Annotated in this window: 49 protein-coding genes (1 of these 49 running past the window's edge); 10 read left to right on the top strand and 39 right to left on the bottom strand. The window is 66.2% G+C overall.

Features of this window, described 5'->3' with window-relative positions; all coding sequences use genetic code 11:
- Nucleotides 1-178 precede the first annotated feature (178 nt).
- A complete protein-coding gene (locus tag NX782_RS09255) occupies nucleotides 179-1564 on the top strand; it encodes a pyridoxal-phosphate dependent enzyme (RefSeq protein ID WP_258845155.1) in 1386 nt (461 codons plus the stop codon).
- A gap of 10 nt (nucleotides 1565-1574) precedes the next feature.
- Nucleotides 1575-2759: a trans-sulfuration enzyme family protein gene (locus tag NX782_RS09250; protein WP_258845154.1), complete on the top strand. Its 1185-nt coding sequence runs from the start codon at nucleotides 1575-1577 to the stop codon at nucleotides 2757-2759.
- 3 nt (nucleotides 2760-2762) lie between these two features.
- Here the strand turns inward: NX782_RS09250 and NX782_RS09245 are convergent, their stop codons facing one another.
- From NX782_RS09245 to clpS, 4 genes are all read right to left on the bottom strand, one after another.
- Nucleotides 2763-6143: a S41 family peptidase gene (locus tag NX782_RS09245; protein ID WP_258845153.1), complete on the bottom strand. Its 3381-nt coding sequence runs from the start codon at nucleotides 6141-6143 to the stop codon at nucleotides 2763-2765.
- A gap of 74 nt (nucleotides 6144-6217) precedes the next feature.
- Nucleotides 6218-7771, bottom strand: a complete 1554-nt coding sequence (locus NX782_RS09240) for a methyl-accepting chemotaxis protein (protein WP_258845152.1) — start codon at nucleotides 7769-7771, stop codon at nucleotides 6218-6220.
- A 160-nt stretch (nucleotides 7772-7931) separates the two neighbouring features.
- Nucleotides 7932-10232: an ATP-dependent Clp protease ATP-binding subunit ClpA gene (gene clpA / locus NX782_RS09235; RefSeq protein ID WP_258845151.1), complete on the bottom strand. Its 2301-nt coding sequence runs from the start codon at nucleotides 10230-10232 to the stop codon at nucleotides 7932-7934.
- Nucleotides 10229-10531: an ATP-dependent Clp protease adapter ClpS gene (gene clpS / locus NX782_RS09230; RefSeq protein WP_027864722.1), complete on the bottom strand. Its 303-nt coding sequence runs from the start codon at nucleotides 10529-10531 to the stop codon at nucleotides 10229-10231. The genes clpA and clpS overlap by 4 nt, the downstream gene beginning before the upstream one ends.
- A gap of 344 nt (nucleotides 10532-10875) precedes the next feature.
- Here clpS and cspE point away from each other — a divergent pair, with 344 nt between their 5' ends.
- Nucleotides 10876-11079 carry a transcription antiterminator/RNA stability regulator CspE gene (gene cspE, locus NX782_RS09225; RefSeq protein WP_036165387.1) on the top strand — a complete coding sequence of 68 codons (204 nt, stop codon included), beginning with the start codon at nucleotides 10876-10878 and terminating at the stop codon, nucleotides 11077-11079.
- Between the two features lie 63 nt (nucleotides 11080-11142).
- Here the strand turns inward: cspE and NX782_RS09220 are convergent, their stop codons facing one another.
- The gene (locus tag NX782_RS09220) at nucleotides 11143-11430 is read right to left on the bottom strand and encodes a hypothetical protein (RefSeq protein ID WP_258845150.1); all 288 of its coding nucleotides are present in this window, start codon (nucleotides 11428-11430) and stop codon (nucleotides 11143-11145) included.
- 7 nt (nucleotides 11431-11437) lie between these two features.
- Nucleotides 11438-12694, bottom strand: a complete 1257-nt coding sequence (gene icd / locus NX782_RS09215) for an NADP-dependent isocitrate dehydrogenase (protein ID WP_258845149.1) — start codon at nucleotides 12692-12694, stop codon at nucleotides 11438-11440.
- 58 nt (nucleotides 12695-12752) lie between these two features.
- On the opposite strand from icd, the gene NX782_RS09210 reads away from it, so the two are divergent.
- Nucleotides 12753-13328, top strand: coding sequence for a pseudouridine synthase (locus NX782_RS09210; protein WP_258845148.1), 576 nt, complete (start codon nucleotides 12753-12755; stop codon nucleotides 13326-13328).
- A gap of 150 nt (nucleotides 13329-13478) precedes the next feature.
- Here NX782_RS09210 and rpsT read toward each other — a convergent pair whose 3' ends face one another.
- A complete protein-coding gene (gene rpsT / locus NX782_RS09205; protein WP_258845147.1) occupies nucleotides 13479-13745 on the bottom strand; it encodes a 30S ribosomal protein S20 in 267 nt (88 codons plus the stop codon).
- Nucleotides 13746-13944: 199 nt separating this feature from the next.
- Here rpsT and murJ point away from each other — a divergent pair, with 199 nt between their 5' ends.
- A complete protein-coding gene (murJ, locus tag NX782_RS09200; protein WP_258845146.1) occupies nucleotides 13945-15495 on the top strand; it encodes a murein biosynthesis integral membrane protein MurJ in 1551 nt (516 codons plus the stop codon).
- 13 nt (nucleotides 15496-15508) lie between these two features.
- On the opposite strand, the gene NX782_RS09195 is transcribed toward murJ, so the two are convergent.
- From NX782_RS09195 to gspG, 11 genes are read right to left on the bottom strand one after another with little or no spacing between them, the layout of a single operon-like run.
- Nucleotides 15509-16312 carry a type II secretion system protein gene (locus NX782_RS09195; protein ID WP_258845145.1) on the bottom strand — a complete coding sequence of 268 codons (804 nt, stop codon included), beginning with the start codon at nucleotides 16310-16312 and terminating at the stop codon, nucleotides 15509-15511.
- Nucleotides 16313-16326: 14 nt separating this feature from the next.
- A complete protein-coding gene (locus tag NX782_RS09190) occupies nucleotides 16327-16701 on the bottom strand; it encodes a type II secretion system protein (RefSeq protein WP_258845144.1) in 375 nt (124 codons plus the stop codon).
- 4 nt (nucleotides 16702-16705) lie between these two features.
- Nucleotides 16706-17179, bottom strand: a complete 474-nt coding sequence (locus NX782_RS09185) for a type II secretion system protein (protein WP_258845143.1) — start codon at nucleotides 17177-17179, stop codon at nucleotides 16706-16708.
- Between the two features lie 2 nt (nucleotides 17180-17181).
- Nucleotides 17182-19263 carry a secretin GspD/PilQ domain-containing protein gene (locus NX782_RS09180; RefSeq protein WP_258845142.1) on the bottom strand — a complete coding sequence of 694 codons (2082 nt, stop codon included), beginning with the start codon at nucleotides 19261-19263 and terminating at the stop codon, nucleotides 17182-17184.
- The gene (locus NX782_RS09175) at nucleotides 19260-19880 is read right to left on the bottom strand and encodes a hypothetical protein (RefSeq protein ID WP_258845141.1); all 621 of its coding nucleotides are present in this window, start codon (nucleotides 19878-19880) and stop codon (nucleotides 19260-19262) included. Before NX782_RS09175 ends, NX782_RS09180 begins: the two co-directional genes overlap by 4 nt.
- Nucleotides 19877-20482, bottom strand: a complete 606-nt coding sequence (locus tag NX782_RS09170; RefSeq protein ID WP_258845140.1) for a hypothetical protein — start codon at nucleotides 20480-20482, stop codon at nucleotides 19877-19879. Before NX782_RS09170 ends, NX782_RS09175 begins: the two co-directional genes overlap by 4 nt.
- The gene (locus tag NX782_RS09165; protein WP_258845139.1) at nucleotides 20479-21039 is read right to left on the bottom strand and encodes a PilN domain-containing protein; all 561 of its coding nucleotides are present in this window, start codon (nucleotides 21037-21039) and stop codon (nucleotides 20479-20481) included. Before NX782_RS09165 ends, NX782_RS09170 begins: the two co-directional genes overlap by 4 nt.
- Nucleotides 21036-21845 carry a hypothetical protein gene (locus NX782_RS09160; RefSeq protein ID WP_258845138.1) on the bottom strand — a complete coding sequence of 270 codons (810 nt, stop codon included), beginning with the start codon at nucleotides 21843-21845 and terminating at the stop codon, nucleotides 21036-21038. The genes NX782_RS09165 and NX782_RS09160 overlap by 4 nt, the downstream gene beginning before the upstream one ends.
- Nucleotides 21838-23568: a GspE/PulE family protein gene (locus NX782_RS09155; protein WP_258845137.1), complete on the bottom strand. Its 1731-nt coding sequence runs from the start codon at nucleotides 23566-23568 to the stop codon at nucleotides 21838-21840. The genes NX782_RS09160 and NX782_RS09155 overlap by 8 nt, the downstream gene beginning before the upstream one ends.
- On the bottom strand, nucleotides 23565-24758 hold the full coding sequence (locus tag NX782_RS09150; protein WP_258845136.1) for a type II secretion system F family protein: 1194 nt from the start codon (nucleotides 24756-24758) through the stop codon (nucleotides 23565-23567). The genes NX782_RS09155 and NX782_RS09150 overlap by 4 nt, the downstream gene beginning before the upstream one ends.
- Before the next feature lie 36 nt (nucleotides 24759-24794).
- On the bottom strand, nucleotides 24795-25244 hold the full coding sequence (gspG, locus tag NX782_RS09145) for a type II secretion system major pseudopilin GspG (protein ID WP_258845135.1): 450 nt from the start codon (nucleotides 25242-25244) through the stop codon (nucleotides 24795-24797).
- A 372-nt stretch (nucleotides 25245-25616) separates the two neighbouring features.
- On the opposite strand from gspG, the gene NX782_RS09140 reads away from it, so the two are divergent.
- Together NX782_RS09140 and NX782_RS09135 are read left to right on the top strand one after the other, a co-directional pair.
- Nucleotides 25617-26369: an NF038120 family PEP-CTERM protein gene (locus NX782_RS09140; protein WP_258845134.1), complete on the top strand. Its 753-nt coding sequence runs from the start codon at nucleotides 25617-25619 to the stop codon at nucleotides 26367-26369.
- Nucleotides 26370-26412: 43 nt separating this feature from the next.
- Nucleotides 26413-29583, top strand: coding sequence for a S8 family serine peptidase (locus tag NX782_RS09135; RefSeq protein ID WP_258845133.1), 3171 nt, complete (start codon nucleotides 26413-26415; stop codon nucleotides 29581-29583).
- Nucleotides 29584-29674: 91 nt separating this feature from the next.
- Here NX782_RS09135 and NX782_RS09130 read toward each other — a convergent pair whose 3' ends face one another.
- Nucleotides 29675-29995 (bottom strand): hypothetical protein, encoded by a 321-nt coding sequence (locus NX782_RS09130; protein WP_258845132.1) that lies wholly within the window; start codon nucleotides 29993-29995, stop codon nucleotides 29675-29677.
- Nucleotides 29996-30371: 376 nt separating this feature from the next.
- On the opposite strand from NX782_RS09130, the gene NX782_RS09125 reads away from it, so the two are divergent.
- The gene (locus NX782_RS09125; RefSeq protein WP_258845131.1) at nucleotides 30372-31103 is read left to right on the top strand and encodes an NF038120 family PEP-CTERM protein; all 732 of its coding nucleotides are present in this window, start codon (nucleotides 30372-30374) and stop codon (nucleotides 31101-31103) included.
- Between the two features lie 366 nt (nucleotides 31104-31469).
- Nucleotides 31470-31757 carry a hypothetical protein gene (locus tag NX782_RS09120; protein WP_258845130.1) on the top strand — a complete coding sequence of 96 codons (288 nt, stop codon included), beginning with the start codon at nucleotides 31470-31472 and terminating at the stop codon, nucleotides 31755-31757.
- Here NX782_RS09120 and NX782_RS09115 read toward each other — a convergent pair whose 3' ends face one another.
- The 15 genes from NX782_RS09115 to NX782_RS09045 all read right to left on the bottom strand — a co-directional run bounded on the left by NX782_RS09115 (nucleotide 31758) and on the right by NX782_RS09045 (nucleotide 50639).
- Nucleotides 31758-32528: a LuxR C-terminal-related transcriptional regulator gene (locus NX782_RS09115; protein WP_258845129.1), complete on the bottom strand. Its 771-nt coding sequence runs from the start codon at nucleotides 32526-32528 to the stop codon at nucleotides 31758-31760.
- A 20-nt stretch (nucleotides 32529-32548) separates the two neighbouring features.
- Entirely contained in the window at nucleotides 32549-33262 is a 714-nt protein-coding gene (locus tag NX782_RS09110) for a winged helix-turn-helix domain-containing protein (RefSeq protein ID WP_258845128.1), read from the bottom strand.
- A 280-nt stretch (nucleotides 33263-33542) separates the two neighbouring features.
- Nucleotides 33543-34133 carry an NF038129 family PEP-CTERM protein gene (locus NX782_RS09105; RefSeq protein ID WP_258845127.1) on the bottom strand — a complete coding sequence of 197 codons (591 nt, stop codon included), beginning with the start codon at nucleotides 34131-34133 and terminating at the stop codon, nucleotides 33543-33545.
- A gap of 17 nt (nucleotides 34134-34150) precedes the next feature.
- The gene (locus tag NX782_RS09100) at nucleotides 34151-37159 is read right to left on the bottom strand and encodes an ExeM/NucH family extracellular endonuclease (protein WP_258845126.1); all 3009 of its coding nucleotides are present in this window, start codon (nucleotides 37157-37159) and stop codon (nucleotides 34151-34153) included.
- Nucleotides 37160-37303: 144 nt separating this feature from the next.
- Nucleotides 37304-38332, bottom strand: coding sequence for a TIGR03790 family protein (locus NX782_RS09095; RefSeq protein WP_308632879.1), 1029 nt, complete (start codon nucleotides 38330-38332; stop codon nucleotides 37304-37306).
- Nucleotides 38333-38367: 35 nt separating this feature from the next.
- Entirely contained in the window at nucleotides 38368-39123 is a 756-nt protein-coding gene (locus tag NX782_RS09090; protein WP_258845125.1) for a PEP_CTERM-anchored TLD domain-containing protein, read from the bottom strand.
- A gap of 168 nt (nucleotides 39124-39291) precedes the next feature.
- Complete coding sequence (locus NX782_RS09085) at nucleotides 39292-40710, bottom strand: mannose-1-phosphate guanylyltransferase/mannose-6-phosphate isomerase (RefSeq protein ID WP_258845124.1); 1419 nt, start codon at nucleotides 40708-40710, stop codon at nucleotides 39292-39294.
- On the bottom strand, nucleotides 40707-41873 hold the full coding sequence (locus NX782_RS09080) for a nucleotidyltransferase family protein (RefSeq protein WP_258845123.1): 1167 nt from the start codon (nucleotides 41871-41873) through the stop codon (nucleotides 40707-40709). The genes NX782_RS09085 and NX782_RS09080 overlap by 4 nt, the downstream gene beginning before the upstream one ends.
- A 16-nt stretch (nucleotides 41874-41889) precedes the next feature.
- Nucleotides 41890-42888: a UDP-glucose 4-epimerase GalE gene (gene galE / locus NX782_RS09075; protein ID WP_258845122.1), complete on the bottom strand. Its 999-nt coding sequence runs from the start codon at nucleotides 42886-42888 to the stop codon at nucleotides 41890-41892.
- A 97-nt stretch (nucleotides 42889-42985) separates the two neighbouring features.
- A complete protein-coding gene (locus tag NX782_RS09070; RefSeq protein ID WP_258845121.1) occupies nucleotides 42986-43729 on the bottom strand; it encodes a WecB/TagA/CpsF family glycosyltransferase in 744 nt (247 codons plus the stop codon).
- A gap of 18 nt (nucleotides 43730-43747) precedes the next feature.
- Complete coding sequence (gene wecB / locus NX782_RS09065; RefSeq protein ID WP_258845120.1) at nucleotides 43748-44872, bottom strand: non-hydrolyzing UDP-N-acetylglucosamine 2-epimerase; 1125 nt, start codon at nucleotides 44870-44872, stop codon at nucleotides 43748-43750.
- Between the two features lie 53 nt (nucleotides 44873-44925).
- Nucleotides 44926-46896, bottom strand: a complete 1971-nt coding sequence (locus tag NX782_RS09060) for a heparinase II/III family protein (protein ID WP_258845119.1) — start codon at nucleotides 46894-46896, stop codon at nucleotides 44926-44928.
- Nucleotides 46893-47972: a glycosyltransferase family 4 protein gene (locus NX782_RS09055; protein WP_258845118.1), complete on the bottom strand. Its 1080-nt coding sequence runs from the start codon at nucleotides 47970-47972 to the stop codon at nucleotides 46893-46895. The genes NX782_RS09060 and NX782_RS09055 overlap by 4 nt, the downstream gene beginning before the upstream one ends.
- 81 nt (nucleotides 47973-48053) lie before the next feature.
- Complete coding sequence (locus NX782_RS09050; RefSeq protein ID WP_258845117.1) at nucleotides 48054-49379, bottom strand: phenylacetate--CoA ligase family protein; 1326 nt, start codon at nucleotides 49377-49379, stop codon at nucleotides 48054-48056.
- Nucleotides 49380-49385: 6 nt separating this feature from the next.
- Nucleotides 49386-50639 carry a glycosyltransferase gene (locus NX782_RS09045; RefSeq protein ID WP_258845116.1) on the bottom strand — a complete coding sequence of 418 codons (1254 nt, stop codon included), beginning with the start codon at nucleotides 50637-50639 and terminating at the stop codon, nucleotides 49386-49388.
- Nucleotides 50640-50732: 93 nt separating this feature from the next.
- Here NX782_RS09045 and NX782_RS09040 point away from each other — a divergent pair, with 93 nt between their 5' ends.
- Complete coding sequence (locus NX782_RS09040; protein ID WP_258845115.1) at nucleotides 50733-51314, top strand: hypothetical protein; 582 nt, start codon at nucleotides 50733-50735, stop codon at nucleotides 51312-51314.
- Nucleotides 51315-51332: 18 nt separating this feature from the next.
- Here NX782_RS09040 and NX782_RS09035 read toward each other — a convergent pair whose 3' ends face one another.
- From NX782_RS09035 to NX782_RS09015, 5 genes are all read right to left on the bottom strand, one after another.
- Entirely contained in the window at nucleotides 51333-52205 is an 873-nt protein-coding gene (locus tag NX782_RS09035; protein WP_258845114.1) for a beta-1,6-N-acetylglucosaminyltransferase, read from the bottom strand.
- A gap of 136 nt (nucleotides 52206-52341) precedes the next feature.
- Nucleotides 52342-54573, bottom strand: a complete 2232-nt coding sequence (locus tag NX782_RS09030; RefSeq protein ID WP_258845113.1) for a heparinase II/III domain-containing protein — start codon at nucleotides 54571-54573, stop codon at nucleotides 52342-52344.
- A gap of 335 nt (nucleotides 54574-54908) precedes the next feature.
- Nucleotides 54909-55667: a glycosyltransferase family 2 protein gene (locus tag NX782_RS09025; protein WP_258845112.1), complete on the bottom strand. Its 759-nt coding sequence runs from the start codon at nucleotides 55665-55667 to the stop codon at nucleotides 54909-54911.
- A gap of 2 nt (nucleotides 55668-55669) precedes the next feature.
- Nucleotides 55670-56884 carry a glycosyltransferase family 4 protein gene (locus NX782_RS09020; protein ID WP_258845111.1) on the bottom strand — a complete coding sequence of 405 codons (1215 nt, stop codon included), beginning with the start codon at nucleotides 56882-56884 and terminating at the stop codon, nucleotides 55670-55672.
- Nucleotides 56881-57277, bottom strand: the 3' end of a protein-coding gene (locus NX782_RS09015; RefSeq protein ID WP_258845110.1) for an oligosaccharide flippase family protein. It continues 1121 nt past the right edge of the window; 397 of the gene's 1518 nt are visible here — the last part of the coding sequence; the start codon falls outside the window, past its right edge — the gene reads right to left on this strand; the stop codon is at nucleotides 56881-56883. Before NX782_RS09015 ends, NX782_RS09020 begins: the two co-directional genes overlap by 4 nt.

Here is a 57277-nt window from a genome sequence, read left to right as displayed (position 1 = left end):
GGATCTCCCGATGAATGGTGCATAAATTCTGCCGGGAATCCACTGATCATGAACACTGTAAACTCTTACAGTTTTACGCTGCGATCCTTGAAAAGGCTTAACATTCCCCAAGTCGGGACGCCACAAAGCGTCCTATGCTCGTCTTTTTTTCGACGGCCCGGCGCCCCTTGGAGGGAATATGCACACCGCGCAACCCGCGTCATCCGCTGCAATCTTTTCGCTGATCGGTAATACCCCACTGGTCGAGGTCACCCGGCTGGACACCGGCCCCTGCCAGCTGTTTCTCAAACTCGAATCCCAGAACCCCGGCGGCTCCATCAAGGACCGCATCGGCCGCGCCATGATCGAGGCGGCCGAGCAGGATGGCCGCCTGAAGCCCGGCGGCACGGTGGTCGAGGCCACCGCCGGCAATACCGGCCTGGGCCTGGCGCTGGTCGCCCGCATCAAGGGCTACCGCGTGGTGCTGGTGGTGCCCGACAAGATGGCCGCCGAGAAAGTGCTGCACCTGAAAGCCCTGGGCGCCGAGATCCACCTGACCCGCTCGGACGTCGGCAAGGGCCACCCCGAGTACTACCAGGATTATGCGGCGCGCCTGGCGCGCGAGATTCCCGGCGCCTGGTTCGCCGACCAGTTCAACAACCCGGCCAATCCGCTGGCCCACGAAACCACGACCGGACCGGAAATCTGGGAACAGATGAAGCACGAGCTCGACGCGGTGGTGGTCGGCGTCGGCTCGTCCGGCACCCTCACCGGCCTGTCGCGCTACTTCGCCAAGGTCCAGCCGGATCTCGAATTCGTGCTGGCCGATCCGCAGGGCTCGATTTTGTCGGAATACGTGCGCACCGGCCGCGTGTCCGAGGTGTCGGGCTCCTGGGCCGTGGAAGGCATCGGCGAGGACTTCATTCCTTCGATTGCCGACCTGTCGCGGGTGCGCCGCGCCTACACCATCGGCGACGAAGAGAGCTTCAATACCGCGCGCACCCTGCTGCGCCAGGAAGGCCTGCTGGCCGGCTCCTCGAGCGGCACCCTGCTGGCCGCCGCCCTGCGCTACTGCCGCGAGCAAAGCACGCCCAAGCGCGTGGTCACTTTTGTGTGCGACACCGGCACCCGCTATCTGACCAAGGTCTACAGCGACGGCTGGATGGTCGACCAGGGCCTGCTGCAGCGCCCGCAGACCGGCGACCTGCGCGACCTGATCGGGCGCCGCTTCGACGACGGCGACGTCGTCACCGTGGCCCCGACCGACACCCTGCTGACCGCCTTCAACCGCATGCGCAGCGCCGACCTGGCCCAGCTGCCGGTGATCGAGCGCGGCCGGCTGGTCGGGCTGGTCGACGAGTCGGACATTCTCAAGCACGTGAGCGCCGAGAAAGGAGACTTCCAGGCGCAGGTTTCGAGCAGCATGACCTCGGCGCTGCAGACCCTGCCGCCGTCGGGCAGCATGCAGCAGGTGCGCGAGATCCTCGACCGCGGCCTGACCGTGGTGATCGCGGAAGGCGAGCGTTTTTATGGCCTGATCACGCGCTTCGACCTCCTCAACCACCTGCGCAGAACATTGAAATGAGATGAGTGAAATGAGCCACGACGACAGCGATAAAAAACGCCACATCGCCACCCGCGTCATCCACGGCGGCCAGGCGCCCGACCCCGGCACCGGCGCGGTGATGCCGCCGATCTACGCGACCTCCACCTTCGCCCAGGAGAGTCCGGGCGTGCACAAGGGCCTGGACTACGGCCGCTCGCACAACCCGACCCGCTGGGCGCTGGAGCGCTGCGTGGCCGACATCGAAAGCGGCGGCGCGGCCTTCGCCTTCGCCTCCGGCCTGGCGGCGATTTCCTCGGTGCTGGAGCTGCTGCCGGCCGGCTCCCACATCGTCGCCGGCGACGACATGTACGGCGGCACCTACCGCCTGTTCGAGCGGGTGCGCCGCCACAGCGCCGGTCACGAGTTCACCTACGTCGACCTGACCGATCCGCTTGCGGTGGCCGGCGCCCTGCGGCCGGACACGAAGATGGTGTGGGTCGAGACGCCGACCAACCCGATGCTGAAGCTGGCCGACCTGCGCGCGCTGGCCGCCCTGTGCCGCGAGCGCGGCGTGCTGTCCGTGTGCGACAACACCTTCGCCAGCCCCATCGTTCAGCGCCCGCTGGAACACGGCATCGACATCGTCGTGCACTCGACCACCAAATACATGAATGGTCATTCGGATGTGATCGGCGGCGTGGCGGTGGTCGGCACGGAAGATCGCCACCAGCAGTTGCGCGAGCGCCTCGGCTTCATCCAGAATGCCGTCGGCGCGATCCAGGGCCCCTTCGACAGCTTCCTGGTGCTGCGCGGGATAAAGACCCTGGCCTTGCGGGTCGAGCGCAGCTCGGCCAATGCCCTGGCGCTGGCCCACTGGCTGGAAGAGCAGAAAAAGGTCAGCCGCGTGTTCTATCCAGGCCTGGCGTCGCATCCCCAGCACGAGCTGGCGCGGCGCCAGATGCACGGCTACGGCGGCATCATCTCGGTCGACCTCGACACCGACCTGGAAGGCAGCAGGCGCTTCCTCGAGCATTGCGAAGTGTTCACGCTGGCCGAAAGCCTGGGCGGGGTCGAGAGCCTGATCGAGCACCCGGCCATCATGACCCATGCCACCATCCCGCCCGAGCAGCGGGCCAGGCTCGGCATCGGCGACGGTTTGATCCGCCTGTCGGTCGGCATCGAACACGTCGACGACCAGCGCGCCGACCTGGCGCGGGCGCTGGCCGCGATCTGAAGTTTATCGTTTCAGCGCAGGAATCGCAGCCGGCTTCCAGGGCTTCACCGGCTGCTCCTTCATCTTCTTCTCCAGCAGCTCGAGCGCCACTTCGAGCTGGCGGTCGCGCCCGTTGAAGGTCTCGTGAGGCAGATTGTCGACCTCGACGTCCGGGGTTACGCCCACGCCTTCGATCAGCCACTCGCCATCGCTCGAAAACTGGCCGTTCTCGGCCACGCGCGCCATGCCGTTGTCCGCCAGGCCGTTGCCGTCGCTGAGCCAGACGCCGGCGCCGGCGCTGCGCTTGCCGACCAGCGGCCCCAGCTTCAAGGCCTTGACGCCGGCGGCAAAGGTCTCGCCATCGGAATAGGTCAGCTCGTCCATCAGCACCACCAGGTGGCCGCGGAAGGTGTTCTGCATGTTCGAGTAGGGCTGCTTGCCGTTCGAGGACCAGAAGGCCCAGGAGCGGCGCAGCAGCTTTTCGATGATCCAGCTGTCGATGTTGCCGCCGTTATTGCGGCGCACGTCGATGATCAGGCCTTCCTTGTTGATGTTGGCGTAGAAGTCGCGCGCGAAGGCGCTGATGTCGCGTGCCACCATCGCGCGCAGGTGCAGGTAGCCGATCTTGCCTTTCGAAGCCGCCTCGACCTGCTGTGCCCTGCCCTGCTCCCAGTCGGCGTAGCGCAGGCTGGCGTGGGTCGCCATCGAGACCGGGGTGACGATCACTGCACGCGGCTTCGCATTTTTCGCGCCCGGGCTCTTCACGTGCAGGAGCACCTGCTTGCCGGCGGTGTCCAGCAGCAGGTCGGCGATGTCGCGCGCCTCCGGCAGCGACTTGCCGTTGACGGCCGTGATGATGTCGCCTTCCCTGACCTGGACGTCCGGCGCGGCCAGCGGCCCCGCTTCGGACGGCAGCTCCGGCTCGCTGCGGTAGACGTGGTCGACGCGGTAGCCGTCCGCGACCCGCGTCAGGACCGCGCCCAGGCTGGCCGGCGTGCCCTCGCTGGCGGCGCGGCGCACGTCACCGGGACGGATCTGCGAGTGCAGCGCGCCGACCTCGCCGACCATCATGCCCAGCACGTCGTCCAGTTCCGCGCGGTCGGTCACGCGCTCGACCAGCGGCGCGTAGCGCGCGCGCATGGCGTTCCAGTCGATGCCGCGCATGTTGGCGTCGTACAGGAAGTCGCGGTGCATGCGCCAGGCGTCGTTGAACATCTGCTTCCATTCCAGGCGCGGATTCGAGCTCACCGCCCAGTCGTCGATTTTCACTTTGGCCTTGGCCAGGTCGGCCGGGGCCTTGGCGGCGGCATCGACGATCAGCATGTCGCCCGGCGTGCCCCTGGCAAAGGTGCGGTAAAACACATGCTTGTGGTCGCTGGACAGGCCGAACTCGCGCACGTTGGCGGCAAAGGTCTCCGGCTGTGGCGTGCTGCGCGTGATCGCCACGGTCTTGAGGGTGCCGCCCTTGGTGGGGTCCTGGTCGGCGTCCAGCAGGTAGAGGCGCTTGTCGTCGACCGCCAGCGCGCGGTAATTGCCCGGCATGACCGGTACTTCGTAGAGGCGTTCGCGCAAGCCGGCGTAGACGATCGCCGGCGTCGGCGCGGCCGGCTTGTCGAGGCCGGCAGCCTTGATCTTCGCTTCCGCTGCGGCCGAGGCGGCGGCAACGGCCGCCCCCTTGGCGCTGTCCGCTTCGTCCGCGCCCGGCAATTTCACGGCCGCCTTGGCCGCCGCCTCGGGCGACTTCTCTTCCGGCTTGGTCAGCTCGTCTTCCGGCTTGAAGGGGAAGCGCACGTCCGGCTGCAGCGCCAGCGCATACACGCCGACGCGCTTGTCGAACACCGGCCCCATGTTGCGGTCGCCCCAGGGCGAGGCATTGCCCAGGTTGAAGTGGCGCGCCGACAGGAAGTACAGCCATTTGCCGTCCGGCGAGAAGGCCGGCGAGCTGGCCTCGTAGCGGTCGGTGGTGACAAAAGCGAGGGTCCGGTTGGCCAGATTGAACATGCCGATCTGGTCGCGTCGTTCGCTGCTGCCGGCGCGCACGAAGGCCAGGTTGCGGCTGTCGGGCGACCACACCACCTGGTCGGAACGGTCCAGGCCTGCCTGGCCGGCATCGTCGATGATGACGTTGGTGCGGGCCGCCAGGTCGAGCAGCCAGGTGCGGCCCTTCTTGTCGGTGTGGGCCAGCCATTTGCCGTCCGGCGAGGGGTACAGCGCCGAGCGATGACTGGCGCCGTCGGTGGTCAGACGTTCGCCATGGCCGGAGCCGTCGGCCGCGTAGCGCCAGATCTCGTTTTCGCCGCTGGTGTCGGCGATCGCGTAGACCCATTTGTCGTCGTGGCTGAACACGGCGCCACGGGCGCGCGCGCCTTCCGGCACCGCGATCTCGACCCGGCGATGGCTGCCGGTGCCAGCGATCGTCACCCGGCCGCGCGCGGTCAGGACGATGCGCTCGGCCTTGCTGGCGACCTCGATGCCGGTCAGCGCGTCGAGCGGCGACTTCACGCGCCGCAGGCGCTGCTGGTCGAAGTCGGACACCAGGCTGGCATGCACCAGCGCATCCTGGCCGCTGGCGATGTCGAACACGTGCAGGTCGGCGCCCAGCTGGTAGGCGATGCGGCCGTCGCCGAGCGAAGCGGTGCGCACGTCCCACGCCTTGTGGTGCGTGAGTTCGCGGCGGTCGCTGCCGTCCGGCAGCGAGGTCCAGAGATTGTCGGCGCCGCCGGCATCGCTGATGAAGTACAGGCGGCCCTGCCACCACATGGCGCGGCGGTTGTTGGCGGCATCGTCCTTGAACAGCTGTTGCGCCTCGGTTTTCGCACCCAGGTCGAAGCGCCACAGCTGGGCATGGGCGCCGCCGCGGTAGGCTTTCACGTTATCGTTGGTCATCGACAGGCCCATGCGCGTGAAGTACACGGTGCGGCCCGCGTCATCCAGCACGGCGTCGTTGGCGTCGGCCAGCGGCAGCACGCGGCGCGTCAGCTTGACCGGATCGAGCGCGGCGACCACGCGGTGCTTCGAGGGCCCGGTCGAGTTCTCGGTACTGACCAGCACCTCGCCCTGCGCCGTCCAGCCGAGCACGTTCACGCCGCCGTTCTCGAAGGTGATGCGCTTCGGCAGCCCGCCTTCGAGCGGCATCACATAGGCTTCCTGGGCGCCTTCATACGAGGCGGCGAAGGCGACGAACTTGCCGTCGTGCGAAATCGCCGGCTGGGTTTCGCTCGACGGGTGGGTGGTCAGGCGCGTGGCCTTGCCGCCCCCGACCGCCGTGCGCCAGAGGTCGCCCTCGGCGGTGAACACGACCGTCTCGCCGCGCACGGCGGGAAAGCGGAAATAGGGATCGGCGGCGCCGGCCTGCTGGCCGATGAGCGCCAGCGACAGCGCGAGGATGGTGGGGGAGACGTTCATGTTCACTGAAACAAGGTTGCTGGAGAACATGAGTTTGCCATAGTGAAACGGCTAGTTGGCGTGCATACATGCAATTAATTCATGAGCGCCGGACGCATTTCCCTGACCTTGAAGGTGGCGACGACCCCGGTCAGCTGCTCGGCCTGGGCGCGCATGGTTTCGGCCGCTGCCGCCGCCTGCTCGACCATGGCGGCGTTCTGGCGGGTCGCCTCGTCCATGTCCGCGATCGTGTGGCGCACCTGGGCGATGCCCGCGGCCTGTTCGGCACTGGCGGCGTCGATGGCGCCGAGCAGGTCGGCCACCTGCTGCACGCGCTCGAGGATCTGGCGCATGGTGGCGCCGGCCGCCCCGGCAATCCCGGCACCGGATTCGATGGCGCCGAGCGATGCCGCGATCAGGGTCTTGATCTCTTTCGCCGCCGCAGCCGAATGTTGGGCCAGGCTGCGCACTTCGTTGGCGACCACGGCAAAGCCGCGCCCTTCGGCGCCGGCGCGCGCCGCCTCCACCGCCGCGTTCAGGGCCAGGATATTCGTCTGGAAGGCGATGCCGTCGATCATGGCGGTGATGTCGCCGATCTTTGCCGCCGACTGGCGGATCGTCGCCATGCGCTCGACCATTTGCCCAACGGCGCCCGCCCCTTCCCGCGCCACGCCGGAGGCTGCCAGCGCCAGTTCGCTGGCGTCGTGCGCATTCGCGTGGTTCTGCTGGACCGTTTCGAGCAGGCCGGCCATCGCGCGCACGGTGGCATGCAGACTGCTGGCCTGGTGCTCGGTGCGCTGCGACAGGTCGCGGTTGCCGGCGGCGATGTCGGCCGAGGCATCGTCGATCAGGCGCGCGCTGGCCAGCACCCTGGTCACGGTGGCGGACACGCCGCCAGTCATGTGGTTCAGGGCGTCGAACAGGCGCCCGATCTCATCGCAGCGCGCATGCCGGATGCTGGCGCTGAGGTCGCCGCGGGCGACGCGCTCGGCCAGCTGCACGGCATCCTGCAGCGGCGCGACGATGCTGCGCGTGAGCAGCCAGCCGGCGAGCACACCGAGCAGCAGCGCGGCGCCACCCACGGCCAGCAGCAGCGTACGGCTGAACAGCGAGGCGCCGGCCGATGCAGCGGCCATCTCGCGCGCCTGGCGGGTCTGGTAGGCCAGCAGCGCGTCGAGCGCCCTGGTGTAGGCATCGAAGCTGGCCGTCATGTCCGTCGACGCGAGTTGCTCCACTTCCTGGGTCTTGCCGAGGTCCTTGGCCTGGAACACCTGCTTGCGCACGGCTAGATAAGCGGCCTTGCGCTGCGCGGCCTGCTCGGCCAGCCTGCGCTCGTCGCCGTTCGCGAGCTGGGCCTTCAAGCGCGCTGCCAGTGCCGCTTCTTCCTTGTCGCCCTGGGTCAGCTGGGCCTGGAAATAGTCGCCCGCTTCGAGGCTGTCGCTGCGCGCGATGGCGCCGGCGCGTACGCCGTTCAGGCGCGCCATGCCGAGCAGTTCGGCGCTGAGCTGCTGGCCGGCCAGCTTGTTGTGGACCAGATCGTTCGTGAGCGCATCGGCGGCCTGCATCCGCCACAGGGCGACGATGCAGATGATGACGATGGCAGCGGAGACGGCGGCGAAGGCGCCGATGATCTTGGTACCGGTTTGCATCCTGGATAAGCGCATGGGCTGGCGGGCGGGATCGAGAAATGCCGCCAGTATAGGATTGCCATATGACAACTCCATGACGCCGCTGGACGAAAAAAAAGCCCGCGAGTGCGGGCTGCACTGAGCGGGCTTTTGGTGGCGGGGCGAACCCCGCAGTCTTGCTTTACTCGATCTCGACCGTTTCGACCGGCTCCGGCGGCGGCGGGACGTCGCCTTCCGGGAACTCGAGGAACACGTCGTCCTTCTCGTTCAGGTCCACCGTCACGCGTCCGCCGTTGACCAGGCGGCCGAACAGCAGCTCGTCGGCCAGCGCCTTGCGGATCATGTCCTGGATCAGGCGCGACATCGGACGCGCACCCATCAGCGGATCGAAACCCTTCTTCGAGAGGAACTTGCGCAGTTTCTCGGTGAAGACGGCTTCCACCTTCTTCTCGTGCAGCTGCTCTTCCAGCTGCATCAGGAACTTGTCCACGACGCGCAGGATGATTTCCTCGTCCAGCGCGCGGAAGCTGATGATGGCATCCAGGCGGTTGCGGAACTCCGGCGTGAACATGCGCTTGATGTCGGCCATCTCGTCGCCCTGCGCCTTCGAATCCACGAAGCCCACCGAACGCTTGGTCAGGCTCTCGGCGCCCGCGTTCGTGGTCATGATGATGATCACGTTGCGGAAGTCCGCCTTGCGGCCGTTGTTGTCGGTCAGCGTGCCGTGGTCCATCACCTGCAGCAGGATGTTGAAAATGTCCGGGTGGGCTTTTTCAATCTCGTCCAGCAGCAGCACCGTGTGCGGCTTCTTGGTGATGGCCTCGGTCAGCAGGCCGCCCTGGTCGAAGCCGACGTAGCCCGGCGGCGCACCGATCAGGCGCGACACCGCATGGCGTTCCATGTACTCCGACATGTCGAAGCGCACCAGCTCGATGCCGAGGATGAAGGCCAACTGCTTGGCGACCTCGGTCTTGCCGACGCCGGTCGGACCGGAGAACAGGAAGGAGCCGATCGGCTTGTCCTGCTTGCCCAGGCCGGCACGGGCCATCTTGATGGCCGAGGCCAGCGCGTCGATGGCCGGGTCTTGCCCGAACACGACGTTGCGCAGGTCGCGGTCGATGGTCTGCAGCTTGCTGCGGTCGTCCTGGTTGACGGTTTGCGGGGGGATCCGCGCGATCTTCGCGATGATGTCCTCGATCTCCGTCTTGCCGATGGTCTTCTTCTGCTTCGACTTCGGCAGGATGCGCTGGGCCGCACCGGCTTCGTCGATCACGTCGATCGCCTTGTCGGGCAGATGACGGTCATTGATGAAGCGTGCCGCGAGTTCCGCCGCGGTCGACAGCGCCGACGACGAATACTTCACGCCGTGGTGCTCTTCGAAGCGCGACTTCAGGCCGCGCAGGATCTGCACGGTCTGCTCGACCGACGGCTCGTTGACGTCGACCTTCTGGAAGCGGCGGCTCAGTGCGTGGTCTTTCTCGAACACGCCGCGGAATTCCGTGAACGTGGTCGCGCCGATGCACTTGAGCTGGCCGTTCGCCAGGGCCGGCTTCAGCAGGTTCGAGGCGTCGAGCGTACCGCCCGAAGCCGAACCGGCGCCGATGATCGTGTGGATCTCGTCGATGAACAGGATGCCGTTCGGCGTGTCCTTGAGCTGCTTGAGCACCGCTTTCAGGCGCTGCTCGAAGTCGCCGCGGTACTTGGTGCCGGCCAGCAGCGCGCCCATGTCCAGCGAATACACGACGGCATTCTGCAGGATCTCCGGCACGTCTTCCTGGACGATGCGCCATGCCAGGCCTTCCGCGATCGCGGTCTTGCCGACCCCGGCCTCGCCCACCAGCAGCGGGTTGTTCTTGCGGCGGCGGCACAGGATCTGGATCACGCGGTCGACTTCTTCCTCGCGGCCGATCAGCGGATCGATCTTGCCGTCGGCAGCCGACTTGTTCAGGTTCTGGGTGAACTGGTCCAGCGGGCTTTCTTTCGTCGCGCCTTCGACCTGGGCCTCTTCCACGCCTTCCGACGCCTTCTGGCTGTCGATCTGCTGGTCCTTGCGCACGCCGTGCGAAATGAAATTGACCACGTCGAGACGGGTCACGCCCTGCTGGTGCAGGTAGTAGACGGCATGCGAGTCCTTCTCGCCGAAGATCGCCACCAGCACGTTCGCGCCGGTCACTTCCTTCTTGCCGTTCGAGGCGGATTGCACGTGCATGATCGCACGCTGAATCACACGCTGGAAACCGAGGGTCGGCTGGGTATCGACCTCGCCCGTGCCGGGCACGGTCGGGGTGTTGTCGCCGATGAAATTCGTCAAGGTCTTGCGCAGATCTTCGATGTTGACCGCGCACGCACGCAGGACTTCAGCGGCCGACGGGTTGTCGAGCAGCGCCAGAAGCAGGTGTTCGACCGTGATGAACTCGTGCCGAGCCTGCCGCGCTTCGACAAAGGCCATATGTAAAGAGACTTCCAATTCCTGCGCAATCATACTTCCTCCATCACGCACTGCAGGGGGTGACCTGCCTTACGCGCATGCGTTAATACAAACTCCACTTTGGTACACGCTATATCTTTGGAAAACACGCCGCACACCCCTTTACCATGGCGATGTACGGAAAGCATGATCTGCGTCGCCGTCTCGCGATCCTTGTTGAAATACTCCTGGATGATGGCGACCACAAACTCCATCGGAGTGTAATCGTCGTTCAGCAGCGCCACCTGGTACAGGGGGGGTGGCTTTACGGTCTGCCGCTCCAGCAGCTGTTCGGTATCGTGCTTGGTTGCCATAAGAGTATTCTAAAATGCTTTCGCTGTTCGTGCGTACGTTAACAATCAGGGTTAATCAGGGTCCTTGCCTGCGTCATCCCATGTGCTTTCCATCTTACGCGTTTTCCCCGTTGCGCGCAGATGGCGACCCAGTTGCGAAAATCAAGAGCTTGTTTTAAAGCAGTAGTGGAAATTTTCACAACACGCGTTCAAAAGCGCTTGACTTACAGGATTATTGCAACAACAATGCAGTTATTGACATGTACTTATGTACTTGTTGATAAGAAGTGAGCAGGCTGAGGAGGGGGCAAGAAGCTTCTTGCTTTTATGGCTCGTGTGATTCGTTTTTAATCGAAGGTTATTTTATGGCAACAGGTACTGTGAAGTGGTTCAATGATTCCAAAGGTTTTGGCTTCATCACCCCAGATGACGGCGGCGAGGATTTGTTCGCACACTTCTCCGCAATCAATATGAACGGTTTTAAGACCCTCAAAGAAGGTCAGAAAGTCCAATTCGAAGTCACGCAAGGCCCTAAAGGCAAGCAAGCTTCCAACATCGTGGGCGCTTAATCTCCCTCGGGAAGCTAAAAGCCCCGCTGCGGCGGGGCTTTTTTTATTCGGGTACCCGCATCCTCAGCCGCGGGGACCGATGTGGCCGCCACCGAGTCCCTCCACCAGCGTGGTATACAACTCCGGCACGCCGCGCAGGATCATGTCGACTTCCGGATCGTCCAGCGCCCTCTTCTCTTCGATCGGCTTCATCAATTGCCGATGACGCTCGGCCAATTCCCTGGCCGCGGCCGCCAGTTCCGGCGCCACCCGCGCATCGTGCTCCAGCCCCAGCAGGTGCTCGACACCGCCGAGGCGCTGCACGCCATAGATCAGCTTACCGATACCTTCGTATCTGGTTTCGTCCGCCATGCCGGCCTCAGCCCATGCACTCGATCATCACCTCGCCGAAGCCCGAGCACGACACCTGGGTCGCGCCTTCCATCAGGCGGGCGAAATCGTAGGTCACGCGCTTCGAGGTGATCGCCTTCTCCATCGACGCGATCAAAAGGTCGGCGGCCTCCGTCCAGCCCATGTGACGCAGCATCATCTCGGCCGACAGGATCAGCGAACCCGGGTTCACGTAATCCTTGCCGGCGTACTTGGGCGCGGTGCCGTGGGTCGCCTCGAACATCGCCACCGAATCCGACATGTTGGCGCCCGGCGCGATGCCGATGCCGCCGACCTGCGCCGCCAGCGCATCCGAAATATAGTCGCCGTTCAGGTTCAGGGTCGCGATCACGCTGTACTCCGCCGGGCGCAGCAGGATCTGCTGCAGGAAGGCGTCGGCGATCGAATCCTTGATCGTGATGTCGCGGCCGGTTTTCGGGTTCTTGAACTTGCACCACGGGCCGCCGTCGATCAGCTCGGCGCCGAACTCCTTCAAGGCCAGCGCATAGCCCCAGTCGCGGAAGCCGCCCTCGGTGTACTTCATGATATTGCCCTTGTGGACCAGGGTCACCGAAGGCTTGTCGTTGTCGATCGCGTACTGGATCGCCTTGCGCACCAGGCGCTCGGTGCCTTCGCGCGAGACCGGCTTGACGCCGATGCCCGAGCTGTCCGGGAAGCGGATCTTGCTGACGCCCATTTCCTTGACCAGGAAGTCGATGATCTTCCTGGCGCCCTCGGATTCGGCGGCCCACTCGATGCCGGCATAGATGTCTTCGGAGTTCTCGCGGAAGATCACCATGTCGGTCTTGTGCGGCTCCTTCAGCGGCGACGGCACGCCGGCGAAATAGCGCACCGGGCGCAGGCAGACGTACAGGTCGAGTTCCTGGCGCAGCGCCACGTTCAGCGAGCGGATGCCGCCGCCGACCGGGGTCGTCAGCGGGCCCTTGATCGAGACCACGTAGTCCTTGACCGCGTCCAGCGTTTCCGACGGCAGCCAGACGTCCGGTCCGTAGATGCGGGTCGACTTCTCGCCGGCGAAGATTTCCATCCAGCTGATCCGGCGCGCGCCGCCGTAGGCTTTCGCCACCGCCGCGTCGACCACCTTGCGCATCACCGGGGTGATATCCACGCCGGTGCCGTCGCCCTCGATATACGGGATGATCGGCTGGTCCGGCACGTTCAGCGAGAAGTCGGGGTTGACGGTGATCTTCGCGCCCTCGGCCGGTACTTGAATATGTTCGAACATTGGGAGGTCTCCGAAATACAATAGCGATGCTTGCTATTTTGCTCTAAAAACCTCTTCCATGTCCCTCATCTTATTTAACAAACCATTCCAGGTGCTCTGCCAGTTCAGCGCCGAACCGGGCCGGGCCTCGCTCGCCGACTATATCGACATCCCCGGCATCTACCCGGCCGGCCGTCTCGACGCCGATAGCGAAGGCCTGATGCTGCTGACCGACGACGGCAAGCTCCAGCACCGCATCGCCCATCCGGACCAGAAGGAAGCCAAGACGTATATCGTGCAGGTGGACGGCGTGCCCGATGCCGACCTGCTGGCGCGCCTGCAGGCCCCGCTGGACCTGGGCGACTTCGTGACCAAGCCCTGCCGCGCTGCCAAAATCGCCGAGCCGGAATGGCTGTGGCCGCGCAACCCGCCGATCCGGGTCCGCCAGGACAAGCCGACGGGCTGGATCGCGATCACGCTGCAGGAAGGCAAGAACCGCCAGGTGCGGCGCATGACGGCCGCGGTCGGGCTGCCGACACTGCGTCTGGTACGCACCAGCATCGGGCCGTTCTCGCTGTCCAGCAACCCCTTGATGCCGGGCGAATGGATGGAAGTGCCGGCCGAGGCGGTCGGCGCCGGAAAATCCCGAAAGTAATTGCCAAAACCCGGGGGGGGGGCAGCCCCCCCCCGGTTTTTGGCACCGGTTTTTGGCGTTGTATCAACGAAAAAACCCGCCGGACCTGAGGTCGAGCGGGTTTCTCATCCTGCAGAACTGCGCAGCAAACGCCGCGCAATGCCGGAGCTATTAGGCCGACAGGGCCTTGATAGCAGCAGCCAGGCGGCTCTTGTGGCGAGCGGCCTTGTTCTTGTGGATGATTTTCTTGTCAGCGATGCTGTCGATGGTCGACACGGATTGCTGGAAGATCGAGGTTGCAGCGGCCTTGTCGCCAGCCTGGATGGCCTTCTTGACAGCCTTGATCGCGGTGCGCAGGGTCGAGCGCTGAGCCGAGTTGTGAGCGTTTTGCTTGACTGCTTGACGAGCGCGCTTACGCGCCTGTGCGGTATTTGCCATGGAATTTCCTAATCGGTGTAAGTTGCGTCCGCAAACACCTCAAACGATTAGTGTCTGCCAACTGAATTCAATACAGCCCTCGATTATAGCGAAGGTTTCATCGCAGGGCAATTCCAAATTCATGATTGCGGCCGCTTTACCCTCTAAAAGCGACGCTCGGAAGTTTCTGCGAGCTATTGCCCAGCTATAATCGCGGCCTATGAACCTACTCCGAACCCTGGCGGCCATCTCGAGCATGACGATGGTCTCCCGCATCACCGGTCTGCTGCGCGATACCCTGTTCGCGCGTGCCTTCGGCGCCTCGCCCTACACCGACGCTTTCTACATCGCCTTCCGCCTGCCCAACCTGCTGCGCCGGCTGTTCGGCGAAGGCGCGTTCTCGCAAGCCTTCGTGCCCATCCTGGCCGAATACAAGAACCAGAAAGGCGAAGAAGCCACGCGTTCGCTGGTCGACCACGTCGCCACCACCCTGGTCTGGGCGACCGTCGTGGTCAGCGTGCTGGGGATCGTTGCCGCGCCGCTGATCCTGATGGGCATCGCCAGCGGCCTGGACGGCGACGGCTTCGACAAGGGCGTGGTCATGACCCGCCTGATGTTCCCCTACATCGCCTGCATGTCCTTCGTGGTGCTGGCCGGCGCCGTGCTCAACACCTGGCGCGAATTCAAGATCCCGGCCTTCACGCCGGTGCTGTGGAACCTGTCCTCGATCTTCTTCTCGCTGTTCCTGGTGCAGTACTTCGAGGTGCCGATCTACTCGATGGCGGTGGCGGTGATGGTCGGGGGCGTGGCCCAGGTCGCGATCCAGATCCCGGCCCTGAAGCGCATCGGCATGCTGCCGCGCCTGTCCTTCAATCCGCTGTCCGGCCTGAAAGACCCCGGCGTGCGCCGCATCCTCAAGAAGATGGGGCCGGCCGTGTTCGCGGTCTCCGCGGCCCAGATCAGCCTGCTCATCAACACCAACTACGCGTCCAACATGGGCGGCGGCGCCGTCTCGGTGCTGCAGTACGCCGACCGCCTGATGGAATTCCCGACCGGGATCCTGGGCGTGGCGCTGGGCACCATCCTGCTGCCCAGCCTGTCGAAGGCGAACGCCGACGGCGACATCGGCGAATACTCGGCCCTGCTCGACTGGGGCCTGCGCCTGACCTTCCTGCTGGCCCTGCCGGCCGCGGTGGGCCTGGCCGCGCTGTCGACGCCCCTGATCGCCGCCCTCTTCAACTACGGCGAATTCAACGCCGCCAACGTCGCCGCCGCCACCGCGCCGCTGATGTCGTATGCGGCCGGCCTGCTGGGCATCATCCTGGTCAAGATCCTGGCGCCGGCCTTCTACGCGCGCCAGGACATCCGCACCCCGGTGCGCATCGCCATCGGCGTGCTGATCGCGACCCAGGCCATGAACCTGGTGTTCGTGCAGATGCTGGGCATGGGCGTGGCCGGGCTGGCGCTGTCGATCGGTCTGGGCGCCTGCCTGAATGCGCTGTTCCTGTACACCGGCCTGCGCCGCCGCAGCATCTACACGCCGCATGCCGGCTGGTTGGGCTTTTTCCTGAAGGTGGTGGTGGCGGTGGTGCTGATGGGCCTGGCCGCCTGGTTCAGCCAGGCGCAGCTCGACTGGGCCGGACTGCGCTCGCATCCGGTGCTGCGCATCGTCGCCCTGCTGGCGATCATCGCGCTCAGCGCCATCGTCTACTTTGCCGTGCTGTTCGCGCTGGGCTTCCGTCCGCGCGATTTCATGCGCCGCGCGAAGTAATCAACGGCGGGCGTCAACGGCGGCTGGCATCGCGCGCCGCCGTCTCGTCCTTCTCATCCTTCTCGTCGTCGCCGGAGCCCGCCGCTTCGGACGGCGGCTCCACCGGTTCCGGCGCGGCCACGTTCTCGGGCGGCGGTGCCGGCGGTGGCGGCACAGGCGCAGGCGTCGTGCTGCCCGGATTGCCGCGCCCCGGGAACAGCGAGGGCGGCTCGGACGGATTCTGCGGCGGCTGGCCGGGCTGACCGAACAGCGGCGGCTGCCCTGGCTGCCCCGGCTGACCAGGCTGCAGCGGCGGCTGGCCGGGCTGTCCCGGCTGCCCCTGCACCACACCCTGCCCGGTCGCCGCGAACTTCCAGTCCGCCAGGTGCTCCTTGCCGTCCAGCTCCTGGAAGCGCGCGTCGAAGCCGGACTGCTTGAGCGGCTTGGCTTGCGACAGGCTGTACACGGCCAGCACGCCGCTGCCGCCCGCACCGTCGATGCCGCTGCCCTTGTTCAGCCAGACGATGCCCCATTCGGCCTTGCCGGTGATCGGGTCGACGAAGACCTTGCGCAGATGGCGGCGGATGCCGGGCACACGCGGGTCCTTCAGCAGCTCTTCCAATGACGGCGGCTGCTGCGGCTGGCCGCGCGGAGTCGCTTCCGCATAGCTGGTCAGCGCCGCGCTGAAGGCGGCGCCGATTTCCAGCAGCTCTTCTTCGGCGGCGGCGCGGCGCAGCAGCGCATCGGCCTTCAGGGTGGCGGCGCCGACCAGGCCGATGATCGTCACCAGCACGATCAGGCCGACATAGGTGAAGCCATCCTGGCGACGCCGTCGCATGGTCGGCCTGCGCGCTACCATTCCGAATACGGCTTGCCGTTGCGGCCCTTGCCTTCGGCGCTGCTGTGCAGGTCGTAGACGTTGCCGCGCGTCGGGTCCTCGGGCGGCACCAGCACCCAGCCGGCATCGGTGTCCGCCACCGGATCGAAGGGCAGCCGCGGCAGGTATTTTTTCTCGACCAGCTGCTCCAGCGATTCCGGATAGCGTCCGGTATCGGCATAGAACTGGTCGATCACGGCGCGCGTGGTGCGCAGGTTCTCGGCCAGGATGGTCTCTTTCGTCTTGTCGACGCTGGGGAAGAAGCGCGGCACGGCGAGCGTCAGCAGCAAGGCCACGATGCCCAGCACCACCAGCAGTTCGATCAGGGTGAATCCGCGATTGCGCTTCATCTTCTCACCATCGGTTATACGGAATGCCGTTCAGCCCCACCCGGCCGGACAGCGAATACACGTCGTACACGTCGTCGCCTTCCTTCGGCTCCTTGGCCTCGCTGGCGTAGCTGCGCTTGCCCCAGGTCTGGGCGTCTTCGAGGGCCGGGTCGGCGCCGAAGGGATCGCGCGGCAGGCGGCGCAGGAAGTAGATCTTGGCCTTCTTCGGGCTGCGCTGGTCGACCACGCCGTCCACCAGCAGCTCCAGCTTGGGCGGATAGCCGGTGGCGCCGGCCGGCTTGGCGATGCGGCCCTCGTCGCTGGCCTTCTTGTAGGCGTCGATGGCCAGGCGGATCTCGCGCAGGGCCAGGCGCAGGTCCTGTTCGTGGCGGCGCTGCACGGCCATGCTGGCGGCCGGCACCACCATGGCGCCGAGCAGGGCCAGGATGGCGAGCGTGACCAGAAGCTCGATCAGCGTGAAGCCGCGCGCGCGCCGCATCGTCAGCGGGCCGGCACCGGCGTCACGTCGGGTTTCGGCAGCGGCACCACCTGCACGCCCGGGGTGGACGGCAGCGCGGTGGCCGGCACCGAAGCCGGTGGGGCCGACGGCGGCTGGCCGCTCACGCTGACGCTGGTGGCCGGAACCATGGTGCCTTGCGGTCCGCCGGCCGCCGATGGCGGCACGCTCTGCTGGATCGCGCCCGGCGGCATCGCGGCCGGCACACCCGAAGGTATCTGCTGCGCAGGCTGCCCCGGCTGTACCGGCTGTCCCGCCTGCCCCTGCGGCGGACGCGCCCCCGGCAGCTGCGCCGGCGGCCGCGCCGCATTATCTGGACGGCGGCGGAAGCTGGCCTCGGTGCCGGCGCTGAACTCGGCGGCATTCGCGGTCGGGCGCTGGATGTTGCGCACCAGGTGGGGCGTGATCGACAGCACCACCTCGGTCTTGTCGCGCGTGTCCTGCCGGCTGCCGAACAGGCGGCCCACCAGCGGCAGGTCGCCCAGGCCCGGCAGATGGGTGGCGCTGCTGCGCTCGTCGTTCTTGATCAGGCCCGCCAGCACCTGGTTCTCGCCATCCTTCAACTGCAGCATGGTGGCGGCCGAGCGCGTGCCGATGCGGTAGGCGGTGGTGCCGGTCTTGGTCGTGATGGTGTCGACCAGGGTGCTGGCTTCGAGCGAAATGCGGATGCCGATCTCGTTGTTCAGGTAGATGGTCGGCTCGACGTTCAGGGTCAGGCCGACGTCGACGTAGTTCACCGACTCCGAAGCGAAGCCGCCCACACCCGAGGAAATCGTGGTGGTGATGGTCGGCAGCTTGTCGCCGATGACGACCTTGGCCTTTTCCTTGTTGCGCACGCGGATGCGCGGCGCGGCCAGGGTGTTGGCGTCGCCGTCGGTCTTCTTGGCGGTGATCGAGGCCGAGATCGGCGACACGCCGATCGTGCTGGAGTTGATGCCGCGCAGCTGGTCGATGGTGAGCGGCACGTCGTTCAGGTTGGTCAGCGGCGCGAAGGACAGCGAGGTCGGCCAGTCGACGCCGAGGTCGAGCAGGCGGTTGCGCTGCACTTCCAGGACCTCGACGTCGAGCACCACCTCGGGTTCCGGCACGTCCTGCAGCTGCACCAGCTGGGTCGCCAGCTTGACCGCTTCCGGGCTGTCGCGCAGGATCACCAGGTTCAGCTTTTCGTCCACCACCACGTCGCGCGACTTGAGGATGGTCTTGAGCGTGTTGGCGATGCTCTTCGCCTCCGCATTCGCCAGGTAGAAGGTCTTGACCGTCATCTCCTGGTATTCCTTCTGCTTGGCCGCCACGTTCGGGTAGATCAGGATGGTGTTGCCATCCATGACCTGGCGCTCGAGCTGGTTGGTCATCAGGAGGTAGTAGACGGCCGACTCCACCGTGCTGTTCTTCAGGAAGATCGAGGCGCGCTGGTCGGTCTTGACGTCTTTATCGAACAGGAAGTTCAGGCCCGAGTGGCGGGCGATGACTTCGAAGATCTGCTTGATCGGCGCATCGCGGAATTCCAGGCTGATCGGCGAGCGGTAGGCCGCCGCCAGCGCCGCCTCGCCGGGCGCGGCGGCGGTCTTCTCGTTCACTTCGGCCAGCATCTGGCGCGCCGGCTCGTGGCTCGGGCGCTCGCTCAGGATCGCGCCCAGCTTCTGGCGCGCAGCCTCGTAGTCCTTGCGCTCGAACGCGGCGCGCGCATCCTCGAGCAGCACGCTGTGGCGGCGGTCGGCCTCGACCTGGCGCAGGCCGGCGCGCGCACGGTCGTTGACCGGGTCGATGGCCAGCACGCGCTGGTAGTCCTGCAGGGCCAGCTGGGCCTTGCCGTCGGCGATCGCGCGGTCGGCCTGGGTCAGCAGGCGCTGGGTGGCGGTGTCGCGCGCGCGCAGGTAGGCCGACTTATAGCCGGCATGGGTCGGATTGACGCTGACTGCTTCCTGGTACTTCAGCAGGCCGGCCTCGACCTTGTCCTGGGCCACCAGTTCGTTGCCGGCGCGGTAGGCGCTCTCTCCCGCGCAACCGGATACCAGCAGGGCCACGGCCAGGGAAAGCGCCACATTGATGCTCGGACGAGGGATCACTCGAACACTCCAATATTGAGCTGCTGAACCTGGTTCAGCGGCAGGTAAGTCAGGGTCAGCACCGGCGGCGCGATGGCGTCGACGCGGTAGGTGCCGTCGAGCAGGGTCTTGTCGCGCACGACATAGGTGCGGTCGCCGCGCGCCAGATAGACCTCCCAGGCGCCGTCGGCCACGGATTTGCCGATGAAGGTGAACGGCAAGGGCGGCGCGCTCGGCGGCGGCGGCGGCGGCGCGGGTGCGGGCGGCGGTGGCGGCGGGGTCCAGTCCTGGCGCCCGAACACGCCATTCTCGCCCTGGCGGAACTGGGTGTCGCTGTCGCCGATCAGGGTCTCGCGCGGGATCAGGGCCAGGATAGTCGTGCCGGGGCCGCCGGCGGTCGTGGCCACGGTGGCGGCCGCGGTGGCGGTGGCGGTGGCGGTGGCGGTGCGTGGCGGCGCGGCGGCATCCGCGGCAGACCTGAGGGCCGACGGCGCGGACGGCGCCGGCTGCACCGGGCGCGCGGCCGGCGCCCGCTCGACCGCTTCCGCCACGTCGGTGTCCGGCGTGCGGTCGCCGAACAGCACCAGCGCCGCCGCGGCGACCAGGGCCGCGCCCATGGCGATGTGGCGCGGCTTCATGGCGCCGCTCCCGGCACGTCCTTCAGGTACAGGGTCAGGCGCAGGCGCGCCTCCACCGTCGGGTCCTGGATGCCGTCGCGGCGGAAGCTGATGTCGTCCAGCGAAGCGAAGGGGATCTCGCGCAGCGCGCCCATCGCGAACTGCCAGATCGCGCCGTAGCCGCCTTTTACCGGCAGGTTGACCTGGTAGGTGCCGACGCGGGCGTTGCGGTCGTAGCCGGTCTTGTACTCGCCCTGGCTGAGCATCAGGCCATTCTTCGCGGCCAGCGCGAACAGGGTCCGGACCTGCTGCTCGGCGTAGCGGCGCGGTCCCAGCGCCGCATAGAAGGCGTCCAGGTTGTCGATCGAAGGCAACGGCTGCGGCACCGGCGCGGCCGGGGCGGACGGCGCGGCATGGGCGGCCGACGCCGATGCCGCCTGGCGCGCGGCGCGGGCCGCCAGCAGGGCATCGCGCTCGGCCTCGAGGCCGGCGTTCGCATGCAGGGTCCAGGCCAGCGCGGCGGCGATGGCGAGGAAGGCCGCACCGCATGCCACCGGCAGCGGCCAGGCTCGCAAAGCCAGTTGCAGGCGCAGCGCCAGCGTGCCGAAGGACAGCGGCTTCATTGCGCAGGCCTCCAGCGGGCATCGAGCTGGAAGCGGATCGGGCGGTTCGGATCCTGCTCGTTGATCTCGTGGCGCGCCAGCACCACGGCGCTGAACCACGCATCCTTCTGCAGCTGCTCGACGTAGGCGATCATGTCTTCGCTGCTCTTCGCTTCGGCGGTGATGCGCACGGTGCTCTTGCGCGCATCCGGCTCCAGCGCCAGCAAGGCGATATTGGCCGGGGTGCCGGCCTGCACCGCGTCGTGCAGCGCGCGCCACGGCAGGTTCAGTTGCAGCACGGCGGCGTTCACCGCATTCGCCTGGGCTTCGGGCACCGGCGCGCGCACCGCCACCGGCGCCGCCTCGGCCTGGGCCTGGGTCGCTGCCCGTGCCTGCGCCTGCCCCTGCGCACGCAGCAGCGCGACCTCGCCCTGCTCGCGTCGCAACGCGCTGCTGGCGGCGAGCAGCGCCATCGCCGCGGCCAGGACCGCAAACAACAGGGCCCAGCCCTGGCGCGGCATGCGCAGGATGCTGCGCGCCACACCCGGCGGCGCGAAATCGATGTTCACCTTCCTCATGGCGCCCTCCCCGTCATCGCCAGCCGCGCGCTGTCCGGCCACAGCGGATCGAGTTCGTCCTCGAACAGCGTGCAGGCGAACTTCAGGCGCCCCGCGCTGCTGGCCCAGCCCTTGGGCGCCGGGCCGCTGACCTGCAGGCGCTCCGGCCGGCCCAGGCCCACCCGCAGCGCTTCGCGGGCGACATGGCCTTCGAGCCAGTCACGGTCGGCGCCTTCCGGAATCGGCGCGGTGCGCACCGCGGCCAGCTTGTCGCCGTCGAAGGCGGCCACGCTCAGCACCCCGCCATGCACCAGCCCGAACCAGGCGCCGGGGCGGCGCATCGCGCGGTGCTGGTTCAGCGCGGCGACGAATTGCGGCTGCACCTCGATCAGGCGGAAACCGCTGCCTGACGCCGCCGCCTGCAGCTGCGCCAGCAGGGTCTGCGGCACGGCGGCGGCCAGGAAGGGGCGCGTCGCGCTCCAGTCGGCGCGGATCTGCCAGCCGGCCGGGCTGGCGCCGAACAGCGCCTGGTAGCGCAGCGCGCAGGCGGCTTCGAAGTCGGCCATGCGGGTGGCGCCAGGGGGCGGCGCGACCTGCCACAGGCGCACCAGCTCGTCGGACAGCACCACGCGCAGCGCCCAGCCGCTACCCTCCTGGTCGGCCAGCATGCGGCCGGCTTCGCGCAGCACGGCGTCGATATTGTTTTCCTTGAAGCGCGCCTGGGCCAGCAGCTGCGCCTGCTCGTGCGGCCAGAAGCCGGTGCGCACCAGCGCCAGCCCGTCGGGCGCGAGGCCCAGCCGCAATCCCCGTCCGAACCACTTACGCATGCAGGGTCACCCGTTTGATTTCTTCGATGGTGGTGGCGCCGCGCTTGACCAGGTCCAGCGCCGCCAGGCGCAGGCTGCGGGTGCCGTTGGCGGCGGCCGCGGCCTTGATGCGGCGGATCGGCTGCTTGTCGACGATCAGCTCGCGGATCTCGTCGTTCAGGGTCAGGATCTCGGCGATCGAGCGGCGGCCCTTGTAGCCGGTGCCGCGGCAATCGCCGCAGCCTTTGCCGCGCATGAACAGGTAGTCGCCCACCTCTTCCGGATGCAGATGCGCCGATGCCAGTTCGGCCTGGTCCGGCTCGTAGGGCGTGGCGCAGTGCGGGCAGTTCATGCGGATCAGGCGCTGGGCCCAGATCCCGTTCAGGGCCGACACGAAGGCGTAGGGATCGATGCCCATGTGGGTGAAGCGGCCGAACACGTCGAACACGTTGTTGGCGTGGACCGTCGTCAGCACCAGGTGTCCGGTCAGCGCCGACTGCACCGCGATCTCGGCGGTCTCGCGGTCGCGGATCTCGCCGACCATGATCTTGTCCGGGTCATGGCGCAGGATCGAGCGCAGGCCCTTGGCGAAGGTCAGGCCCTTCTTCTCGTTCACCGGGATCTGCAGGATGCCGGGCAGCTGGTACTCGACCGGGTCCTCGATGGTGATGATCTTCTCGCGGCCGTTGTGGATCTCGGTCAGCGCCGCGTACAGCGTGGTGGTCTTGCCCGAGCCGGTCGGCCCGGTCACCAGCAGCATGCCGTAGGCTTCCTGGGCCAGACTGCGCAGGGTCGCCAGCGAAGGCGCGTCGAAGCCCAGCGCCTCCAGCGTCAGGGAACCGTAGGACTCGATCATGGCGCGCTTGTCGAGGATACGGATCACCGCATCCTCGCCGTGGATGCTCGGCATGATGGAAACGCGCAGGTCGATCTCGCGCCCGCCCGATTCGACACGGAAGCTCCCGTCCTGCGGGATGCGGCGCTCGGCGATGTCGAGTTCCGCCAGCACTTTCAGACGCGAGATGATGTGCTCGGCCAGCTCGATGCCGCCGACCGAGGCCGCGTGATCGAGCACGCCATCGACGCGGTATTTGACCGCCAGGCCGCCGGTGGTGCTCTCCAGGTGGATATCGGAAGCGCCGGCCTTGAGCGCATCGTAGAGGGTCGAGTTGACCAGCTTGACGGCCGGGCTGGTACCTTCCGCGACCGAGGCGAAGGACAGCACCGACGCCGTCTTGCCGTCGCGCCGCGGGTCGAGCTTGGACGCCCCGCTGTCGCCGACCAGGGTGTCGACCGCGCGCGCCGATTCCTCCTGCTTGCCCAGATAAGCCTGGATGTCGCCGGCCAGCGCCAGGCGCAGGTGCAGCGGACGGGCCGCCGTGCAGCCGGCCTGCGCCGCCAGCCAGGTCTGCAGATCCAGGTCGAAGGGGTCGGCGATCACGCCGGTCAACAGGCCCTGCGCATCCGACGCGTCGGACCGGCGCAGCAGCACGCAATGCCGCGCCAGCGCCTGCGCCAGCGGCAGCAGGTCGAAGGCCGGCTGCTGGCCGAACATCTCCAGCGTCTCCATGACCGTCAGGCCGAAAGGCTCGGCCAGCTGGCGCACGATCTGGCGCGCTTCCAGGCCGGACAGCGCCTGCAGCTCCTCGACCAGCGAGCGCTGCGACTGGCGGCTCTGCGCGCGCGCCCGGGCCAGCAGCGCCGCATCGAATTGCGCGAACGGTTCGACGGGTGCAACGCTCACGACATGTCTCCGGCAAGGTCGAAAATCGGCATGTACAGCAGCACCACGATGGCACCGACCACCAGGCCGATGGCGGCCATCAGCAGCGGCTCGAAGGTGCGGGTGAAACGGTCGATCCAGCGTCCGATCTCGCCGTCGTAGAAGGCGGCCGAGCGGGTCAGCATCGGGCCCATGTCGCCGGTGCGCTCGCCCACGCGCAGCATGCGCAGCGAGATCGGCGTGGTCAAGCCGTTGGCTTCGAAGGCATCGGACATCGGGCGCCCGGATTCGATCGCGCTTTTGGCGGCGCGCAGGCCGGCGCGGATGCCGGGCGAGACCATGCCCTGCACGGTCTCGATCGCGCTCACCAGGGTGATGCCGCCTTCGTTCAGCATGCCCAGGGTCAGGTAGAGGCGCGACAGTTCATACACGCGGGCGCGCTCGCCGATGCCGGGGAGTTTCGCCAGCAGGCGCGCCGCCCCGCCCTGGCGCAGCACGCGCCGGATGCCGAAGGCCGCCAGCGCGATCAGGGCGGCGAAGGACAGCAGCAGCCCGCCCGCATGGCGGCCGGCGAACTGGCCCCAATCGAGCATCAGGCGCGACATCCACGGCAGGTTGCGGCCGGCGCCCTGGTAGACCTCGGCGAAGCGCGGCACCACATAAGACATCAGGAAGATCGAGACGCCGCCGCCGACCACCAGCAGGATCACCGGGTAGATCGAGGCGCTGACGATTTTCGCGCGCACCGTGTCGATGCGCTGCTGGTATTCGATATAGCGTTCGAGCGCGCGCGGCAGGTCGCTGGTGCCTTCGGCGGCGCGTACGATGCCGACGTAGAGCGGCGGGAACAGGGTCGGCTGCTCCGCCAGCACACCCGACAGGCGCTTGCCTTCGCGCAGGCCGCCCAGCAGGCGCTCGAGCACGGCGCGGGTGGCGGGGCTGGCCTCTTTCTCCAGCAAGGCTTCGAGGCTTTCGACGATGCCCAGGCCGGCGGTGAGGAGGGCCAGCAATTCCTGGCTGAACAGCACCAGCGACAGCTTGCCGCTACTGCGCCGCGTGAAGGAAAAGCCGGCCGCCCCGACCCGCTCGACCGCACTCACATACAGGCCGCGCGCCTCGACCTGACGGCGCGCGTCCGCCTCATCCGAGGCATCGACCACCACGCTGGCGATGGTCATGTCGGGAGCGAGGGTGCGAACCGCGAACTGCATGGAAACCGGGGCAGGAAAAGGGAAACGTGGAGGCGCTTACTGCGAACTGATATCGGCGGCTTCGCCGGTGCCGCCGGGCTGGCCGTCCTTGCCCAGCGAGACGATCTCGTACTCGCCCTTGGTGCCGGGCGCGCGGTACTGGTAGGCGTGGCCCCAGGGGTCGGCCGGCACCCCCTTCTTCAGGTAAGGGCCGTTCCATTTGCCGGCCGCGGTGGGCGGCGCGCTCATCAATGCGTTCAGGCCTTCCTCGGTGGTGGGATAGCGGCCGACGTCGAGGCGGTAGGTGTCGAGGGATTTTTCGAAGGCTTCGATCTGGGCGCGCGCGACCGTCACTTCGGACTTGCCGAGCTGCGAGAAATACTTGGGACCGACATAGGCCGCCAGCAAACCGATGATGACGATCACCACCAGCAGCTCGAGCAGGGTGAAGCCCGCGCTGCGCGCGCCGCCCGCTCTTGTTGCGCCCCGGTACAGCTGTGAAACCATTCCTGCTCCTTTGTGCCTTTTAGAAAGCCTAGCTCTGCAAGGCTACCACGCCGCTTGGCGCACCGACAATTTCTTTTTCAACAGCCCAACCGATGAGTGTGCATCCATTGATGAGCAATCTATCGATTTGTCGCAAACGTGTAGCGAATTTTGAACGTGGCGATTTGCATTCCGAGATGCATTTTTAATAGGAGAAACCAAATTAAATTCTCATATGCATGATTAAAACCATCAATAAATCGTTGAAATTTTTCTCACAACAGTTGCACTCGTTGCTATATTTCATTGCAACCGAGTAAATATCACGGTTTGTCACCAGCCTGCGTCCGGCCACCGGAAACGTCTCAACCATAACGAAAAAAGGCAGATCTCATGATTCGGAATTCCCAACTCTCCAAACTCCTTGGCGCGGCCCTGGTTGCCGCAGCGGCTGCGGCGGCGCCTGCCCATGCCGGCGTCATCACCTTCGAAGACGGGTATGGTCCCGTCGGCGGTATGGACAGCAGTAATCCCGATTCATGGACCTACGAGGCTTACCGTGAAGCCGGCTACGCGATCGGCTTCTACTCGAACGTGGTCGGCGGCGAAGGCAGCCTGGTCGGCGCCTTCATCGACGGCGACGAGTCGACCTGCGACACCTCCTCCATGGCCTGCCCGGCCAACAAGAGCGGGAAGTACTACGCCGCGCTGAACGACAGCTACATGGACATCATGTTCGAGGCCGGCGCCGGCTTCATGCTCAAGTCCTTCGACGCCAGCTTCGTCGGCAGCAGCCCGAGCCTGGCCAGCTACCCGAACCCGCCGGGCCTGATCCGCGTCCAGGGCTTCAAGGCCGACGGCAGCTACCTGCTGCAGGACTTCTGGCTGAACGGCCCGACCGCCGCCGGCTTCCAGCTGAACCACTTCGACACCACCGGCGCCTTCGCCAACACGGTCTTCGTCGAAGCCCTGGTGTTCGGCTATTCCTGCGACACCACCGGCAGCTGCAAGGCCTTCCAGACCAACAAGGGCCAGTTCGCGATCGACAACATCGCGATGACCGACATTCCGGAACCGGCCACCGCCGCCATCGTGGGCCTCGGCCTGCTGGGCCTGGGCGCCGCCCGCCGCCGCCGCAAGGCCTGAACCACGCATCCGCAAAAACAACGACAAGAGAGGAAAAACCAGAATGAAGATGCGTCCCCTTTCCGCAGCCGTCGCGCTGCTGCTGGCCGGCTTCGCCGCGAGCGTCCAGGCCGACGACCTGCGCCGTCCCTATATCGTGCAACTGGCCGACAAGCCGGTATCGTCCTATACCGGCGAGATCGCCGGCCTGCCGGCCACCCAGCCCGCGCCGGGCGCCCGCCTGGATGTCGACTCGACCGACGTCCAGCTGTACAGCGACTACCTGGGCCAGAAGCAGCAGATCGTGCGCGCCAGCATCGCCGATGCGCCGGTGCTGTACAACTACAGCGTGGTGCTGAACGGCTTCGCCGCCCTGCTGACCGACGATGAAGTGCGCGCCCTGCAGCTGCGCAGCGATGTCGCCGCGATCACCCCGGACACGCCGCGCCAGGTGACCACCACCTACACTTCGCGCTTCCTGGGCCTGGACAAGTCCGACGGCCTGTGGACCAGGCTGGGCGGCAAGACCAAAGCCGGCGAAAACATCATCATCGGCATCGTCGACGGCGGTATCTGGCCGGAGAACCCCGCCTATGCCGACCGCGTCGACGCCGACGGCAAGCCGACCTTCGACAACAACGGCACCCTGGCCTACGACGCGCCGCCGGCGCGCTGGAAAGGCATCTGCCAGCCGGGCGAAGGCTTCACCGTCGCCGCCTGTAACAACAAGCTGATCGGCGCCCAGTACTTCGACGCCACCTACTCCACGGTCGGCAAGACCACCCACTGGACCGAATTCCGCTCGCCGCGCGACTCGATCGGCGGCAACGTCGGCCATGGCGGCCACGGCGACCACACCGCCAGCACCGCCGGCGGCAACAGCGGCGCCGAAGCCATCGTCAACGGCGTCAACCTGGGTCCGGTCTCGGGCATGGCGCCGCGCGCCCGCCTGGCCGCCTACAAGGTGTGCTGGACCTACAACGAGCCGACCGACCCGACCGGCGGCAAGAACAGCTGCTATACCGGCGACAGCGTCGCGGCGATCGAAAAGGCCGTGGTCGATGGCGTCAACGTGATCAACTTCTCGATCAGCGGCGGCACCAGCGTCACCGACCCGGTCGAGCAGGCCTTCTTCCACGCCTCGAACGCCGGCGTGTTCGTCTCGGCCTCGGCCGGCAACGACGGCCCGGCCAACCAGGTCGCCCACATCAGCCCGTGGCAGGCCACCGTCGCCGCCTCGACCCACGACCGCGAACTGCAGTCCGACGTCATCCTCGGCAACGGCAACAGGTACACCGGCGCCTCGATGATCGTGAACCCGTTGCCGGCCGCGCCGATGATCACCGCCGAGCAGGCCGCCCTGCCGGGTTCGAGCGCGAACTCGGCATCGCTGTGCTACAGCTCGACCTGGACCAGCCCGGACTGGACGGTGGCCAAGCCCTCGCTCGATCCGGCCAAGGTGGCCGGCAAGATCGTGACCTGCACCCGCGGCACCAACGACCGTCTCGACAAGAGCAAGGCCGTGAAGGAAGCCGGCGGCGTCGGCATGGTCCTGATCGACAACGGCGCCGGCCTGGTGGGCGAAGTGCACAATGTCCCGACCGTGCACGTGACGGCCGCCAACGGCGCCATCATCAAGACCTATGCCGCATCGCAGGGCGCCAGCGCGTCGATGACGAAATTCGTCACCGGCACCTCGAGCGTGAAAGCGCCGGTGGTGGCTTCGTTCTCCTCGCGCGGCCCGAACCGCTACGACGGCAACCAGCTCAAGCCCGACCTGGCCGCTCCCGGCGTCGACATCATCGCCGCCGTGACCCCGGAGATGACCCCGGCCCAGCGCGCCGACGTCGTCAACGGCACCGCCGCCCCGATGAATGCCTGGGCGTCCTACCAGGGCACCTCGATGGCCGCGCCGCACGTCGCCGGTATCGCCGCCCTGCTGAAGCAGCAGCACCCGGACTGGACCCCGGCGATGATCAAGTCGGCGCTGATGACCTCGGCCACCGACACCTTCGCCGACACCCAGGCGGGCGACCTGCGCGGCACGCTGGCATTCGGCCAGGGCGCCGGCCACATCAACCCGAACGGCGCGAGCGACCCGGGCCTGGTGTTCAATGCGATGCAGGCCGACTACCAGAAATACCTGTGCGGCCTGGGCGTGTCCAGCAATTGCGCGGGCGGTTCGATCGCCGGCTACAACCTGAACCTGCCGTCGATCGCGGTCGGCAACGTGCTCGGCACCGTCACCGTGACCCGCACCGTCACCAACGTCGGCGCCAGCGCCGCGACCTACACCCCGGGCGGCTCGATGCAGGGCTTCTCGATGTCGGTCAGCCCGGCCACGCTGGTGCTGCAGCCGGGCGAGAGCAAGTCCTTCAACCTGACCCTGACCCGCACCAACGCCGCCAACAACACCTGGCAGTACGGTTCGCTGCGCTGGAGCGACGGCGCCGGCCACGTGGTGCGCATCCCGGTCGTGGCGCGTTCCGGCCAGCCGGTCATCGCCCCCGGCCTGATCGCCAGCACGAAGGCCAGCGGCATGAAGACCCTGTCGGTGACGACCGGCTTCACCGGCACCCTGGGCTCGGCCTTCGGCGGCCTGAAGGAAATCACGAAGACCAATGACACGGTCGCCCAGGCACCCGCCGGCAGCGTCGACAATGCCGCCCAGATGCAAACCGCCTGCCGGGCCAGCATCAATGGCGTGCGCGTGACGAACGTCACGATCCCGACCGGCACCTTGCTGGCCCAGTTCGAGCTGTTCAACCGCGATACCGAAGGCGGCAACATCGCCAACGGTACCGACCTCGACCTCGCCGTGCTGAACCCGAGCGGCACCGTGGTGGCCTATTCGGGCAATGGCGGCTCGAACGAGCTGGCGGCACTGAACGCGCCGGTGGCCGGCACCTACAAGGTCTGCGTGGCCGGCTGGAAGGCCGCCAACGGCGCTTCGGCCAGCTACGCGCTGTCCTCGGCCGTCGTGACCTCGAGCGACCGCGGCGGCAACTTCAAGGTGCTGATGCCGGCCAAGGTGTATGCCGGCAGCGCAGCATCGCTGACTGCCAGCTGGTCGAACCTCGCCACCGGCAAGCGCTTCGTCGGCGCGCTGCAGCTGAAGGATACGGCCGGCGCCCCGGCTGCCACCACGGTCTTCCAGGTGGAAACCAACAACCCGATCCCGCTGGGCGAACCGGTGGACCGCGACGCCGTCGTGCGCCAGGACTCGGGTATTTAATAAGAGGGAAAGTCCGGGACCCGCGTCCCGGACACAAAAAAGCTGCGGGCCTTCGGGCCGCAGCTTTTTTCGTTTTTCGGACCCGCTTGTTTCAGCGGGCCTGCAGCGGACCGTCGCCGGCCTGGCAGGTACCGGCGCGGCAGACGGCGCCCGGGTCCATCAGGAACTGGCAGGTCGACATCACGCCCGAGGCCTTGTTGGCGGCGCGCCGCTCTTCCTTGTAGCGCTCGCCCAGGGCTTCGATCTCGGCCTGCGGCGTCCTGGCCGAGGACCAGGGCAAATAGCTCTCGGGGCCGCCGCAGGGGCGCGCACCGAGCGGCAGCGAATGGCACTGGGCGTCGCTGGTGCAGGACGGGGTGCCGGCCAGGGCGCGGATCCGCGCCAGCGTATCGCCCTGCCCATCCGCCGACACGTTAGCGGCAGCGGGTGTCCGGGGTGTCGGTCGGACTTGCGACGTGGCGGCGGTGCAGGCCGTGCAGCCGGCCAGTAGTAAAAGAAGTAAGGTTCGCATCCGCTCATCATGCGCCCTCAGGCAGGACAGCGTCAATTGTGCGCTGATGCAAGATAGAAAATGTGGTCGAGCAGCAATCCATTCTTCAAATAAATTGACGGACCGAATTATAGGCAAATATTGTTCTGCCCAACTGATCAGTTACCGTATGTTCGTTTGTGTGTTAGCCATCTAACAAATGTTGTCTTTCTTGATATACTCGATATTAATGTTTTGATCGACATCAGTCTTCCCGCATGCCGCGCATCCGCGCTTATTTCATCGAAAGGAAGTTCATATGAGTCCAGTCAAGCGTCTGCTCGGTGCTGCCGCATTCGCCATTGCGTCGGTTGGCGCGGCCCAGGCGGCCGTCATCACCTTCGAGGGCCAGACCGGTCCGGCCTTCAACCAGCGAAGCTTCAACGAGGCAGGCTATAACGTGAGCTTCTTCGATCCGGGCGCCGCGGCGCCGCCGAACACGGTGCTGGTCGGCCGCTTCATCGACGGCAGCAATCCCGCCAGCTGTGCGCCCAGCACCTGCCCAACCGACAACCCGACCACCTATCTGGACCTGTTCAATACCGGCTACGTCGACATCACGGCCGGCACGCCGGGTGCGACCTTCCGCTTCAGCTCGCTCGATGCCAGCTTCATCGCCTCCGAAAACATCATCTATCCGATGTTTCCGGCGGCCCTGCAGGTGATCGGCTTCCGCGCGGACAGCAGCTCCACGTCGATCCAGTTCAATATCACCAGCGCGCTCGACTTCCAGACCTTCAACGCGGCGGATGCCGACGGCGGCGCCGCGTTCGCGCAGGAAGACTTCGTCGAGATCGCCATCGTCGGCTTCGGCTGCAATGCCGCCGGCGAGTGCAGCGGCCTGGACGGCACCCCGGGCGAGATCGGCCTCGACAACATCGTGCTGTCGGATCTGCCCCCGCCCACCGGCAACGTACCCGAACCGGCCACGCTGTCGCTGATGGCGTTCGGCCTGATGGGCCTGGGCGCCCGCCTGCGTCGCCGCACCTGACCCTGATCGCCCCCTGCGCAAGCTTCGCTGGCGTCATCCGCAGCATGCTGCATAGATGACGCCGCGCTACGTTTTTCTTCCCCGCCCCGGTGTCATTGCGCTAACACAAGTCTGTCCTTGTGTGAAATTGTTTTAGACAAACTTGAGAAATATCATGTTGAGACGTCGCTTCGATGAGACGTTGCTTTCACGCACCTAAAATTTCCTCAGGGACATTTCCCATCATCATCGCCGAACTGTCTCTATTTCCAGGCAAAAATATTTCGAAAGTATAATATTTGCACTAAATTAACTAAAAAAATGTTGAGTTGCGGAAAATTTCCTGCGTACAATGGCTCATCTGTTGAACGCGACCTCTTCCGCACCATGAAACTTCACGCCATCCGCTCCGCTTCCGCCCTCGCCATCGCCGTCATCCTTACCGCTTGCGGTGGTGGCCAGGCAGACCAGTCGAGCATGACTGCCGCCACGCTGACCATGGGCACCGCCTCGGGCGTCTCCGCCCAGGCCGCCAACACGATGCCGGCGCCGGATTGCGCCGCCGATGGCTGCAAGAGCCCGCGCATCATCGATGCGAATGCCGAAGCCTACCGCTACGACGCCATGCGTCGCGCCGCCGCGGACGAAGCCGCGGCCGCCAACACCAATTCCTGATCAGGCTTCAAGCAGCCGCAGCTCCAGGCAGCGCGCCAGTGCGTGCGCGCGATTGCCGACACCCAGCAGGCGGTAGATCCGCTGCAGGTGGTTCTTCACGGTGAGCGCGCTGATCCCCAGGATTTGCGCCATCTCCTCGTTACTCTTCCCTTCGCGCAGCCAGCCGACGATCTCGGTTTCGCGCTCGCTGAGCGGTCTTGCGGGTCCCCCCGCCCTGCGTGCTGCCGGCGACGGCAGGCGCAGCAGCGCCAGGTGCAGGTGCGCCAGCAGCAGTTCCAGGAAATAGGCATGGCGCGGTCCGGGCCGCATCGGCAGGCCGAACAGCACGAACACGCTGGCGCCCTCCGCCGTCGCCCCGGTGCCGTGCACCAGCACGCTGTCGAAGCCGGCCTCGCGCAATTCTTTTTCAAAACCGCCCAGCACGCCGCCGGCTTTGCCGCCGACTTTGCTATCGCTGAGCTCGGCCATTGCCGGCAACCGCGCGCCCTGCTGGCAATGGCGGGCGATGCGCAGGGCCAGGCCGTCGCGGCGGTCGGCCAGCAGGCTTGCGGCCTGCGGCGCCAGCACGGTCGCGTGCAGGCATTCGAGCCGGCGCAGCGCGCCCGAGGGCGCGAACTGCAGCGCCACCATCACCTGGTGCGGCAGCAGCGCCTGCAATTGGCCCTGGGTCCACAGGAAGAACTGGCGCATGCTCGCCACCCGCAGGCCGGATTCGATGGCGCGCAGCAGGTATTCCTGCTCCTGGCGGCTGAGGATGACGACCGGTTCCAAGGCGGGACGCGAGCAGGGATTCAGGCGGCGCCGGACCAGTCGACGCGCGCGTTCCAGGCGAAGCGGTAGCCGGTGCCGCGCACGGTTTCGATGTGTTCCTGGTGGCCGCTCGGCTGCAGGGCGTTGCGCAGGCGGCCGACGTGGGTGTCGACGGTGCGTTCGTCCAGCACCGCGTGGCGGCCCCAGACTTTATCCAGCAATTGCGAGCGCGTGTGCACGCGCTCGGGGTGGTGCATCAGGAAGTTCAGCAGGCGGAATTCGACCGGCCCCAGCGCCAGCTGGCGGGTGCCGGCGATCACGCGCTGGGTGCCGGGATCGAGGCGCAGGCCCGCCATCTGCACGGTCTCGCTCGACACATGGGGAACGCGCCGGCGCAGCACCGCGCCCATGCGCGCCAGCAGCTCGCGCGGGTTGAAAGGCTTGGTCAGATAATCGTCGGCGCCCGATTCCAGCGCCAGGATCTTGTCGTGCTCCCCTGCCCGGCCGGACAGCATGATGATCGGCAGCTCGCGCGTCCGGTTCGACGCCCGCAGGCGGCGGATCAGCGCCTCGCCGGATTGCCCCGGCAAATCCCATTCCAGCAGCAGCATCTCGGGGACGCTGTCGTCCATCATCAGCAGCGCCGATTCGGCGTCGAGGCAGGCACAGGCATCGTGGCCGGCACTGGTCAGGTTCAGCTGGAGCAAGTTGCGGATGGCGGGATCGGGGTCGACCACGAGAATCTGTGCAGCCATGGGTAGGGGGACATCACTCTATCTTCACGACAACGGGATTTTAATATGCACCAAGCAAGATCAACTGAACAATATGATTTGCTTTAAGAATTGATAGCTTTCCCGAATAAATACCGGAACGGCGGAAAGCCTAGAGGGATGCGGGCTCCACCCGTTTTGGGTAGGCCGCGGGGTGCTGCGCGGGAGTGGTGAAATTGATACAAAACAAGCCGCCTGCCCTGGCGGACAAGCGGCTCGTTTCAGGCTTTCAGGCCTTCAGAGGGCGCGGCTCGGACGCGGCTCAGGCGCGGCGGCGGGCCACGGCGCCGGCCATCATCAGGCCGATCAGCACCAGGGCCGCGGCCGAGGGTTCCGGCACGTCGGCGGCTGCCGGGCCGACACTGGCGACGCCGGGGTCGGTCACATAGCCGATCGAGTCCGACTGCAGGGTGAAGGTGACGGCATGCGACAGGTAGTCCGAATAGTCGCCCTTGATCAGGTCGGCCGAGAAAGCTGCCGTGCCGATGTCCGACGGCAGGCCGTCGAAGCTGATGTCGAAGCTGATGTCCTGGCCCAGCTTGAACAAGCGCAGGTAGTCGGTGGCGAAGTCGCTCATGAAGCGCAGCGTGCCATCCGGACCGACCGTCACCTGGTTCAGCGTCGGTTCTTCGAGGAACGCGCCCTGCAGCTTGCTCAAGGTCGCGGTCAAGGGGTCGGCCGAGCCGAAAGGCGCGAAGTACATCTCCAGGTAAGCGGTGTCGCCGCCGCTGGTGTCGAAACCGGCGGTCTTGATATCGACGTGGTACACCGCGCCGGCGTTGGCGGCGCCGGCACCGGCCAGCAGCGCGGCCGCCAGGAAGGCTTGCGAGAACAGGGATTTCAGATAGGTCATGGTGCGTGCTTTCTCGATTAGAAGGTGCCGGTGTAGAGCTTCGGCGTGAAGGTCACATTGACCTTGTTCGGGTTGCTGAAGGTCGCGCTCACGGTCACGGTGGCGCCCGGCGCCAGCGAGGCCGACGGCAGCGTGATGTAGGGCGCGCCGCCAAACGTGCCGCTCTTGTTATCGAGCGTGACCGAGGACGGCAAGCCTTCCAGGACCGCCTGCAGCGGGCCGGCGATCGGCGCGCCGCTGGTATTCGTGAAGGACACGCTGCCGCTGGACTTGCCGGTGAGGCGGTTGATGGTCAGGGCGGACAGGGTCACCTTCACGCTGCCGGTGACGTTGGTGTAGGCCGGGGCCAGGTTCAGGCTGACCACCACCGGGTCATGGTCGGAAGCGCGGAAGGCATTGTTGACGTACTCGTCGTCGGTCTTGCCATCGAGGTTGTAGTCGATGACTTCGGGCTCGTCGGCATTGTTGTGCCACTCGGTCACGCCGGCCACCTGCGCATCCAGCGAAGTGCTGGCCAGCGCGTGGTCCAGATAGCCGCTGGTGGCGTCGAACACGTAGGAGTACGGGATGCCGTTCGGACGCACGAAGCGCTCCAGTTCGTTCACCATGCCGGTGCTGTTCAGGTAGGCGATCGGGTCTTCGTGGCCGTAGGAATTGAAGTCGCCCACTGCCAGCACGTCGGGGTCGCCGGAGGCCGCCACGACCTGCTGGATGAAGCTGGCCAGTTGCTTGGCCTGCAGCACGCGGGTGGCGTTCCAGCAACCCTGGCCGTCGCCGCTGTCGCTGTCGCCGCTGCCGGCGCCGCCGCAGCTGCCCTTCGATTTCAGGTGGTTGACGATCAGCGAGAACTTCGCGCCGTTGGCGACCGACTTGAAGGTCTGCGCCATCGGCGGACGGTTGTTGATCGCGGCGTTGTCGGACATCGACGCGCCCACCGGGGTCACGACGGCCGGCTTGTAGATCATCGCCACGCGGATCGCGTCGGTGCCGGTGGCCGGCGGCGCCTGCACCACGGCATAAGCCGGGTAGCCGACGGCAACGTTGAGCTGGTCGACCAGGTACTTGACCGCATAGTCGCCGTTGTTCTGGATTTCCATCAGGCCGACCACGTCGGCATCCAGGCCTTTCAGCTCATTGACGATCTTGTCGCGCTGGCGCACGAATTCCTGCAGGTTGTCGGCGCCGCGGCAGTTGCTCTTGCTGGTGCTGTTGCCGATCTTGCAGCCCTGGCCGGTGCGTCCCTCGACGTCGCTGCCGTTGGTGAAGGTGGTGAAGAAGTTCAGCACGTTGGCGCTGGCGACCCGGACATTGCCCGCGGCGACTTCCGGCTTGTCCAGGCGTGCGTTGGTGCGGCTGATCTGCGGGGTCACGGTCGGCTGCACCTTGAAGGCGGCGCCGCCGCCGCCGATCGCGCCGAAGTCCAGCACGCCGGTCAGGTCATTGACGGTGTCGCCGGTGCGCACGGTCTTGTCGTCCGCCAGGTAAGGGATCTGCGCCGGCGTGGTGAAGATGCCGTCGTCCAGCACCACCATGTTCTGCTCGTTTTCCTTGGCCAGCGCGATCGCCTCGGGCGTGCCCGGACGGTAGCGGTTGGTCGGGTTCTCGCGGCGGCCATTCGACAGCACCAGCTCGCCGCGGTCGCCCAGGTAGGCGTTGCCGCTCACGGTCAGCGGGCCGGCGAAGCGCACCAGCATGCCTTCGTAGTTGGCCAGGTTGGCGTTCGGCAGCTGGATGTTTTCCGGGACGATGGTGTGGCCGCTGCTGATCACGCTCTGCGCGGTGACGTTGCCGAGTTCGGTGTAGCTGCGGGTTGCGCCGCTCGGCTTGTATTCGGTGACGGTGCCGGTGACGCGCACCAGGTCGCCGACCTTGCCGGCGGTGGTGGTGCCGAACACGTAGATGGCGTCCGAGGTGCCGGGGTCGCCGTCGCCGTTCGGGTCCTGGATGAAGAAGCCGCCGCCGCTGAGCTTGTGGGTAATCACGCCGGTGGTGGTCTGGACCGTGTTGACGTACTGGCTGGTGGCGCCATTGCCCTGGATCTGCGGAATGCTCACCAGGCCGGCAACCGAGACGTTGACCGTGCAGCTGTTGCTCTGGCCGGCGTCGTTGCTGAAGTTGACGACCACCGGGTAGATGCCGGCCGACAGGCCTGCCGCGACCGCCAGGTTGACCGAGGCGCTGCCGCCGGCGGCGGTGGCCGGCGTGAAGCCGGACAGGCCGATGCCGTTCACCGGGGCGCTGGTGATGACGGCGGCGTTGACGATGCTGTCGGCGTCGGAGGCGCCCAGCACGCCCGAGAAGGCGGTGCCGAGGGTGCCGCTGACGGTGGCCGGGCAGTTCAGGACGATGGGCGCGGCCGGTGGCGTGCCGCCGCCGGTGCCGCTGCAGACCTTGGGTGCGGTACCGCGGTTGCGTGCCGCCGGCACCGCAGTGCCGAAGTCGGCCTTGTTGTCGTCGGTATCGGCGCAGCCGCCCTCGTTGCGCAGCGCCGCCAGCGTGTTCGACAGGGTCGGGGCCGCGCCCGTGCCCTCGAAGCCGTTGGCGGAGCCGAAGCCGACCATGTCCGCCAGGTTGGCCGGCTCGGTCAGGACCGGGTTGGTGGTCGTCAATGCCGTCGTGCTCTTTACCAGCGCAACCTTGCCGGCGCTGCCGCTCAGGTTGATGTTGGTGACCTGGTCCGCCGCCGGCAGCGTTGCGCCGACCGCCGCCTGCGAAAAGCCCTGGATCAGGTAGTACTGGCCCGGCTCGAGGGTGACGTCGTTGAGGTTGGCCTTGTTGGTCCAGCTGTTGCCGGCGCTGGAGGCGTACTGGATGCTCCACCCTTTCAGGCTGACCGGCGCGCCGCTGCGGTTGAACAGCTCGATGAAATCGTTCTGGTACGTGGCATTCGCATTGCCGCCGCCGCCGTAGACCTGGCTGATGACGACGCTGCCGCCGTCGGCGAAGGCGTTGGCCGAGAGGCCGGCCAACAGGGCCGCCAGTACGGTCAGGCGGCCTGGGGATTGCATGGAGTGACGAAGGGTCATGGTGTTTCCTGAAAGGGAAGACAAAAGGAAGGTCAGTAGAGCACTTAACAAAATGGATATTAAATGCGCAAATTGACAACATCATGACCACGGATTAGTCCGAATGGACCAATCCGTTTACCTTCGGCACCGCGTGTCCACGCATCAACGCGGCCGTTTGCGGTAAGGCGCCGCCAGCGGCTCGCCGATGAACAGGCCCTGGGTCGGCCAGGCCACGCTCTTCCAGTAGGCTTCGATCGCGCTATTGCCCTGCACGTAATGCTTGAGCAAGACGGTCGGGTTGGGGAATTTCTGCCAGTAGTTGCAGGGCTCGCTGACCGAACCGTAGCTGGCGGTGGCGCCCGCTTCCAGCCAGCGCAGGCTGCTCATCTGCCCTTCCCCCAGCAAGTCGCCGCCGAGCGAGGTCAGGTGGTCGGCCAGGGCGCCGGGCAGGAAACGCAGGGTGTCGAGCTTCGCGACCTGCGCCATGCCGGTCTGGTAGATCATCACGTCCTGCGCGCCTTCCAGCACGTCGCCCTGGATGGTCTTGGTGCTGAGGCGCCTGGCCTCGATGCGGCCCGGCGGCGGGAAGAAGCCGCTGCGCGAGTTGCGCGCCTTTTCCGAGGTCACCATGTAGTAGGCGGTGGCCGGCGCGATGCGAAAGCCCGCCGAGGCGCCGCGGTCGATCAGGGCCTTGGCGTCCGCCACCGACTCGGTCGGCAGCAGCATGGACAGGCGCAGCTTGAGATCGGTAAAGGGACGCGTGGAACTCGAATTGAAGTAAGAACTGGAGCGTCCGCTGGCGCAGGTCTTGACGCACTGCGAAGCGTCGAAGCCCAGCGTATAGGCGCCGGTGATCGAATTGCACTCGACCTTGTAGGGCGCGGTCCAGACCATCAGCACGGCCTGGATCTCGGGGCCCAGGTGGCTGTCGATCTCTTCCTTCAAGACCTCGAAGCGTTCGGCGCTGATTTCGTGCGGCTTGTTCGGGATGCTGACGTGCACCACGTTCGCTTCCGGGATGCCGCGCCGCTTGCGGTAATACTCGCCGATCTTGACGCTGTTCGGTTCGGCGTCGTTGATGACGATGGCCAACTGGGATGGCTGCAGGCTGGGTGCTGAAGTGAACTGGGCATGCGCGCCGGCGGCGGCCAGCAGCAGGATGAGGGGAAGGAATCGGCGGATCGATATCATCCCCTCATGATGCCACAACTTGTAATGCGGACAACTTAGCTCACGCTTATCGGACGCGCATTGCACGGCTTGTTGCGCCGATGCTGGCGCCAGCGCAGCATGCCGCCCACCACGCCGAGGCCGGCCAGCAGCATCGCGCCCGAGGCCGGCTCGGGCACCGGCGCGATCGCAAACACTTCCATCGCGTTGACGCTGACGGTCTGGCCGCGCAGGCTGCCGTCGATGATGCTGACGCCTTCGTTGTCCGGATTGCCGTAGCTCAGCTGCCAGGACAGCGCCCTGGTGAGGTCGTCGTTGACGAACAGGTCGGGGCCGGAGCCGAACACCGGGCCGAACAGGATGTCGTTGAAGGTCTGGCGCTGGCCCTGGCTGGGCAGCTCGAAACTGCTCGACACCTGGCGGTAGACCGCCGGCGTATCGAAGTTGAACAGGAAGGCGGTGCGCTGCCAGTCGCGCTCGGTCTCATGCCAGCCGTCGGTGGACGACCAGCTCTGCGGGTTGTAGCCGCCGACGAGGAAGCTCTGGCCGGCCGTGTTGGTCACGTCGATCAGGGTGAAGGTCGCGCCCTTGCCGTCCGCGGCATTGTGAAAATTGACCGAGGTATCGCCCGGGCGCAGCGTGTACACGTTGTTCAGGTTGAACTCGCCCTGGCCGAGCCAGCGCTCGAGCTGGGCGTGGCGGCTGTCGTCCAGCAGGCTGGAGCCGCCGATGATATCGCCGGCCCGGGCCGTGCCCACGCCTGCGCCGGCCAGGGCGAGCAGCATGCCGCCCGCTGCAATGATCGTCTTCATGGGATTGTCCTCCCCTCGGTTCAAGACGCCGATTGTATGCCCGATGCATGGCGGCGCACGCACGGTAGACCCGAGGAAAAGAGAAACGCCGCCGGCGCCGGGGGCGCGGGCGGCGTCGATGAGGCGAACGCAGCTGCGTTTCTCAGATACGTTTCTCAGCTGCGTTGCTCAGCTGCGTTGATAGATGTCCTCGAAACGCACGATGTCATCCTCGCCCAGGTAGCTGCCCGACTGCACCTCGATCAGGTGCAGCGGCAGCTTGCCCGGGTTTTCCAGGCGGTGCGTCATGCCGATCGGGATGTAGGTCGACTCGTTCTCGGCCAGCAGCTTGACGCTCTCGCCGCAGGTCACGCGCGCGGTGCCCGACACGACCACCCAGTGCTCGGCGCGGTGGTGGTGCATCTGCAGCGACAGCTTCTCGCCCGGCTTGACGCAGATGCGCTTGACCTGGAAGCGCTCGCCCACGTCGATGCCTTCGTAGAAGCCCCATGGACGATAGACCCGGGTATGGTGCAGGTGCTCGGTACGGTCCTGGGCCTTCAGGTGGTCGACGATGTTCTTCACCCGCTGGACCTGGTCCTTGTGTGCGACCAGCACCGCGTCGTTGGTTTCCACCACGACCAGGTCCTTGACGCCGACCACGGCCACGATGCGGCTTTCGGCGCGCACCAACGAATTGCTGACGCCGTCCAGGTAGACGTCGCCGCGCTGCACGTTGCCGTGGGCATCGGCCTGCTGCACGTCGGCCAGGGCCGACCAGGAGCCGACATCGCTCCAGCCGATGTCGCTGGCGACCACCACGCCGTCACGGGTGTGTTCCATGACCGCGTAGTCGATCGAGTCCGACGGGCAGGCCGTGAACGCGGCTTCGTCCAGGCGGCAGAAGTCGAGGTCGCGGTAGGCGTTGTGCATCGCCGACTCTGCCGCCTTGGCGATCTCGGGCGCATGCTGCTCGATCTCGGCCAGGAAACGGTCGGCGCGGAACATGAACATGCCGCTGTTCCAGTAATAGCCGCCGTCGGCGACGAAGCCTTCGGCGGTGTTACGGTCCGGCTTCTCGACGAAGCGTTCGATCTTGTAGCAATCGTCGCAGCCCGGCAGCGGCTCGCCGCGGCGGATGTAGCCGTAGCCGGTTTCCGGCACGCTCGGCACGATGCCGAAGGTGGCCAGCGAACCGTCCTGCACCAGGCGGAAGGCACGCTCGACCGCCAGGCGGAAGGCTTCGTTCTTCTCGATCACGTGGTCGGCCGGCAGCACCAGCATGATCGCGTCCGGATCGTCGGCCAGCAGGTGGCGTGCCGCCGCCGTCACGGCCGGGGCCGTGTTACGGCCGACCGGCTCGAGCAGGATGCCGCTCGGGGTGATGCCCACCTCGCGCAGCTGCTCTGCGACCAGGAAGCGATGCTCGTTGCCGCACACGACCAGCGGCGCCATCAACCCCGGCCAGCCGCGGACCCGCAAAGCGGTCTCCTGCAGCATGGTCTTGTCGGAGACCAGCGGCAGCAGCTGCTTGGGCATCAGGGCACGCGAGAGCGGCCACAGGCGGGTACCGGCGCCGCCGGAGAGGATGACTGGATAGATTTTCATGCGCTTATTTTCTCTAGAGTGGAATCTGTCTCTTCCGCGCCATCTTTGCGGCGGCTGCGGCGACGATCGCGGGCGTTCAACCATTCGTCCGAGCTGTACTCGGAGGAATGCTTCATCTCCCCGCTGCGATCAATGCTGTAGTCCTTGAAGACGATTGTTTCATGTAATGTCACATCGTTAAGTACGCGAGTGTACTCGAAAAGCACGCTGCGAACGATTTCCGCGCCCTCGCAGATGTGGCTGCCATGACCGATCCAGGTCGGGCCGATGATGGTGCTGCCGGCTTCGATCTTGACGCCCGAGCCGATGTAGACCGGGCCCTTGATCGTGGTGCCGTTCCAGTCGATGCTGGTGTTCAGGCCGACCCACAGGCCTGGCTGGATCTGGATGCCCGGCACGTCCATGTGGTTGACCTCGCCGGTCAGCACGTTCTGCAGCACTTCCCAGTAGTCCGAAACGCTGCCGATGTCGAGCCAGTTGAACGGCCGGCCCTGGGCGTAGAAAGGCATGCCCTTCTCCGCCAGCAGCGGGAACAGCTGGGAACCGATGTCGAATTCCACGCCCGACGGGATCAGGTCGATCACTTCCGGCTCGAAGATATAGATGCCGGTGCTGATGAAGTTCGACAGCGCCTCTTCCTGCTTCGGCTTTTCCTGGAACTGGGTGATGCGGCCGTCCTGGTCGGTGACCACTACGCCATAGCTCGAGACCTTATCCCAAGGCACTTCCTTGGTGATCACGGTGGCCATCGCACCCTTGCGGCGGTGCTCCAGCAGGGCTGCCTTCAGGTCGAGGTCGATCAGGGCGTCGCCGCACAGCACGATGGTGGTGTCGTCGAAGAAGCCGCCGAATTCCTGGATCTTCTTCATGCCGCCGGCCGAACCGATCGGCACCGCCACGACTTCGCCGTCTTCCTTGGTGTAGCCCTCGAAGGAGTAGCCGATCTGGACGCCGAACTGTTCGCCCTCACCGAAGTATTCCTCGATCTTTTCGTGCAGGTGGCTGACGTTGACCATGATCTCGCTGACACCGTGCTTGCGCAGGTGTTCGATCAGGTAGGCCATGACGGGCTTGCCCAGCACGGGGATCATCGGTTTCGGCAGGTCATAGGTCAGCGGACGTACGCGGGTGCCTTTGCCTGCTGCAAGAATCATCGCTTTCATGGTTCGGTCCTCATGCTTATTTTGGGGTAGTTTGGTAGCGCCAGGAGTCAGCGCACATTTGTGCGATGTCACGCTGCGCGGTCCAACCCAGTTCCTCGCGGGCGTGGGTTGGGTCGGCGTAACACTTCGCAATGTCGCCAGGGCGACGGTCTACGATCTGGTAAGGAATCGGCTTGCCGCAGGCCTTCTCGAAGGCGTGGATCATTTCCAGCACGCTGTTGCCGTTGCCGGTGCCGAGGTTGTAGGTATGCAGTCCCGGACCCTGGACCAGCTTGTCCAGGGTCTTGACGTGGCCGATCGACAGGTCGACCACGTGGATGTAATCGCGCATGCCGGTGCCGTCCGGGGTCGGGTAGTCGCCGCCGAACACCGACAGCTTCTCGCGCTGGCCGTTGGCGACCTGGGCGATATAAGGCACCAGGTTGTTGGGGATGCCGTTCGGCTCCTCGCCGATCAGGCCGCTTTCATGGGCGCCGACCGGGTTGAAATAGCGCAGCAGTGCGATGCGCCAGTCCGGCGCGGCCTTGAACAGGTCACGCAGGATGTCTTCGATCATCAGCTTGCTGCGGCCATAGGGATTGGTGGCCGACAGCGGGAAGTCTTCGCGGATCGGCACCGAGGCCGGGTCGCCGTACACGGTGGCCGACGACGAGAAGACCAGGGTCTTGCAGCCGAACTTGGCCATGGTCTCGAACAGCACCACGCTGCCGGAGACGTTGTTGTCGTAGTAGCGCAGCGGCTGCGCCACCGATTCGCCGACCGCCTTCAGGCCGGCGAAGTGGATCACGGCGTCGATCTTGTGCGCGCCGAACGCGGCTTCCATTGCTGCGCGGTCGCGGATGTCGCCATTGACGAACTCGAAGGACTTGCCCGTGATCTTTTGCACCCGCCCCTGTACCGAAGGGTCGGCGTTGGACAGGTTGTCGAACACCACCACGTCGTGGCCGGCGTTCTGCAGCTCGACGACCGTGTGCGAACCAATGTAGCCCATGCCGCCTGTAACGAGAATTTTCATGAGTGCGTTTCTTTCTTAAAAATGTCTGGTCGCCATGCCCCGATGTGCTGGCGATTTGTTGTTGTGTCCCTGCGGCCGGGCCGCGGGCATCCCAGGTTTATCGTCCTTGCCTCAGTTCCTTGAGAAAGAGGCGTACAAATGCCATGTCCTCGATGAAGTAGCGGCGGAACATCCGGCGCGGCTCCTGCAGGAAGCGGTAGAACCATTCCAGGCCCGACTTCTGCATCCACACCGGCGCCCGCTTGACGTGGCCGATCGCCACGTCGAAGGTGCCGCCCACCCCCATCGCGAACGGAATCTTCATCTCGGCCTGATAGCGGCCGAGGAACTGTTCTTTTTTCGGCGAACTGATCGCCACGAACAGCAGGTCGGGGCGGGCGTCGCGGATTTGTTCCACGACCTGCGCCTCCTCCGCCTCGCCCTTCCAGTAACCGTTGCGGTAGCCCGCCAGGACCAGCCGCGGATATTTGTGCTGGTAGGTGGCGGCCACCTTGCTCACCACTTCTTCCTTCGCGCCCAGCAGGAAGACGCGCCAGCCCTTCTCCCCTGCCCGGCGCATCAGCGCCTCGAACAGGTCGACGCCGGCGACCCTTTCCTTGAGCGGCTTGCCGAGCAGGCGCGAAGCCCACACGACCGGCATGCCGTCGACGTTGATGAGCGCGCAGTCGTTGATGATCTGCCTGAGCTCCGGGTCGCGGCTGGCCTTGACCAGCTTGTCGACGTTCACCACCACGTGCTGATGGGGCCTTCCTGTATGGATAAAACCCTCGATGGTCTGCAGTGTTTCCTCCATCGACAGGTTGTCGATGGAGCACCCCATCAGTGTGATGCGTTCGCTCATCTGATCATCCTTTTCTACTCATTCGGGTACTTTCGCCAGCTCGGTTGCCAGTACCGCGACGATACGTTCCGCCGCCTTGCCGTCCCACAGGTGCGGCCGGCGGCCCTGTTTGCCTTCGCCGCGCAATACCTTGCGCGCTTCAGCCATGATGACTGCCGGATCGGTACCGGCCAGTACGTTCGAGCCCTCGTCGACGGTGACGGGACGCTCGGTGTTCTCGCGGATCGTGACGCAGGGCACGCCCAGTGCCGTGGTCTCTTCCTGCAGGCCGCCGCTGTCGGTCAGCACGACCGCCGCGTCCTTCCACAGGTTCAGGAAGGCCATGTAGGCCTGCGGACCGGCCAGCGTGACGTTCGGGCCGAGATCGATGCCGAATTTCTCGATGTTGGCGCGGGTGCGCGGGTGCACCGGGAAGATCAGCGGCAGCTCGGCCGCGATTTCCTTGAGCGCGCCGGCGATGCGGGTGAAGGTGGCGGCATCGTCGACGTTGCTCGGACGGTGCATGGTGACCACGCCGTAGCGCTCGCCCGCTTCCTTGCGCGCCTGCTTGAAGGCGCTGGTCTCGAAACCCGAGGTGTCCGTGTTGGCCAGCTTGTCGGCCTGGTACAGCACGTTGTCGACCATCACGTGGCCGACGTAGTGCACCGCCGAGTCCGGCTTGCCTTCGCGGCGCAGGTGTTCCAGGGCGGCCGGTTCGGTGACGAAGAACCAGTCCGAGATGCTGTCGGTGACCAGGCGGTTGATTTCTTCCGGCATGGTCATGTCGCCGGAGCGCAGGCCGGCTTCGACGTGGGCGACCGGGATGTTCAGTTTCTTGGCGACGATCGAGCAGGCCAGCGTGGAATTCACGTCGCCCACCACCAGCACGGCGGCCGGGCGCTCGGTCTGGCACAGTTCTTCGAAACCGACCATGATCTTGGCGGTCTGCTGGGCATGGCTGCCGCCGCCGGCCGCCATGAAGACGTCAGGTTGCGGAATGCCGAGTTCTTCGAAGAACACGTCGTTCATGTCGCGGTCGTAGTGCTGGCCCGTATGAATGATCTTGTAGGTGAGCCGCTGTTCCGGCTGTGCCTGCAGCGCGCGGACGATGGGGGCGATCTTCATGAAGTTGGGCCGGGCGCCCGCAACCAGATAAATAAGCATGAAACAAGTTCCCTAGTAATTAGTATGTGAACAACAGGGCCGGTGGCCGGGTATTAAAAAAACGTTATTGTAAACCTGCACTCGACTGGAACGGCGGACGATACGGTGCTGATCTTGAGCACATCGCAGGGCTGCTTCGATTCATAGCAGCGCGAATACCAGCCGAGCGGCGGATTTTCATTGCCGCGCACCAATTCCAGCTTGAGGTCGGCGCCGTGGGCGTGCATTTGCAGGGCGAAGCGCTTGCCGCGCACGTGCAGGCCGGAACTATCCAGACGGACGCTCAGGCCCGGCGCGAAATGCCAGAACTGCTCGACCTGGTGGTGCTTCTTGGCCGCGAACTCGTCGCGCACCACCAGGCTCGCGCTGGCCGCGTCGAAGCGCACGGTGCGCATGTGGCGTACCGGATCGGCCAGGCGCTCGTAGCCGTCGTGCGAGCCGCGGAAATCGAACTCGTGCGGCGACTGCGGCATCTTCTCGATGCTGGCCCTGGCCTTTTTCAGCCACATGAAGCGCCCGCCCGACACCGACTGGTCGAGGCCGTCGATGCGCACCGTGTTGTGGGCCGAGGTACCGCGGAAATAATCGCGCCACTTGTGCTCTTGCCAGTAGGAATACGTGCCCGGATCGACCAGGCATTCCTCGCCGCCGACCGACAGGGTCAGACCCAGCGCATCGGCGTGGCCGTGGGCGGCGATGCCCAGGTAGCCCAGCGGGCCGCAATCGACCATGCCCTTGATCTCGTTCGCTTCGCCGAAGTGCGAACCGAACAGCAGATAGCCGCCGTCCGGGAAGGCCCAGCCGGTCTCGGATTCGTGCGGATCGGCTTCCGGGCGCTTGCCCGGCAGCGTGTGCAGCAGCCAGCGCACGCCGGTGTGCCCGCTGACCCAAGTGCTGTCGTGCTTGTGCAGCACGGCATCGCCCAGCGCCAGCAACTGGGCCGCGCGGTCGCTGCCCGGCGCATCCAGGCGGAACACGATGCCGTCGTCGGCGTCGCCGACCATCGGCACGTTGCCGCCGACATCGCGCACGGAGCGCAGGAAGCGCAGTGCGCGCTGCAGGCTGGTCCAGTAAGCGCGCGAGAACGGGTGGCCGCAGGCCTGGCCGACCAGGCCGGCGACGAACAGGAATTCGGACGAAAAGATGTGGTAGGCGAAGGCCTGCTCGCGATTCACGCCGTCGCGCGAGAACTGGGCCTGGGCCTCGGTTTCCAGTTCGCGCCGCGCCTGTTCCAGCCAGGCACCGGACTGCTTCCAGCAGGGCCAGATCGAGGCGCCGACATACAGGCCGGCCAGTTCGCCGATCAGGTGGTTGTTGGCCGAGGAGTGGCGCGACAGGTGGCGCGCGATCGCGCTGCAGTGGGCGTGGATCGAATCGAGCCAGTCGGCGCGCAGACGCTCGCCATCCTCGCCGGCGAACAGGCCGCTGCCTTCGCCGCCGATCAATTGCCAGACCAGGCTCCAGTTGATCAGGCGGATGCCCAGTTCCAGCGAGCTGGTCCAGTTGGGGCCGACCAGCGGCGGACACTGGTCGAGCCAGCTGCGCAGCTGGTGATGCAGCGCGTGCAGCCAGGCCACGTCATGGGTGACCGCCCAGGCCTGGGCCAGGCGCACGAGGTGCAGGTGGCGGTTCAGCTCCCAGACATGCTTGATGTCGCCGACCAGCTCGCGGTTGGTGATGGCGATGTCGCCGGCGTAGACGGCCGGGCCGACGACGCCGCTTTCGGGGTCGCGGTTCCACAGCGGCGGCATGCCGACGTCGTAGCGGCGCTCGGCAAACAGGACCACGTGGCCGGCGCAGATACTGTCGGCGTCGGCCAGCAGCAGCTCGCGCTCGGCCGCACTCATCTGCGGCGCACCCTGGATGGCGAAGGTGCGGGCGCGCGGCAGCGGCGGCGCGGCGCGCGGCCGCACCCGTTTCGCCACGCCCTTCACCGCCGCCTGCTGGATCCGGTAGCCGACCTCGGCCACCGACATGCAGCGCAAACGGTTCACCAGCCACGTCACGCCTGTCGCTTCGCTCATCCTCGTGTCCCCGCCAATTCACGGTAGAGCGCGGATAGCTGGCCGCACACTACCTCGGTTGAATAGTGCTGCTCGATTGTGACGCGCGCGTGTCTTGCCAGACGTGCGCGCAGGGCGTCGTCGCCCAATACCCGATCCAGCGCCTGTGCCAGCGCCGCCTCGTCGCGCGGCGGCACCAGCAGGCCGTTGTCGCCGTCGGCGATCGTTTCCGGAATGCCGCCCACGCTGCTGGCGACCACCGCCCGCCCGGCCGCCATCGCTTCCAGCATGGACATCGGCAAGCCCTCGGCATGCGAAGGCAGGCAGAACACGGCGGCGCGCGCCAGCTGCTGGTCGCGCTGCTGCGGGCCTATCCAGCCCGGCAATTCGACGCGGTCCCGGATGCCGAGCTCGTCCGCGCGCAGCAAGAGGGCCGCGGCATCGCCTTCGCCGCCGAACACCAGGCGCAGCGCCGGGTACTTGGCGGCCAGCCGCGCACCGGCGCCGAGCAGTTCGAACACGCCCTTGGCGGCCTCCAGCCGGCCGAGGAAGAGGATGCGGCCCGGTTCCGGCTGCGCGCCCGGCAGGTCCGGCGGCAAGGGCACCGAATTCGGCATCACCGCCACCCTCGCCTTGGGCGCGAAGCCGCGCACGAAGCCGGCCCAGCCGCTCGACAGCGTGATCACGACCGAGCTCGCTTCCAACGTGTGGCGGATCCAGCGGCGCATCAAGGCACCCGCTTCGACCGTCGCGAACTGGCGGAAACCGCCGCCATGCAAATGAAAAATGGTCTTGCAGCCGGCCAGGCGCGCGATCAGCAGCACGATCGACTTGCGCACGAAGCTGGCGCGCGACGCCGCATGCACGTGCACCACCGCCGGATGCTGGCCGAAGCAGGCCCGCACGGTGTGCCAGAAACCCGACAGCGCGCCTTTCGCCTTGGCCGCCTTCGAGCCTTCATGGTGGGTGGCGACGTAGCGCACCCCCTCGCGTTCGAACAGGCCGTGCTGGCGCAACACGGCCACCACGGCCGCCACCCCGCCCCGGCCTTCGAGTGCGGTGCCGACCATGAGGATGCGTGGCGCGGGCGTTTTCACGCGTCCGCCCCGCTGTCCATCCCCTGTTTCGGCTGCTGTTGTAACAAAATACACGCTCTTATAAAACGGGCAATGTTTCGATCATACATCATGAATTTCCCGTCGTGCGCACAGTTCACCTTCTTCCTCTACGACAACGAACTCGAACTTGCCGTTGCGGCCGCGCGGGATCGCGTCGACCTGCTGCACCGTCACCTCGACGCCGGGCACGCGCAGCAGGAATTTGGCGACCATGGCCTCGGCATCGGCCTCGCGCCAGCCTTCGGTGGTCACCACCCGCAGCAGGAAGCGGCCGTTGCCGCGGTAAGACACCTGGCCCTCGACCAGATGCCGGTCGTTGCCCTGGAACACGCGGTCCAGGCGGCCGATCATGCGGCCATCCGGCAGGGTGATGACCTTTTCCTGGCGTCCCAGCACGCTTTGAACGGTCGGGAACACGCGGCCACAGGCGCAGGCTTCGTTGCCGGGCACGATGGTATCGCCGGTGCGGTAGTGCACCAGGGGCATCGCCAGGTTGTTGAGGCTGGTGCCGACCAGTTCGAATACATCCGGCTTGTCGGTCTCGAGGAGTGCCGCGCTGCCGTAGTCGGTCAGCAGGTGGTAGCTGCCATGCTCGCAGCTGCCGATCGCCGCCACCCGTTCGGACTGGCCGTACCAGTCGAACACGCGCACGCCGAAGGCCTGCTCGACCGCCGCCCGCACGTCCGGCTCCATGGTCTCCGACGAGGTCATCACGCCGCGCAGCCTGCGGCCGCCGTAGCGCCGTCCGCGTGCGTTCAGCCAGGCGGCCAGCGCCGCGATCGAGGACGGGTAGGCGTGGATCACGACCGGCTCGAAGGCTTCGAGGGCGTCGACATAGGCGCCGATCGTGTCATTCGATAAGTGGTAGGAGGACATCATCAGCATGTTGCCGACCCAGTCGCGGCACCAGTAGCGCCCATCCTGGGGATGGTCGGCGCAGACGATGTCGCCGCGGATCCAGGCGCGCCGCTGCATGGGGCGCCAGCCGATCCAGCGCAGCTGGCGGTAGACGAAGCCTTCTTCGCGCACCATGTTGCCGAGCGACTGCACGATGGTCAGCGGCGTGCCGGAGGTGCCGCTGGTCTTGATGGTCGTGCGGATCAGGGAGCCGGGGCGGCGCGGGCGCAGCAGGCGCTCGGGGTGCTGGCGCACCTCCTGCTTGGTCAGCAGCGGTGTGCCGGGCGCCAGGCGCGCCAGGGTGAAGGGATCGCCGTCCAGCGGCACGCCGGCCTTCGCCGCACGCTGCGCCACGTAACGCGCCAGGTGTTCGCGCGAGCCTTCGTTCCTGGCCAGCGCCGGGTAGACAAAGATGCGCCCCCAGATGTTGCGGACCAGCTCACGCCCGAGCGAACGCAGGGAAAACTTGAGCGACCGGGTCCACGTCATGCAGGCTTACTCCATCAGGACTTTCTTGTAAGTTCTTGCAACATTTCGGCCGAGAATATCATAGGTGCGATGGCTCTTAACGTACGCTGGACCACGCATCCCGAACTGTCGAGCGCGTTCCGGATCGTTCAATAATTCCAGGGTCGCGGCGGCGAAAGCCTGGGCTTCCATCGGTACGCACAGCCCTGCGCCGCTCTGCTCGATCACCAGTTGCTGGTCGGGGATGTCGTTGGCCACGGCCGGGATGCCCAGCGCCAGGTACTCGACCACCTTGGTCGGCGACATGGTGTCGCCCAGCACGCCGCGCGGCACCGCGGCCAGCCCGACCTCGGACCGCACCGCGTAGCCAAGCGCGGTCTTGCGCGGCAGCCAGCCGGTCAGCAGCACGTGCTGTTCCAGCTTGCGCGCGGCGATCTCGCGCCGCATCCAGTTCATCTCGTCGTTCGAGGGCGCATCGCCGGCGATCACCAGCAGGACGTCGGGACAGGCCTTGCGCAGTTCCTCGGTAACGTCGAGCAGGAAGTCGGATTTGCGCGACTGCGCGATGCGGCCCAGGTAGAGCACCACGCGGCGGCTGTCCAGCCGCGCATCTTGCACCGGCTCGACCGTGGCGCGGTCGAACAACGCGGCATCGACGCCCATCGGCACCGCCGTCATGCGTTCGCGCGAGAAACCCTTGCTTGCGAGCCAGTCGGCCATGGCGTCGCTCTGCACGAAGATGTGGCGCGCGCCCGGCAGCACCAGGCGATAGATCGTCACGCGCGAAGCCCAGGCGCGCAGCGCATGCGCGGCCCATTTGAGGCGGCCTTTGATGCCGCGCTGGTGGTGCGCGATGTCGTCGCGGCGCACGGCATAGCCTTCGACGATGGGAAAGGACATCCAGTAGACGAAGGGCACGCGCAGCAGCGCGGCGGCAATGCGGCCCAGCAAGCCGCTGGCGATCTTGTCGCGCACCTGCACGCAATCCGGGCGTTTGCCCTTGCCGAGTGCCCGCCAGAGCCCGACCAGGTCCCACAGCGGCGAACAGAAGGCGGCGAGCGGCGAGCGCAGGCTGCCGACCACGTGCATGCCGCCAGCGGGCCAAGCGCTCGCATCGCCCTCGCTGCCGCCCTGCCCCACCAGTTCGGTATGCACGCCATAGCGCGGCATCTCGGTGCCGAACAGGGTGTCGACGTCGGCCCGGATCGGCGGCAGCGGATCGCGGACGATGAAGGCAATCGATAGCGGGGACGGTGATGAGGTAATCGGTTGGCTGGGCATGCGCCGATTCTAACGTAGGGTGGGCACCCCGTGCCCACGCGGAACGCAACCGTACACTGGTATGCTGTCGCTATCTCCGGCCGTTCCACGATCATGAAAATCCCGCCGCAACAAGCGCTGCTCCAGCTGATGCTGCAGCTACAGAACAATGGCCTGGCCCTGTCCCAGGCCTATGCCGCACGCCAGAGCGCGCTCGAACTGGAAAAGGTGCTCACGGTGGAGCGCCTGTCGTCGATGGCCGGCGTGCAGACCTCGCTGGCCGCGATCGACGCGCTGGAAGCGCTGGTGGCGGAGCACCGGACGCTGGTCCAGCAGTGGCTGGTCGAGGCCACGCGCCAGCTGGTGCCGGTGCTCGAAGAACATCCCGCAGACCAGCGCCAGGCCATCTCGGACGGCCTCATGACGGCCCTGCAGGCCCAGATGGAACACCAGCACCTCAGCATGCAGGCGCGCGCCGAATGGATCGATGCCGCGCGCACGATCTTCGGGCTGGCCAGGCGCGCACGCGAGCTCGACCCGCAAGTGAAGCACGGCGTGTTTGCGGATGAGGCCGATGCCGACGAGGCCGAACGCCAGGGCGAGCGCATGGATGCGGCGGCTGCCACCGAACAGCGTCTGCAGGAAGCGCTGGCGGCGCGGATGCGTGCGCGGCTCGAGCAGATGCAGCCGCGCTAAGGACGTACTAAGGCCGTGCTAAGCAGCGGCGCTGCGGTGCTCGCGCAGGGCCATCAGGCGCGGCAGCAGTGCGGCGCTGGCCCGGCTGTCGATCTTGCGGCAGAAATGGGCTTTCGATGCGGCGATGCGCTCGAAGTCGTGTTCGTCGAGAATCTTGGGATTGCGCGCGCCCTGCTCCGGCCACTGGATGTAGCGGAAGTTCTGCGGCAGCACACGCTCGCCGAAGCGCGAATTCATCACCAGGGTCTGGAAAAACATCTCGTCGGCGCAGGCCACGCTGCGGAAGAAGCGCGCAATGGCGGGCTCGCGCCGCACCCGCTCCAGCAGCTCGCGCACGCAGTCGCGCGACAGCGCCCACCAGGACGAGCCGCCGTAGGGACGCATGGCGCCGGGCAGCCTGCGCGTGAAGCCGCAGGCGCGCATCGCGCGGTTCGCCAGCGAGCAGGCCAGGCGCAGCGGCTTGCCGGCATCGTCGCGGTAGAAATACTGGTAGCGATAGTCGGCCGCCCATTGGCCGGGCTCGCGGCCGATCGGCACGGTGTCGAGCAGCTCTTGTCCGCGCAGCCCTGCCAACGCCGCCTTCAGCGCCGGGTTCGAGAGCAGCGGGAAATCCTGGGCGCTGAGGAACAGCACCTTGTCGAAGTCCGGCACTTCGGTCACGATCTGGGCCAGCGAGTTCAGGGTCGCACGCACCTGGCTGAAGCAGCCCCAGTGCACCGCCACGCGTTCCTTGACCAGGCGCGCTGCCGGGTGCACCGCGCGCGGATCAATGGCGCCCTTGGCGTCGAGGTGGACGTAGATCAGGAAATCCTCGTCGCGCAGCTGCTCGACCAGCGCGTTGAGCTGGGCGGGATCCTTGTGCGCGGCGATGAGGAATACCTGCTTGGTCATGGGAACGATGGATTGCACGGGCAAAAAAAAGTCCTTCGCGGCGCCTGCCTGCGAAGGACTCTGGCCCGCGCGCCGAGTGTAGCACGGCGCCTGGACTGTCTTGGTTACGCCTGACTTAGGCCTAACTTAGGGCGACTTAGTTGATCGTCACGGTCTGGCTGCCGATGGTAACCGCACGGCCGGTGCCGCTGGCCGCCACCTTGACGCTCGGGCGCTTGCAGCCGACATCCATCAGTACCAGGAACTCGCCGACCGACTTGCCATCGTTCTTCAGGTAGAAGGCGCCGTGGCTTTCGGTCACGCCAGCCTTCGGCGCCGGACCGGTCCAGGTGGCAAAAGGCGCGTTGCCGTTCAGGTCGCGCAGGCAGACCGACTGGCCGCCCGTCGCAATCTTCACGCTCGACGGGCTCTCCACCGTGATCGCCACCGGGGCGTGGATGTTGAACTCGTAGGTGTGCGGGACCACGGCCGACAGCTTGTCGCGCACCAGCATCGCGTCCTGGGCCTTGAAGTACCAGATCTGGCGCTTGGCCATCGTCAGCTGACCGCCATAGGCCGGGGTTGCATCGCCTTCGGCGTAGTCGTAGTTGGGGTTGACCGCCCAGCCGGTGATCTTGCCGTTGCGCTGCAGCTGCTCGCGGTAGCCGTCGACCAGCTGGCCCTTGCCGCCGTCGAAGGTGATCGCGTTCTGCGACCTGGTCTGGTGGTACCAGTCGGTCCACTGCGGCGAACCGTACCAGTCGTACCAGCCAGCCTTCACCAGCAGCGGCTGGCCGGCCACCGACAGCAGCAGACCGTTCTGGTCGCCGTGGCTGTGGTTGAAGGAGCCGTAGGGGCTCGACTTGAAGTAGAACGAGCTGCGATTGGCGTTGCCGATGTCGCTGTGGATCGCAACCCAGCCCGTGCTCGGGTAATAGGCCTCGTTCGACGGCGGTGCGTACACCTGGTTGCCGACGATCGGCATCGGGTACGGTGCCTCGAGCACGGCCATGCCGTCTTCGATGCCCGACAGCTTCGACTGGTACCAGTTGGCGCGCGGGTTCACCATGCGCAGCGCGAAGGCGCGGAACACGCGCGGGTCCGGCTTGGTCTCGGAACCGTCGCCGAAGGCATGCACCTTGGCGCCCGGCGGCGTCAGCATCATGGCGAAGTCGAGGAAGCCCAGGCTCCAGGGCTTGGCGTACATGTTCACGCCGCTGGCCTGGTTGATCGAATCCCACAGCGCGACCATGTAGCCGGCCGCGTATTCGGCATAGGCGGTGCCGTTGGCGTAGCCGCCTTCCGGACCGGCCCACGGCGACGGGGTGTTGACGTAGGCGCGGAAGCAGAAATCGAACCACTTCTGCGCATCCGGGATGTCGCCCAGCGACAGGCTCGAGATCAGCGACATGAAGATCATCAGCGTGTTGCCGTGCGAATCGAACGGGTACTGGTCGAGGCGGCCGTTGTCGCCGGACAGGTAGCCGAACATCTCGTTGGTACGAATGCGCACGGCGTCCAGCCACCTGTTGCGGCGGGTGCCGTCGAGGTCGCCCGGCAGCATGTCGATGGTCTTGATCAGCGACAGCGCGATCTGGCGGGTGGCCTGGTCCTGGTTGGCGTAGCTGGTCGGACCAGTCGGGGTCAGCGAGGCGAGCTGGTCGCCGCGCTTGATCGCCTCGTTCAGGTAGACCTGTTCCTTGCGCACGCGCCACAGCAGGGCCGCGGCTTCCATCTGGCGGGTCGCTTCGTTGATCTTGTTGCGCACGTCGGTCTGCTGCGAAGCCATCTGCGCCGTCAGCGGCGAGGCGATGGTGATCGGCCAGCGCGCATCGCTCAGGTCGGGCAGCGCAGTCATCTGCACCTTGACTTCATTGGTCAGGCGGCTCAGGTAAGGCTCGAGCTCGGTCTTCTTGGCGGTGTTCCAGGTCGAGAACGGGGTCGTGCTGGCCGGCAGCGAACGCGGCCTGGCCTTGGCCAGGATACGCGCACGCAGGGTGGCGTTGTCCGGCACTTCGAACACGGTCGACTTGTTGGTGATCGAGAAGGAGCGCGGCGCGGACCAGTCGCTCGAATTGGCCGGGCGCACGCGCCAGGTGTAGTTGCCGAGAGGCAGAGCCTTGGTCGGCAGGTACCAGTTACGGTCGACGACTGCCTTGGTCGGCGAACCGCCGACCGGCGTGATCTCGATTTCATAGCTGGCCGGACCGCTCGGGTAGCGCGCCCATGCAAATCCCGGCGGGTTCTGCGCCTGCACCTGGCCATTTGCCGGTGCCGGCTGGACGACGAGGGGATCGGTGGATTGCGCCCAGTCTGCACGCGCACTGAAAGAACAGAACAGCGACGTCAGTGCGATCGCCAGGGCGATGCCTTTCCGATGAAATTTCATGAGGGAGCTCCGAGAACAATAACTAAGACTTACAAGGGATTGCCTGTCGGCGTGGCGCCAGGCGTATTCGGCAACAGCGGCAGTTATACGTAAAAAGCGCTGTTCGGTTCCAAATAATAGTACCGCACATCAATTGATTTGCGGAAAATTTCCCTTAGAAATCAAAGATTTTTTCTCGTCGATCGCGGAAATCCAACGTCTGTAATGACGGTCTTGACGAGGTAATATTTCTAGAAATGCACTCCCTGTTTTTTGACTGAAAAGATAATTTGGAAACTATGAGAGCAATCCGGCAAACTTGGCATAAATACCACAAGTTACCGGATGCTTCGATCTCACTGGGTGGTCTCGGCCTGCAGGTTGCGCATGCGCTTCATGTAGCGCAGGCAGTAGATGCCGAAGGCCAGCGGCGCCTCCTTCATGTAACGCCGCCGCACCGCGAACTCCTCGCGGCGCGCCTTGATCCGGTTGGCCGAGGAGATGCTGCCGGCATGGTCGCGGAACACGGCCAGCGGACGGTCGACCGTCGCCGGGCGCGCCACCTTGCCCAGGCGCAGCCACAAATCGATATCCATCGCGTAGACCAGTTTTTCGTCGAACATGCCGACCCGGCTCAGTGCACTGCGGCGGATGAAGACGGCCGGGTGCGGCACCCAGGCGCGACCGGCGGCGAAGGAACTGAAGCTGAACGGCACCATCTCGTAGGGCGGCACCAGGCGCCCGTCCTTGAGCACCTGCACATTCCCGAACACCCAGTCCACGCCCTCGCTGGCGAAGCGCTCGGCCACCACTTCCAGCACGTCGTCGCTGGCGTAGTAATCGTCCGAGTGCAGGTGGGCGATGTAATCGCCGGTCGCCGCTTCGATGCCCTGGTTCATCGCGCGGCTGACGCCGCCGCCGACATCGCGCAGCACCCGCTTGCGGCCGGGATAGGCGGCGATCAGGTCCAGCGTGCCATCGGTGGAGCCGCCGTCGACGAAGATGTGCTCGAAGTCCTGGCAAGTCTGGCGCTGGACCGAGGCCAGGGTGTCGGGCAAGGTCGCGGCGCTGTTCCAGGTGCAGGTGACAATGGAGAATTTTGGCTTGTTTGTCATGGTCATTTGGCGTAGAGGGCTAGGAGTCGGGGGATGGCATGCGACACGTCCATCGCGAAGGATTCCGGGAGCGGCACCGTCACTGGCGCACGTCCCAGCATGTCGACCAGCCGCTCCACCAGCCGCGGCATGGTCTCGGCCAGCTGCAGCTGGCCGTCGTAATATTGGTAGTCAGCCAGCTCCGGCGTGCCGCCGCGCGCCAGCGCCACGCATTGCTTGCCCAGGGCCAGCGCTTCCAACACGGTGGTGGAGCAGGCTTCCTCGCACACCGAGGGCACCACCAGCACGTGGCTGCGCGCCGACATGCGGATCACCTCGTCGTAGGGCTGCCAGCCGAGGAAGCGCACCTGCGGGCCGGCGTAGCGGCTTTCCAGCTGCGCGCGCTGCGGGCCATCGCCGATGATGGTGACCCGCGCATGCGGCGGCAGCCAGCCGGCCACTTGCGCCAGGAATTCGGCGAAGCCCTTGCCGGTATCGATGCGGCCGACCAGCAGCACCTCCCCTGCCCGCGTCTCGCCCTGCGCGGCCAGCGCGTGCTGGCGCAGCAGCGAATAGCGGATGAAGTTGTGGATCACGCAGGCACGCGACAGGTCGGCGTCCGGCACCGAGCGCAGGAAGGCGCGGCGCAGGAAGTCGGACACAAACACGGTCTTGTGGCGGGCGAAGGAATCGGCCGTCTCCGAGCGGTAGCGGTGCACGGCGATGCCGGACACGGTGCGGCGCAGCGAATTCGGGGCCGGGTGGATGCAGGCGGCGCAGTCGCGCCGGTCGCGGGTCTCGCACACGTGGCCTTCGCGAAAGCGCAGGTGGGTCACGCACTCGCTGCCCTGGTCATGCCGGGTCTGGACGAAGTTCATCGCCGGCGGGATGTAGCGCCCGACCATGGGCAGGTGGCCGTGGTAGTGCACCACCTCGTATTTGCCGGCCTCGCGCAGCACCGCGCGCGCCACCCGCCGCGCGAACCAGGGGCGCTTGACCGGGTTGAAGAAACCGAGCTGGGATTCCTTCCAGCCGGGCCGCGCAAATGCGAAGCCCGGCAGCAGCCGGCCATTGAAGCCGATCTCTTTCGCGCTGCCGGCATGGAAGCGGTCGCTGCGCCCCATGATATCGACTTCATGTCCCTGTTCCAGCAGCGCATTGGACAGGGTGACCACGTGCTTGCCCAGGCCGCCGATCTGGGTGCCCGGCAAGTCTTCCGAAACCATCAGAATCTTCAAACTGCTTTCCTCATCGACAAAATGCCTTTCACGCGGGACCAGGCGAGAATCTTGTCCTCCCTTTCGATCACGAACAGCACGCCCCAGGCGAACAGCAGCATCGCGGTCGCCAGCACCAGCAGCGCCAGGCCGAAGGGACCGTTACCGAACAGTTGCTTGCCGGCGTCGGCGACGATGGCGACGGCGCCGACCCCGAACACGCTGGGCAGGTAGGCATGGCGTATCAGGTCGGCCAGCCGGGCCGGCACCGTGCGGCCATGCACGGCCACCAGGAAGGCGCAGGTCAGCAGGCTTGACGCCAGCACGTGGCCCCAGGCGGCGCCGGCGATGCCCCAGCCGGCCACCCCGGCATACACGGCCACCAGGCCGACGCCGGCGCGCGCCAGCGCGAAC

The sequence above is a fragment of the Massilia norwichensis genome (assembly GCF_024753245.1).
Lineage (GTDB): Bacteria > Pseudomonadota > Gammaproteobacteria > Burkholderiales > Burkholderiaceae_D > Telluria > Telluria norwichensis.
The sequence above is the reverse complement of the archived record's forward strand: the minus strand, read 5'-3'. Positions and strand labels throughout refer to the sequence as shown.

Coding starts and splice junctions, on each gene's coding strand:
- NX782_RS09120 (WP_258845130.1), top strand. CDS start 31,470: ATGAAACTTCACGCCATCCGCTCCGCTTCCGCCCTCGCCATCGCCGTC.
- NX782_RS09100 (WP_258845126.1), bottom strand. CDS start 37,159: ATGACCCTTCGTCACTCCATGCAATCCCCAGGCCGCCTGACCGTACTG.
- NX782_RS09080 (WP_258845123.1), bottom strand. CDS start 41,873: ATGAAAGCGATGATTCTTGCAGCAGGCAAAGGCACCCGCGTACGTCCG.
- NX782_RS09125 (WP_258845131.1), top strand. CDS start 30,372: ATGAGTCCAGTCAAGCGTCTGCTCGGTGCTGCCGCATTCGCCATTGCG.
- NX782_RS09095 (WP_308632879.1), bottom strand. CDS start 38,332: ATGATATCGATCCGCCGATTCCTTCCCCTCATCCTGCTGCTGGCCGCC.
- NX782_RS09220 (WP_258845150.1), bottom strand. CDS start 11,430: ATGGCGGACGAAACCAGATACGAAGGTATCGGTAAGCTGATCTATGGC.
- rpsT (WP_258845147.1), bottom strand. CDS start 13,745: ATGGCAAATACCGCACAGGCGCGTAAGCGCGCTCGTCAAGCAGTCAAG.
- NX782_RS09210 (WP_258845148.1), top strand. CDS start 12,753: ATGTCCCTCATCTTATTTAACAAACCATTCCAGGTGCTCTGCCAGTTC.
- clpS (WP_027864722.1), bottom strand. CDS start 10,531: ATGGCAACCAAGCACGATACCGAACAGCTGCTGGAGCGGCAGACCGTA.
- murJ (WP_258845146.1), top strand. CDS start 13,945: ATGAACCTACTCCGAACCCTGGCGGCCATCTCGAGCATGACGATGGTC.
- NX782_RS09150 (WP_258845136.1), bottom strand. CDS start 24,758: ATGCAGTTCGCGGTTCGCACCCTCGCTCCCGACATGACCATCGCCAGC.
- NX782_RS09045 (WP_258845116.1), bottom strand. CDS start 50,639: ATGCCCAGCCAACCGATTACCTCATCACCGTCCCCGCTATCGATTGCC.
- wecB (WP_258845120.1), bottom strand. CDS start 44,872: ATGCTTATTTATCTGGTTGCGGGCGCCCGGCCCAACTTCATGAAGATC.
- NX782_RS09190 (WP_258845144.1), bottom strand. CDS start 16,701: ATGAAGCGCAATCGCGGATTCACCCTGATCGAACTGCTGGTGGTGCTG.
- NX782_RS09025 (WP_258845112.1), bottom strand. CDS start 55,667: ATGACAAACAAGCCAAAATTCTCCATTGTCACCTGCACCTGGAACAGC.
- NX782_RS09040 (WP_258845115.1), top strand. CDS start 50,733: ATGAAAATCCCGCCGCAACAAGCGCTGCTCCAGCTGATGCTGCAGCTA.
- NX782_RS09090 (WP_258845125.1), bottom strand. CDS start 39,123: ATGAAGACGATCATTGCAGCGGGCGGCATGCTGCTCGCCCTGGCCGGC.
- NX782_RS09110 (WP_258845128.1), bottom strand. CDS start 33,262: ATGGCTGCACAGATTCTCGTGGTCGACCCCGATCCCGCCATCCGCAAC.
- clpA (WP_258845151.1), bottom strand. CDS start 10,232: ATGATTGCGCAGGAATTGGAAGTCTCTTTACATATGGCCTTTGTCGAA.
- NX782_RS09160 (WP_258845138.1), bottom strand. CDS start 21,845: ATGCGTAAGTGGTTCGGACGGGGATTGCGGCTGGGCCTCGCGCCCGAC.
- NX782_RS09060 (WP_258845119.1), bottom strand. CDS start 46,896: ATGAGCGAAGCGACAGGCGTGACGTGGCTGGTGAACCGTTTGCGCTGC.
- NX782_RS09085 (WP_258845124.1), bottom strand. CDS start 40,710: ATGAAAATCTATCCAGTCATCCTCTCCGGCGGCGCCGGTACCCGCCTG.
- icd (WP_258845149.1), bottom strand. CDS start 12,694: ATGTTCGAACATATTCAAGTACCGGCCGAGGGCGCGAAGATCACCGTC.
- NX782_RS09245 (WP_258845153.1), bottom strand. CDS start 6,143: ATGAACGTCTCCCCCACCATCCTCGCGCTGTCGCTGGCGCTCATCGGC.
- NX782_RS09030 (WP_258845113.1), bottom strand. CDS start 54,573: ATGAAATTTCATCGGAAAGGCATCGCCCTGGCGATCGCACTGACGTCG.
- gspG (WP_258845135.1), bottom strand. CDS start 25,244: ATGGTTTCACAGCTGTACCGGGGCGCAACAAGAGCGGGCGGCGCGCGC.
- NX782_RS09070 (WP_258845121.1), bottom strand. CDS start 43,729: ATGAGCGAACGCATCACACTGATGGGGTGCTCCATCGACAACCTGTCG.
- NX782_RS09255 (WP_258845155.1), top strand. CDS start 179: ATGCACACCGCGCAACCCGCGTCATCCGCTGCAATCTTTTCGCTGATC.
- NX782_RS09035 (WP_258845114.1), bottom strand. CDS start 52,205: ATGACCAAGCAGGTATTCCTCATCGCCGCGCACAAGGATCCCGCCCAG.
- NX782_RS09175 (WP_258845141.1), bottom strand. CDS start 19,880: ATGAAGCCGCGCCACATCGCCATGGGCGCGGCCCTGGTCGCCGCGGCG.
- NX782_RS09105 (WP_258845127.1), bottom strand. CDS start 34,133: ATGACCTATCTGAAATCCCTGTTCTCGCAAGCCTTCCTGGCGGCCGCG.
- NX782_RS09135 (WP_258845133.1), top strand. CDS start 26,413: ATGAAGATGCGTCCCCTTTCCGCAGCCGTCGCGCTGCTGCTGGCCGGC.
- NX782_RS09170 (WP_258845140.1), bottom strand. CDS start 20,482: ATGAAGCCGCTGTCCTTCGGCACGCTGGCGCTGCGCCTGCAACTGGCT.
- NX782_RS09250 (WP_258845154.1), top strand. CDS start 1,575: ATGAGCCACGACGACAGCGATAAAAAACGCCACATCGCCACCCGCGTC.
- cspE (WP_036165387.1), top strand. CDS start 10,876: ATGGCAACAGGTACTGTGAAGTGGTTCAATGATTCCAAAGGTTTTGGC.
- NX782_RS09140 (WP_258845134.1), top strand. CDS start 25,617: ATGATTCGGAATTCCCAACTCTCCAAACTCCTTGGCGCGGCCCTGGTT.
- NX782_RS09185 (WP_258845143.1), bottom strand. CDS start 17,179: ATGCGGCGCGCGCGCGGCTTCACGCTGATCGAGCTTCTGGTCACGCTC.
- galE (WP_258845122.1), bottom strand. CDS start 42,888: ATGAAAATTCTCGTTACAGGCGGCATGGGCTACATTGGTTCGCACACG.
- NX782_RS09165 (WP_258845139.1), bottom strand. CDS start 21,039: ATGAGGAAGGTGAACATCGATTTCGCGCCGCCGGGTGTGGCGCGCAGC.
- NX782_RS09240 (WP_258845152.1), bottom strand. CDS start 7,771: ATGCAAACCGGTACCAAGATCATCGGCGCCTTCGCCGCCGTCTCCGCT.
- NX782_RS09050 (WP_258845117.1), bottom strand. CDS start 49,379: ATGACGTGGACCCGGTCGCTCAAGTTTTCCCTGCGTTCGCTCGGGCGT.
- NX782_RS09195 (WP_258845145.1), bottom strand. CDS start 16,312: ATGCGACGGCGTCGCCAGGATGGCTTCACCTATGTCGGCCTGATCGTG.